Raw genomic sequence first — 57341 nt, 5'->3', positions numbered from 1 at the left:
GGCGGACGTGGCGCAGCCCACCGAGCTCCAGGCGCGCGTGCTGGAGGACCAGCTCTTCCACGCCGTGGTGCGGACGCTGGCGCTGATGGCGCTGGAATTGGGCCGGCTCGTGGGGACTCCAACGGCCGTTCGCACCGAGCATCTCCTGGTCCTGTTCTCGGTGCTCACCGGAGAGCTGGAGCTGGCGGAGACGGTGGACGCGGCGATTGCCTCGGGGCGTCCGGTGTCCCGGCGGCTGACGGCGAAGGTGGAAGCGTCGCTGGTGAAGCGCTCGCCCGTGCTGGCGGGGGACCCGGTGTACGGGCTGGTGCTGCACAACGGCGCGCAGTACGCGGACGCGCAGCTGTTCTGCCGGCAGGCCATTGACTACTTCTCGCGCGGCGCGCTGCACCGGGAGCGGGCGCAGCGGCGGCTGGACTTCGCGGCGCGGCAGAAGGCGCTGCTGGTGGACGTGCTGACGGGGCTTGCGTGTGTGGACCGGGTGCCGGGCCTGCCCGCGCGCCGCGCCATCCTGCGGCAGGTGGAGTCCCTGCGGCTGCCGGCGGCGATGACGTCCGAGCTCAAGGCCGCGGTGAAGCAGTCCTTCGCCCGCCGCCGCCCGGTGCGGGACGTGGTGCGCCAGGTGCGCAGCGTGGACGTGCGCCACTTCCTGTTGGAGCAGACGTTGCTGGCGGCGCTGGTGGATGGCCGCAAGACGCGGCGCGAGCGCGTCTTCATCCGCGAGCTGGCGCAGGCGCTCCAGGTCCCGGACGTGGAACTGCACCGGCTGGAGCTGGAGATGGCGGAGTTCTACGCCCGCCACCGCGCCATCGTGGACGTCTTCACCGTGTCGGACGCCGCGGGCGCCATGGGGGAGGACCTGGTGGCTGGCATCCAGGAGACGCTGGAGAAGAACTTCTACCGGCTGATGCAGGAGGTCCGCGAGACGGGCGACCTGGCGGTGCTGCTGACGAAGGCGGCCCGGCGTCAGGCGCTCACGGGCGACGAGCGCCAGCGCATGCGCGCGCAGCTCGTCGACGTGGCCAAGGCGATTCCCGCGCTGGCCATCTTCGCGGCGCCCGGCGGCATCCTGCTGCTCGCGGCGTTGGGGAAGGTGCTGCCCTTCAGCCTGCTGCCCAGCGCCTTCCAGGAGGCCGCGCCCGCCGAGGAGGACTTCGAGGGCGTGGGCCCGGAGCGAGAGGCCGGCTGACGCGGGCCCCTGGCTGCTCGCCCTCCGTCCATCCGGTGGAACGGGCCCGGCCGCGTTCGCACCTGGACACCACCTTCGTGGAGTGGTTCCACGGAAGCGTCGATGCGTGCGCGGACCTGTGACATAGGACGGAGTGGTTTGGGATTGCTCGCGAGATGAGTCCGCTCCGTCATCACCTCCAGGCCTTCCTCCGCGTGGAGCCGGGCCGTCCCGCGTATGGCGCAGGGGTGCGCGCCGCGCTCGCGGTGGGTGGCCCCATGGCCGTCGCGGCCCTGCTGCACCTTCCTGCGGCCACGTGGGTCGGTATGGCCGCGCTCTTCGTTGCCCTGGTGGACCGGGGCGGGCCCTACTGGGACCGCGCGCTCACCATGGGGGCCATGACGCTCCTGGGCTCCGTGGTGGGCCTGGCCGCGGCGCTGCACCTGCCCGCGTGGGCCGCCGTCCTCGCCACGCTGTTCTGGGTGACGGCGTGTGGCTTCGCCCGCTCGTATGGGGACACGCCCGGGTTGATGGGCGTGGTGCTCGCCAACTACTTCGTGGTGTCGCTCGCGCTTCCCGCCAAGGACGTGGCTGACGCATTGCTGCGCTCCGGCTTGTTCCTGGTGGGCGGCGCGTGGGCCATGTTCCTCGCGCTGATGCTGTGGCCGCTGGTGCCCTACCGGCCCGCGCGCCTGGCCATCGCGCGGTGCTACGACGCGCTGGCGGACCACGCGGAAGAGGTGGGGCGCTGGCCGCTCGAAGGGAGGGCGTCCGCCGCCGCGGGGGTCCTGCCGGAGGCGCCCTGGCAGGCCCGCATGCGTCAGCTCATCGAACAGGCGCGCACCGTGCTGGCCTCCACGCGCATGGGCCGGGCGGGGGAGAGCGGCCGGGGCGAACAGCTGCTGGTGCTGGTCGAAGGCGCGGATTCGATGATGGTGACGCTCATCGCGCTGACGGAGATGCTGGAGGTGGCGCCCGCCGTGCCCCGCTATCACGCGCTCCGAGCGGAGGTGCAGCGCGCGCTGGCGGAGCTGGCCGCGGACCTGCGCCGCGTCCGGTTTGCCCTGGAGAAGGGGACGGAGGTGAGCGCCCAGCCGGTGTGGAGCGCCGAGCGGGTGAAGCGGGCCCTGGCGGCGCTGGGCACTGCGGGCGACGTGCCGGAGCCGGTGCGCGCCGGCTATCAATACGTGCACACGTTGCTGGACCGCCTGCGGGACTATTCCCACGCGACGGTGGAGGTGGCGGCGCGGCTGGAGGGCCGCGCGCCCGTGCCGGACGCCCTGGCGCTGCCCGCGCGGCGGGTGGAGGCGGCGCCGCGGCAGGCCCTCCTGGAGCCGCTGCGGGAGAATCTCAACGTCCGCTCCGTCATCTTCCGTCACGCGCTGCGGCTGGGCGTCGCGGCCGCGCTGGCCACCGCGCTCGTCGGGGCGCTGGGACTGAATCACGGCTACTGGGTCATCATCACCGTCACCGTCGTCCTGCAGCCCTACGCGGGCATCACGTTCCAGCGGAGCCTGCAGCGCATCGCGGGCACGCTGCTGGGCGCGGCGCTGGCCGCGGGACTGGTGGCGGTGGTGAGGGACCCGGCCATCATCCTGCTGGCCATCGGGGTGCTGTTCGCGGTGGCGATGAGCATCCAGCCGCTCAGCCTGTCCGCGTTCCAGGTGCTGCTGACGCCGGCCCTGGTGCTGCTGGCGGAGCTCCAGTCCGGGGACTGGGAGCTGGCCGGGGTGCGCATCGTCAACACGCTGCTGGGCGGACTGATTGCGCTGACGGGGATGCGGCTCTTGTGGCCCAGCCCGGAGCACCTGCGCCTGCCGGAGCAGGTGGCCTTCGCGTTGCGCGCGGACCGCGAATACCTGATGGCGGTGGCCGCCGCGCACTCGGACGCGGAGCCCGCGGTGCGCGAGGCCCGGCGGAAGATAGGCCTGGCGCTGCTGGCGGCGGAGGCGTCCTTCCAGCGGCTGCTGAGCGAGTGGACCGGACCCGCCAAGGACCTGGAGCCGGTGATGGCGCTGCTCGTCTACGCGCGGCGCTTCACGTCGGCGGTGACGACGCTGGCCGCCAGCCGCGCGGACCCGGAGTCCCCCCGGGAGCTCTCCGAGGTGGTGCGCTTCGCCGGGGGCGTGTTGGACGAGCTGGCGGCGGCCATGGAGCAGCAACGCCGGCCCGCGCCCATGCCCGCCACGGTTCCGGCGGGTGGGGCGGATGCGCTGTCGCGCGCGCACGTGGAGCGGCTCGTGCGACAGCTCACCGTGCTGCACCACGCGGCGGAGCGTGTCCCGCCGCTGCGGCTCAAAGAGGGCGTCAGGGCCGGTCGAGCGTCGTCACCAGGCGCCGCAGGTCCTCGTTGACGCTGACGAACCGGGTGTTGCCCTGCTCGTCCGCGAGCTGCTTTCGCATCGTGGGCAGGGACGCCTCGCGCAGCTTCTTCGCGGCGTCCTGCGAGCCTTCCACCAGCCAGCCCACCGCGAGGACCAGCGCGAGACGGGCCTCGGTGTCGCGCTCTCCCAGCCGCGAGGCCAGCGCGCTCGCGTGCTCGGCCGCGCCCGAACGGCCGACCTCCAGCGCCGCGCGCTCCAGCATCCGCGGCTCCGCCTTCTCCATGCGCTGCACCCAGCAGCCCGCGTTGTCCGCGCACGCCTGCGCGGCCTCCAGCAGCCTGGACTGGCCCGCAATCTGGTCCGCGCGCTGCTTGCCCAGCGCGGCCGCGTCATCGCAGCCTTCGTCCTCCGCCTGCTTGCAGTCCGCCGCCGTCCGCGCCGGCTCGGCCGCGGCGAGCTTCTGCAGCAAGGGCAGCTCGCGCGCGTCGCCCAGCATGGCGATGCCCTTCACCGCCAGCTCGCGCGCGTACCAGTCTCCGGTGCCCGCGGCCTTCTCCAGCGCGGGCAGCGCGTCACGTCCGCCCAGGCGCACCAGGGCGCTCACGTAGGAATCCCTCACGGTGGCGTCCGTCTCCGACACGAGCCCGGCCAGCGGCTTCACCGCCTCCTGTGCGCGCATGCGCGCCAGCGCGTCCGCGGCCTGCATCCGCACCAGCGCCTGAATCTGCGGGTCCGTGTTGGTGAAGGCCAGCTGCTTCAACAGCGTGGCCACCGCCCGCTTCTCCCGCAGGTCGCCCAGCACCGTCGCCGCCTTCATGGCGTAGCTTGCGGGGTTGACGCCGTTCGACCGCGCCCACTTCAGCAGGTCCGCGTCCTGGCCCTCCAACGCCTGCAGCAGCGCGTCCGCCGCGGGCGCGCCCAGCTGGTACAGCGCGAAGGAGCTCTCCACGTAGAAGGACTTGCCCTTGCGCTCCTTGGTCAGCATCCGCACCAGCGCGGGCGCCGCGCGGCCGTCACCGATGTCCCCCAGCGCCTCGATGGCCTTCTTGTTGAGGAAGGGCTCCACGGTGTCGTCCGTGGCCAGGGTGATGAGCGGCTCCACCGCTTCCTTCGCCTTCATGTCGCCCAGCACCTGCACCGCCTCGATGCGCGTGTAGTTGTCCTTCGCGCGCAGCAGCGGCACCAGCGCGGGGATGGCGCTGCGGTCACCAATGGCCCCCAGCGTCGCGACGATGGCCTTGTTCGCCAGCTGCGCGGGCATGTCGCCCGCCGCCGGGTCCAGGGCCTTCGTCAGCGGCTCCACCGAAGAGGCATGCTTCAAGTCTCCCAGCGCGCGGGCCAGCGCGGCGCGCACCTCCGGCTTGCGCTCGGTGCCGAGCTGCCCGTGGAGCATGGGCAGGAAGCGCTCATCCATCTTCCCGGACGAACGCATGGCCTCCACCATGCGGATGCGGTCCTCCGCTCTCCGGCTCTGCTGAATGCCTGACTCCCAGTACTCCGGGGTCGCTGGGTCCCCCTTGCACCCAGCCAACATCAGGAACGAGAGCGCAATACACAACGCGGTCAGAGAGCGGGTCATGCGGTCTCCATTGCGTCTGCGAGGTTGTCCTGTCTTCCGTGTAAACCTCGCGCAAGGAAGGAAGCAAACCGCCCCAGGCACCTGGGGTACGCTGGTCAACGACATGTCCGATGGCAATCAAAAGACGGTGCGCCCGAGCCACGTCCGCCGGACGTACATCCTGGACCGCCCTTTCCAGCTCAAATACATCCTGCTGCTGGCGGGGATTGGTGCCGGCAGCATCCTCGTGTTCGGGCTGTTGGCGCACCGCGTCCACGTGTCATCCACGGCCCTGGGGCTGGACGGTGGGCAGACGCTGCTGTGGCTGACGGCGGTGGGCGCGCTGGGCACGGCGGTGGCGATGGGCCTCTTCGGCCTCGTCTTCACCCACCGGGTGGCGGGCCCCGTCCACGTCATGAGCCTGTATGTCGCGGCGCTGGCGGCCGGCCGCTATCCCCGGATGCGACCGCTGCGGCGCGGGGACGAGCTCAAGCAGTTCTTCGACCGCTTCACCGAAGCGGTGACGCGCATCCGGGAGCGTGAGGCGGATGAGGCCTACGCGCTGGAGACCGTGCTGGAGGCCCTGCGACCGGTGGCCACCACGCCCGAGGCCCTGGAGGCGCTGGGCACCCTGAGCGCCCTGCACACGCGCAAACGTCAGGCGGTGGACACTCCCACCGGGAGCACCTTCAAGTCCGTGGCCTGAGTCGCCCGGCGCAGGAGAAGCGCAACACCATGAGCAGACCCCGCATCGTTTTCATGGGCACCCCCGAGTTCGCGGTGTCCTCACTGGCCGCCTGCTTCGAACTGGGAGACGTGGTGGCCGTCGTCACCCAACCCGACAAGCCGAAGGGCCGCGGCAACACGGTGACGGCGCCGCCGGTGAAGGAGCTGGCCCTGTCGCGCGGCGTGCCCGTGCTCCAGCCCACCAAGCTGCGCACGCCGCCCTTCGCGGAGGCGCTGCGCCAGTACGCGCCCGACGTCTGCGTGGTGACGGCCTATGGCCGCATCCTCCCCAAGGATTTGCTGGAGCTGCCCACCCACGGCTGCGTCAACGTGCACGGCTCGCTGCTGCCGCGCTTCCGGGGCGCCGCGCCCATCCAGTGGGCCATTGCCCACGGCGACGCGGAGACGGGTGTGTCGCTGATGGTGATGGATGAAGGATTGGACACCGGTCCGGTGTTGGCGATGAAGCGCATGGCCATTGCCCCGGACGAGACGAGCGCCTCGCTGTACCCGAAGCTGGCCGCGCTGGGCGGCGAGGTGCTGCGCGAGTTCCTGCCGGCCTACCTGAGCGGGGAGCTGAAGCCGGTGCCGCAGCCTTCCGAGGGCATGGTGCTGGCCCCCATCATCGAGAAGGAGCAGGGCCGGTTGGATTTCACGAAGCCCGCGGTGGAGCTGGAGCGGCGCCTGCGGGCCTTCACGCCGTGGCCCGGGGCCTTCACCACGCTGGGCGGAAAGCTGCTGAAGGTCCACCGCGCGCAGGCCAGGGGTGGTAGTGGGGCTCCCGGCACGGTGCTGGCGTCCGGCCCGGACGGCATCGAGGTGGCATGCGGTGAAGGCTCGCTGGTGCTGCTGGACCTCCAGCCAGAAGGCAAGCGGGTGATGCGCGCCGCGGACTTCCTGCAGGGGCACAAGCTGGCGCCGGGCAGCCAGCCCTTCGTCGCGGGCTGATGGGAGAACGGGTGATGGCCATATGAGACTGCTGGTACTGCACGGACCCAACCTGAACCTGCTGGGCGTGCGGGATGGCTCGTCCGGGGGGCGGCTGGAGGACCTGGACGCGGCGCTGCACGCGCGGGCGGAGGCGCTGGGGCAGGCGCTGACGGTGGTGCAGTCCAACCACGAAGGCGACCTGCTGGACGCGCTCGGCGCGGAGCTGGAGGAGCTGGACGGCATCATCATCAACCCGGCCGGGCTGTTCGGCTCCTATTGCCTCAAGGAGGGGCTGGAGGCCGCCGGGCTGCCCGCCATCGAGGTGCTGCTCAAGCCGCCGGCGCGCGAGTCCGTGGTGGGTGAGGCCTGCGTGCTCCAGATTCACGGCGGGCCCGGCTTCGAGCCCTACCTCCAGGCCCTGGAGACCTTCGGCAGCGGCGTCTTCACCACGGAGAAGCCGGAGTCGAAGAAGCCCCTGGGGAAGAAGAAGGGGAGCAGCCCCAAGGGCGCGAAGGTCACCCCCATCACCGTGCTCAAGCGCGCCGCGCGCAAGGAGGGCTCGTCGGAGACGGCGAAGTCCCTGGCCCGCGCGGTGAAGACGGCGGGGCCCACGAAGACGCTGGGCCGCAAGCTGGCGCCCGTGGAGGACCTGCGCGCGGCCCGTCAGGCGAAGACGCTGGGGCGCGGCGGCGGCAAGGGGCTCACCCCCGCGGCGGACCTGCTCACGCGCGCGCTGGTGCGCCAGAAGATTTCTGACCGGCTTTCGGGACGGCTCTCCGCCGCCGAGCTGGCCACCTGGGCGCGTTCCCAGTATCAGGCGGTGCAGCGTGGCGCTCCGGCGGAGAATGGCCACCGTGAGCTGCTGGAGGAGAGCCTCCAGAGCCTCACCCTCTCCAACCTGCCCGCGACGCGGCTCTCGGATGAGCAGCTCGTGGACCTCTTGACCCGGCTCGACGAAGGATGAACGCCCGCGCACTCGCCATCCAGGTCCTCGCGCGCGTCCGCGCGACGGATGCCTACCTCAACGTCGTATTGGACACGCAGCTGTCCGAGTCGCCGCCGAAGGACCCGCGCGACGCGGCGCTCGTCACCGAGCTGACCTACGGCGCCACCCGGCGGCAGCTCGCGCTGGACTACGCGATTACCCGCTTCGCCGACCGCAAGCTGGACGCGCTGGAGGACAAGGTGCTGGCGGCCCTCCGCATCGGCGCCTACCAGATATTCCACACCCGCGTGCCGGCCCGCGCCGCGGTGGCGGAGACGGTGCAGGCCCTGAAGGAAGTGGGGCTGACGCGCGCGGCGGGCTTCACCAACGCCATCCTCCGCAAGCTGGCGGCCCTGCCCGCGCCGCCGCTGCCGCCCGCGTCTGACGTGGCGCTGCACCTGTCGGTGCGGGAGAGCCATCCCCAGTGGCTGGTGGAGCGTTGGCTGCGCCAGTTCGGCCGCGAGCGCGCCGAAGCGATGCTGGTGGCCGACAACCAGGCGCCCGCGGTGGTGGTGCGCGCCAACACCGCGAAGGTGACGCGCGACGCGCTGCTCGCCCAACTCCAGGAGATGGGCGTGGACGCGAAGGCGACCACCGTGTCGCCGGTGGGCATCACGCTGCCGTCCGTGGGCCGCGTGGAGGACGTGTACGGCTACGCGGAGGGCCTGTGGCAGGTGCAGGACGAGGCCGCGCAGCTCGTGGGCGTCTACGGGGCGATTCCGGAGACGGCGCGCGTGCTGGACGCGTGCGCCGCGCCGGGCGGCAAGTCCTGTCACCAGGCGCAGTCCCATGACGTGGTGGCGGTGGACCTCCACGCGCACAAGCTGCGGAAGATTGAAGCGGAGGCCCGGCGCCTGGGCCTGCAGCCGCGCCTGAAGGCCTACGCGCACGACGCCGCGGAGCCCTTCCCGGAAGAGTGGGGGGAGTTCCACGCGTTCCTGGTGGATGCGCCGTGTTCAGGGCTGGGCACGCTGCGCCGCCACCCGGAGCTGCGCTACCGCCGCAAGGAGGAGGACATCGCCCGGCTGGCCACGCTCCAGCGGCGCATCCTGGAGAACTGCCAGGATGCGGTGCCGCCCGGGGGGCTGCTCGTGTACGCGGTGTGCACCATGGAGCCGCAGGAGGGGCAGGACCAGGTGGAGATGTTCCTGCGCAGCCACCCGGAGTGGACGGCCGAGCCACCCGTGCTGCCCGGCCTCAAGCTGCCGTTGTCCCAGGCGTACCTGCGCACGCTGCCGGGACCGGAGGGCTTCGACGGGTTCTTCGCCGCGCGCCTCCGAAAGCTCTACTGACGCTCCGCTTCGTCGGCGGGCGGCAGGTTGGAGGCGGCCTTGAACGCCTCCAACACCGCGGCGGATGCGCGGTCCAGGTACTTGCCCTTGCGGATGAGCAGGCCAATGGGGCGTGACACCGGCCCCTCCGCGAAGGGCTTGGCCACCAGGGTGCCGCCCTTCACCTCGCCCTGTGCCGTGGACATGGGGAGGATGGCCACGCCCAGGCCCATCTCCACCGCCCGCTTGATGGTCTCCACGTTGTCCATCTCCATCACCGGGTTGATGTCGATGCTCTTCTCACGGAAGAGCCGGTCCAGCGCCTTGCGCGTGGGTGCCTCGCGGTCGAACGCGATGAAGGGCACGCCCGACAGCGCGGTGAGGCTCACCTTCTGCTTCGTGGCGAAGGGGTGGCCGGGGGCGCAGACGACCGACAGCTTGTCGTCGCGGAAGGGGAGGATGTCCACGCCCGCGCGGGGCTGCGGATAGGCGACGATGCCAATCTCCGCCGCGCCCAGAATCACGTCGTCGTACACCTGGTCGTTGCGCCGGTAGTTCAGGCGCATGTTCACCTTGGGGTGCGACTTGAGCAGCTGCTTCTGCACCGAGTTCAGCTCGTGCAGCCCCACCGAGTAGATGGTGGAGACCGTGGTGGTGCCCGCCACCTCGGCGGCCTGCTCACGAATCTCCTGCTCCACTTCGGCGAAGCGGGCGAGGATTTCCTTGCACCCGCGGAACAGCCGCTCCCCGGCCGGCGTCGGCGTCACCTGGCGCGCGCTGCGCGACAGCAGCTTCTGCTCGTACCGGTTCTCCAGCGCGCGAATCTGCTGGCTCACCGCGGATTGCGTGACGTGGTTGAGCTGCGCGGCGCGGGAGAATGAGCCTGTCTCGACCACGTCGCAGAACATCTTCAAGGATTCGAGCTGCATAAGGTCATCTCCTACCCTCAAATCCAATGATTAGGCCAGAGATAATTAGAATGCCTTTACTTGGCCGCCAAACTACCTAACCCGCCAGGGCGGCCTCCGGCCAGTCATCGGACGACAGGAGGATTGCGGACGGGGCTCAGGATTGCTCGGGCCCCTCGGGTGGGGCCGGAGGGCGCGGGCGGAACAGGACGAAGAGGGAGGCGGCGAGCGCGGTGAGGGCGCCCCCGGCGAGCAGCTGGGTGCGACCGACTTCCCGCGTGGCGTCCGTCAACAGCTGGCATTCGGGGCCGGTGAGGCCATCGCAGCTCGGGGCGGCGAAGCTGTTGCTCAGGCCCACGGCGAGCAGGCCCAGGCCGCCCAGGAGGAAGCCGCCCAGCAGGCCCGTCGCCGCGGAGCGGCCCAGGGACGGCCGCTGGGGGGAGGAGGGCTCCGGAGAGGAGGGCATGCGGGCAGCTATAGCCGCGAGGGCGTGGCGGGCTCAACGGGGGGCGTGGCGGGCGCGTATGCTGCCGGGCATGCGAATCCTCTACGGTGTCGTCGGCGAAGGAATGGGCCATGCGACGCGCTCCCGCGTCCTCCTCGAGGAACTGACGAAGGAGCACGAGGTCCACATCGTCGTCTCCGGCCGGGCCCAGGACTACCTGGCCAAACGCTTCCAGAACGTGCACGGCATCTGGGGGCTGACGCTCGCGTACGAGGGCAACTCGGTGAAGAAGTGGCAGACGGTGCTGCAGAACCTCACGGGCGCCGTGAAGGGCTGGCCGCAGAACATCCGCCAGTACTTCGAGCTGGTGGACGGCTTCCGCCCGGACGTGGTGGTGAGCGACTTCGAGTCGTTCAGCTACATGTTCGCCCGGAATCACCGGCTGCCCGTCATCAGCGTGGACAACATGCAGGTCATCAACCGGTGCAAGCACGAGCCGGCGCTGCTGGCGGGCCACGAGGACAGCTTCGAGACGTCGCGCGCCATCGTGAAGGCGAAGCTGCCGGGGGCCTTCCACTACCTGGTCACCACGTTCTTCTACCCGGAGCTCCGCAAGCGGCGCACCACGCTCGCCCCGTCGATTCTGCGCCCCGAAATCCTGGAGGCGAAGTCCGAGCCCGGTGAGCACCTGCTCGTGTACCAGACGTCGACGACGAACACGGCGCTGCCGGACATCCTCAAGGCCGCGGGCATCCCCTGCCGCGTGTACGGGCTGCGCCGCGACATCACCGAGGACCTGGTGGACGGCAACCTCACGTACCGGCCCTTCAGTGAAAAGGGCTTCATCGATGACCTGCGCACCGCGCGGGGCGTGGTGGCCAGCGGCGGCTTCACGCTGATGAGCGAGGCGGTGTACCTGCGCAAGCCGGTGCTGAGCGTGCCGCTGGAGGGGCAGTTCGAGCAGGTCATCAACGCGCTGTACCTGGAGCAGCTGGGGTACGGCATGTACGTGAAGGCGCTGACGGTGGACGCGGTGAAGGAGTTCCTCGCGCGCGTGCCCCGCTGCCAGCAGGCGCTCCAGGGGTACGAGCAGGACGGCAACACGCGGATGCTGGCCGCCCTGCGCGAACAGCTGGCCCTGGCCTACGAGCACCGTGGCCACTGGGCCATGGAGCGGGCGCAGGACTAGCGCCCGCGTTCGCCGCCGGGGGCCGTCAGTGCAGCGGCACCTCGGTCTCGTTGTTGCGCTCGGCCGCGCGCCGCGTCAGCTCGGTGAGCCAGGACTGGGTCAGCGGCGTCTCGCTCTGGCTGCCGCTATAGCGGTCCTGGCTGCTGTCCTGGGGCATGAAGCGGTTGGCCCAGGCGGTGAGGGTGGCCGTCAGGCTGGGGGCCAGCGCGCGGCCCACGGCGGCCAGCTTCGCCGGTGCGCCCAGCAGTGCCTCGGCGTCACCCCGCCGGCACGCGTCCAGAATCTTGCGTGCGGCCTGTTCAGCGCTCAGCGAGGTGAGGGGCAGGGAGTCCCCGGTGGCGAACCACGCGTACTCCGCCTCGTGGTTGCCCTTGAAGTACGCGTTGCGCGGGCTGCCCGTGCGCATCAGCCCCGGGCACACCGTGGTGACGACGATGCCGTCCTGGCGCAGCTCCGCGCGAAGGCCGTCCGACAGGCCCACCAGCGCGAACTTGCTGGCCGAATACGGCACCAGGTGGGGGACGCTCACCTTTCCGCCCACGGAGGCGATGTTGACGATGCGCCCCTTTCCGCGCCGCTTCATCTCCGGCAGCACGGCCAGCGTGGTGTACAGCGGCGCCCACAGGTGTGTGTCGATGGCCTCCTGGAAGTCCTCCAGCGTCATGGACTCCAGCGGTCCCACCTGGATGACGCCGGCGTTGTTGATGAGCACGTCCACCGCGCCCCAGCGTTCGTGGATGGCGGAGACCATGGCCTCCACCTGCACCGGATCTCGCACGTCGCAGGGGATGGCGTAGACCTCGCCGCCGGTGCGCTCCAGTTCCTCGCGGGCCCGCTCCAGCGTCTGCTCGTCCCGGCCGCAGATGGCCACCCGGGCCTCTTCCTTCAGGAGCTGTCGCGCCAGCACCAGCCCCAGGCCGCGAGAGCCGCCAGTGATGAGGACGGTGCTGTCCTTGAATTGGAATCGGGAGCGGAGGATGCGGCGCAGTCCCAGCGCCGCGCCGATGCCGGCCGCGGCCACGGTGCCGAGCGAGATGCGGGACGAGTCAGAATCCTTGCGGTGAGCTGGCATGGTGGACTCCTGGAGTCAGGGGGCGGGTGAGGGGGCCGCGGCGCTGGCCTGGATGAAGCGCTCCAGCACCTGCCGCACGTGGGGGGACGCGTTCTTTCCGGAGAAGTGGTGGCGCAGCCGGCCGGAGTCCGCGTCGAACACGAGCCACGCGGGCGTGTCCGCCACGTCGTAGGCCCGCGCCATGGAGCCGTCATCCACGGCGATGGGGTGGTAGAGCCCGTGCTTTCGCGCGAAGGCCTCCACTGCGTTGGTGTCCCGCAGCTCCTTGTCGGAGTGGGTGACATCCACGCTGATGACCTTCAGCCCCCGCGCACCGTACTCCGCGATGATGCGCTTCACCGCGTCGATGTCCTCGTCAGCGCCGCGCTGCTTGGCGGAGAAGAAGTGGAGGAGGACGGGGAGCTCATCCAGCTCCGAGACATGGACGGGCATGTTGATCCACCCACCGTCCGGGTCCAGCAGGGTGATGGGAATGTCGAGCGTGGGCATAGGGGCTCCAACAAGGCCAGGGTTCGGAAAGGACGCGACTCAAGCTAGGCACGCGGGGCCGTTTCCGGGCGCCGCTGGACGGCAGGCCGCGAAGCAGGCAGACACTCACGGCATGCGCATCCCCGACTTCAAGCTGGAGCGGTACTTCGCGCGCTGGGAGTTCGCGGCGCCGTACCTGCTGTGTTCCTCGGACATCGAGGGCTGGCGGATGGCGGACTTGCTGGCGCTCGCCGGCCCGGACGAGCGGGCCCGCTGGGAGGGGCTGACGCTGGGCTACACCGAATCCACCGGCCTGCCCGCGCTGCGCGAGGAGATTGCCGCCCTGTACCCCGGGCTCTCTCCGGAGCAGGTGCTCACCTTCGCCGGCGCGGAGGAGGCGCTCTTCGTCCTGATCAACGTGCTGCTGGGCCCCGGGGACCACGCCGTCGTCACCTGGCCGGGCTACCAGTCCCTGCACGAGGTGGCGCGCGCCACGGGCGCGGACGTGACGCTGCTGCGCCTGTGCGAGGAGGACGGCTGGGCATTGGACTTGGATGCGCTGCGCCGCGCGCTGACGCCCCAGACGCGGCTGCTGGTGGTGAACTTCCCCCACAACCCCACGGGCGCGTTGTTGGACCGGGCCACCTTCGACGCGCTGTGCGAGCTGTCGCGCGAGCGTGGCATCCACCTGCTGTCTGACGAGGTGTACCGGCTGCTGGAGTACGACACGCGCGACACGTTGCCGCCCGCGGCCAGCCACACGCCGCACGGCATCAGCCTGGGGGTGATGTCCAAGGCCTTCGGACTGGCGGGGCTGCGCGTGGGGTGGCTGGCCTGCCGTGACGTGGAGCTCTTGCGGCGCTGCGCGGCCTACAAGGACTACACGACCATCTGCAACAGCGCGCCCAGCGAGGTGCTGTCACTCATCGCGCTGCGCGCGAAGGCGCGGGTGCTGGCGCGCAGCCGGGAGCTGCTCGCGGCGAACCTCTCCCTGTTGGATGGCTTCTTCGCGCGGCACCCGGACACCTTCCGGTGGGTGCGCCCGCGCGCGGGCAGCGTGGCTTTTCCCAGGCTGCTGCGTGAGACGCCCGTGGCCCGCTTCACCGAGGAATTGCGCGAGCGCGAAGGCGTGCTGCTGCTGCCCGGAGACGTCTACGACTTCCCCGGCAACCACTTCCGCCTGGGGCTGGGCCGTACGAATCTGCCCGACGCGCTGGAACGACTGGAGCGCTACGTGGTCGACACATCGCGTTGACGCGGCCGTCTCGAGTGTCATCTCCCTCGCGGGAGTCCACGGGGTGATGCGTTGCGTCAGTCTTCGCGCGCACTTCGAGGTTTCCGTGACCTCGACCTTTTACACACCGCGCCTCTACAGTACGCCCCGCCGCCTGGTCCCCCGCCGGGCAGGTACCCCCTACGCAGCGCTGGAGGCGCTCAACATGAAGAAGTTCTTCGGTACGGTCATTGTCGCCGCAACGATGCTGGCGGGCACGGAGGCCGCCGCAGCCAACTACACGCTGTGGATTCATGGCCGCAACGGCGGCACGACGCAGCCCGGCAACTACAATGACTTCAGTTACTGGGGCTCCGCGAGCGTCGCGGCGGGCGTGAACAAGAAGGCCGTCAACTGGGACGGCCGTGAGCGCATCGGCTCGCAGAACTACCGCATCCGCGACGCGCTGGACTGCTTCTGCACGGGGGACAACTGGTGCTACGTCGCCGCGCACAGCGCGGGGAACCTCCAGATTGGCTACGCGCTGTCGATGTATGGCGGCTCGCAGCGCGAGGTGAAGAACGCGACCCCCAACGCCAGCGGCGTGTGTGGCAACGTGAGCGGCGGCGCGAAGCAGACGGGCTGGAACATCCGCTGGGTGAACGTGGCGTCGGGCGCGGGCGGCGGCAGCGAGCTGGCCGACATTGGCGAGTGGGCGGTGAATGAGCCGCTGGTGAGCGACCTGGTCACCACCACCGCGCGCGCCATGTACAACCACAACACCACGCGCAACGTGTGGTTCTACATGTTCGCGGGTGCCAAGGGCACGCTGTACTCCGGCGTGCTCCCCGGCCAGGACGATGAGGCGGTGTCGTACCACTCGACGGGGGGCGTTTCGGGCAGCGCGGGCAGCTCGCAGTGCAACCCCGGTGACTGGTTCTGTGGCGGCACCCTGAACCTGGGCACGGCCGCGACCAGCGACGGGCGCGCGAAGTGGAGCTACCACACGGTGGAGCTGCGCGACGACCGGGAGGCGTACAACCACTACGCCGGAGGCAACTGGGGTGGCATCATCGCGCCGGTTCGCCAGGACGTGGTCACCTACGCGTACTGAGCCCCCTCCACCGCAAGAAGCGACATGACTCCGACTGGCACCGTTTCCGCCCCCGCGTCCCGGATGCGCCGCGCCCTGTGGGCCATTCCCCTCATCCCGCTGGTGCTGGGGGGCGTGGGGTGGTGGTGGATGGAAGCAGGTGCCGGCCCGGAGTCCTCCGGCGAGGATGGTGCATGGGAAGCGTCCTCGCCGTCTGGAATGCCGAACCCCGCGCCGCGGAAGTCGGGAGGCGGCATGGGCGGGCCGACGGGGCGCGTGCCAGGAGTGGCCGTGCAGGACCCGGCCCGCAGCCCGGAGGAAGCGGAGCGGGACGCGCGGCGCCAGTTGTGGGCGCAGCGGCTGGAGCGCGCGAAGCAGACGCTGGAGTCGTACATGAAGGCGACGCGCTATCCGCCGGAGTCGCGTCCCGCCAGTGAGCACCCGGACCAGATGGAGATGGCGGAGCCGGAGCGCACGCGCCCGCTGAACAAGGACGGCTCCGACATCCAACTCAGGCTGAAGCAGGACCGCGTCTTCGTCGTCGGCGACGAGGTGGTGCACTTCTTCGTCGGCTGCGAGGACGCGCGCCGCATGCCCAGGCCCTGCCAGGTGGTGTCCGCCTCCGCGCACGAGGCCGAGCACATGCCTGGCGCGGGTGGCATGCCGGCGGTCCCCCTCGTCTTCTCGGACGACGGCGCCGCGGGCGACGCGCTCTCCGGAGATGGCACCTTCACCGGGCGCTTCCAGCCGTCGAAGCAGGGGTTCCCCATCTATTCAGGCACGCTGCGCGTGGACGTGCAGGTGCGCTCGGGAGGCGCGGAGGGCACCGCGTTCTTCGACATCATGTACACGCCGTCGCCTCCGGCGCTCTTCACGGGCCGGGTGCGGGAGGTGCTGGAGCAAGGCTCGCTTCAGCTCTACCTCGGGATTCAGGTCCAGAAGGCCGGACGGTACGTGGTGGCGGGCCGCGTGGATGACGAGAGCGGCATGCCCTTCGCGCACGTGTCCTTCAACGAGGAGCTGAAGCGCGGCGAGCAGGAGGTGAAGCTCACCATCGCCGGCAACCTGGTGCTGGACGAAGTGCCCACCTTCCCCCTGAAGCTGCGCGACGTGGAGGGCTTCCTCCTCAAGGAGCGGGGAGACCCGGATCGCGAGCTGATGACGAGCTTGCGTGGGTACGTGCACACCACGAATGACTATCCCTCCACGTCCTTCTCCGCCGCGGAGTGGCAGAGTCCGGAGCGGCGGCGCTATCTGGACGAGCTGAACCGGGAGGTCATCGAGGCGCAGACGTACCTCGACGGCATCGACCAGGAAGAAGCGCCGCCCAGGCCGTGAGGGGCTCAGTCCCGCGGATTCTCGGGCGCAGGTGCCTCGGTGGTGCGGGGGTTCGCCTCGGGCCGCAGCTCCGGCTCCAACGCCTCCGCGACCACTTCCACGCCCTGTGAGGCGAAGGTGGCGGCCACCGGCGCGCTGGCCGCCGCGGGGTTGGCGGAGATGGAGCCCAGGACGCCTGCCACGGCGGCATCGTCCAGGGACGGCTCCTCCGGCGGCAGCATGTTCAAGTCATTCGGGTCCGCGAGGAACTCGTCTGGCCCCGCGGGGCTGACCGCCGGGTCCAGCGCCTGCCTCACGGCGAACTGCTGCCCGTAGGTGGCCGCGTAGGCGCTGCCCAGCGCGTAGCCCGCGGGCGCATCATCCACGCGCGCGTCACCGGCCGCGGCCGTCACCAGGTCGGCGGGAACGGCATCGATGCCCGCGGCCTCGGTCGCGAAGTTCACCGGCGCGCCGGAGCGAGCGGCGGCGAGGCTCGGCTGCTGGGGCTCCGCGGCGTCGGAGATGGCCGCTGAAGCGTCATCGGCTCCAGCCATGAAGAGCGCGTCTTCCGCGGCGTGCAGTCGCGGGGCTTCCTCGAAGATGTCCTCGAGTCCCAGCTCCAGCGGCGGCTCCAGGTCGGCCGCGGCGCCGGGGCCATTCAGCATGAACAGCACGTCCTCCGCTTCCATGGGCGTGGGCGCGGTGGAGGTGTCCCGGTTCTGCAACTCCCACGCGGCGGCCTCCGGCGAGAGCAGGTCGCTGCCCATGTCCTGGGCGCTGCCCCCTCGGAAGGAGGGCCGTTGCGCCGCGCCACTCACCGGCTCCCGGGGCGCGCCGAGCGCGGCGGGAAGCTGCGAGCCCAGCAGCTGCGAATACCGCGGCGGAGCCGCTTCGAAGGAGCTCTCGCCGGCGAACACGCGCAGGTGTTCGGGCGCTTCCGCATTCGCGGCGTCCACGCCCGCCAGCATCGGCGCGTGCGCTGCGAGCGACGTGTCCAGGTCATCCACCTCCGCCTGGAACTCGCTCTCGTCGGCATAGCCACGCCGCACCGCGGGGATCGGCTGCAGCGGCTCGCGGGGCGCGAGCGGTGACACCGACTCCAGGCTCGTGTCGAGCCGGGCGCGGGAGATGGCGCTGGAGATGCTCGCGGTGATGCGGCGGATGGACGACATCAAAGGCTCCCTGCGGCGCGCACACCGGGCCGCATCGGAATTGTCGCCTCGTCACCGGAGAAGTTGCCAGGGAACAGGCCCGGGCATGCTGGGTTCCTCGTTTCGTTGTCATGGCATTCGCGCACCCTGACGGGAGCGTCCTGGCGGACAAGCGCCCCCTGGGGGAGTGGGGCCCAGGTGTCAGGCGGAGGTGTGGGGTCGTGACCCCACGTTCTGGGGGCTGTTGACGGGTGGAGGGCACTTGCAGCGTCTGCCAGTGGACGGGGGAGGGGGGTTGTCACGGCGCCGTGGCGGTCCCTTCCCAGGAATCCCCAGAACCGGAGTATCCGTTCCTTGCGTCCGTCGGGGGGAAGGACGCTGGCCTCTCGCTTGCTGGTGGGAGGCCCGAGGAGGCAGTCATGAGAATGGACAGCGCGGGACAGACCCACATCGGTCGGCGGCCGCACAACGAGGATGCGTTCTGCGTCGCACCGGAGCTGGGGCTGTTCGTCGTGGCGGATGGGCTGGGCGGACAAGAGGGGGGAGAAGTCGCCAGCCGGTGTGTCGTGGACACCTTCGTGGGCTTTGGCCTGCGCCTGGGGCAGGACCGGGATTCGACGTGGCCCACGGTGCCGGACCCTCGCCGCAGCCGTGAAGAGAACCTGTTGGCGGCGTGCTCGGCCCTGGCGCAGCGCAACCTCCAGGCGCAGCGCGTGGGCCGGCTGCGGGAGATGGCGTCCACCGTCGTGGCGTTGGCGGTGAGCGAGCACGGCGCGGCGGTGGCGCACGTGGGCGACAGCCGCCTGTACCGGTTGCGTGGCGGAAAGCTGGAGTCGCTCACGCGCGACCACTCGCTCATCGAGGAGCTTCGGGACGCGGGCATGGAGCCGCCGGGAGGCTCGGGCAACTTGCGCCACCTCATCACCCGCGCGCTGGGCACGGAGAACGCGGAGCCCACCGTGCAGCGGCTTCAGACGGAGCCGGGCGATGTGTTCCTGCTGTGCTCGGACGGGCTCTATGAGCCGCTGGGCGTGGAGGGCCTGATGAAGCGCCTGACGATGTCCTCCGCGCGCGAGGTCTGTGACGCGCTGGTCGCGGACGCCTACGAGGCGGGGGGCAAGGACAACATCACCGCGGTGGTGCTGCGCGTCGCGGACGCGTGAGGCGCGTCAGAAGCCCACGCCGAAGGAGAGGCTGGCGGACGGCAGCCACGTGTTCCCGGGCTGGACGAGCTCGGGAGCGTGGGGCATCCACGCCAGGCTGAAGTTGAAGTCGCCCACCAGCTCGAAGCCCGCGGCCAGCGGGCGGAGGAAGCGCAGCCCGAGTCCCCCCTCGGGCCCTGCCGTGGCCACGCGGCGTCGGTCGGTCCCCTTGAACTGGAACCCTGGGTCGTCGCGGCCCACCTGGGCCTCCGCGAAGCCCCCGGCGAGGAAGGGCTGGAAGGTGCCCCAGCGCTCCACGTCGAAGCTGGCCAGCCGCAGCTTGGCGCGGAAGTGCGCCACCTCCGGCTCGGGGTCGCCGTGCAGGAAACCGCTCCCCGTGCCACAGCTCTCCACGGACAGGAACGCCACGGGGGACAACTCCAGACACAGGTCGGGTCGGCCATTGCCGTTCGCCGTGGAGCCACCCACGCGCAGGTTGCCGAAGTTGCGCGTCGTGTGAGGCGGCTCGGCCTTCGCGCGCGCCTCTCCGGCGGCCTCCGCCGCGCGAAGTCCGCTGGGCGCGAGGGCAAGCAGGGCCAGTGCCGCTGGAATGGAGGTCGGGCGCATGCCCTGCACGCAAACGCGCCGCTTCCACACCGGTCAATGCAACGCCAGGGTGAGTGTCCATGGCCCCGCGCGCGCCGACGCCGAGGACGTAGGTGCACGACATCGGTGTAGGTCTCGATTTGTGTCATGCGAGACAGGCTGCCGGGTCATTCCTGCCACCTGTTGTTCCTCGCTCAACAGCCGGGCGCTGTCGCGGTAGGCTCGCCATCCCCCCACTGGGCGCCCCCCCGCCCATCCCCTGGCCTTGTAGCGAATGACGCACAGCCTTGCCGCGCGCCTGACCGCAGCGCTCTCCCTGGTCATCCTCTGTCTCTCCACGCTGAGCGTCGCGCTCACGGGCGTGTCGCTTCGGACGTGGTCGCACGAAGCCGTCACGTCCCGTCTGGCGCAAGACGAAGCCGCGTGGAGCCGCGTCCTGTCCCAGGAGGCGCGCTCGCTGACGGCCCTGGCCCGCGTCGCCGCGGCCGACACGCCCTTGCAGACCGTGCTGTCGAGCGGCTCCGGGGGCGGGGAGCAGCTCGAGCCCTCGCTGCGTGCGCAGCAGTCGCTCCTGGGCGTGGACCTGCTGCTCGCGGTGGACACCGCGGCGGGTGTGCGAGTGGGCACGCCACCCGGGGCCCTGTCGGGGATGGAGGCCCTGGTGAAGGAGGGCGGCGCGCGCATCATCCTGGTGGATGAAGTGCCCCATCAGGCCGTGGCGCAGCCCGTGATGACGGCCGAGGGCCGCACCGCGGGGTACGTGGTGCTGGGGCGGGTCCTGGGCGAGGTGGAGCTCCAAGCGCTGCGTGACGAGCGCGGTGTGGAGGGCGTGCTGTCCGTGGGCGGGAAGCCGGTGGCGCACGCGCTGAGCGCGGTGCCTGAGGATGCCTTGCTCGCGGCACTGGAGGGGAAGGGCCGGCCGGATGAGGTGTCGGTGAATGGCGTGTCGTTGCGGCTGCGCCGGGTGGAGATGGGGCCGGGCGTGGAGCTGCTGCTCACGCGTGACGGTGGGAAGGAAGCGGAGCAGTTCCGTGCGTCGATGCTGCTCGTGGTGCTGCTGGGCCTCATCGTCACGGCGGCGGCGGGCACGGCCATCTTCCTGCTGGTGCGGCGGATGATGGAGCCTCTGCGCGAGCTGACCGTGGCCACCACGCGGATGGTGTCGGAGGGGGATTTCCGAGGGACGCTGGCGGTGCGCTCGAAGGATGAGATTGGTCAGCTCGCCAGTTCGTTCTCGGAGTTGATGTCGCAGCTGCGCGAGCTGTTGATGGCGCTGCGCCATTCGGCCGAGCAGCTCGAAACGGCGTCCACGCACCTCACCGAGTCCGCGTCCGTCCAGAACGAGGCGGTGTCGCAGCAGGCGGTGGCGCTGCATGAGACGCAGATTGCGGCGCAGCAGCTCCAGGAAGCCTCGCGCGCGGCGGCGCGGCGCGTGGAGGTCATCCTGCGGGAGGCGGACAAGGCCAGTGGCTTTGGCGAGGCGGGCGAGGCCGCGGTGTCCGGCAGCGTGGGTGGGCTCACGCACATCCGGTCGCACGTGGAGCAGATTGGCCGCACCGTCGCGGAGTTGCACCAGCGCACGCGGCAGGTGGGGGACATCACCCGCACGGTGAAGGACCTGGCGGACCAGTCGAACGTGCTGGCGCTCAATGCTTCCATCGAGGCGGCGCGCAGTGGTGATTCGGGTCGTTCCTTCGCGGTGGTGGCGCGGCAGATGCGGTCGCTGGCGGACCAGTCCGCGGGGGCGACCACGCGCGTGCAGTCCATCCTGAGCGACATCGGCCGGGCCATCTCGCAGACGGTGAGCACCAGTGAGGGCGGCGCGCGCGAGGTGGAAGGTGGCCTGGAGCAGGTGCGCGCGGCGGGCGAGAGCCTCCGCTCGCTGGCGGGCATCATCCAAAGCAACGGCAAGACGGTGCGCAGCATCGCCGAGGCCGTGAGCCAGCAGGACGCGGGCATCGCGGAGCTGTTCGCCGCGCTCAGCTCGATGGCCGACCTGGCGGACCAGATTGTCGACCGGATGGCCGCGAGCGAGCAGTCCGCCATCCAGCTCTCCGCGGCGTCCGCCGAGCTGAGCGCCATCGTCGGCAGGTACCAGCTCTAGCGCGCTTGTGGGCCTGGGGCGCGCGCCTGCGCCGCCGCGCCAGTGGGCTTCGTCTGGCCCGAGCGGGCATTGCCGCCGCCCGCGCTCACCCAGCCGCTGGAGGCCGGCTCATCGGGCGCCGTCATGTCGAAGGCGCGGATGCTCATCCGCTGCGTCCAGTCATTGTTGGCATTCCAGTTCGTCCAGGCCCCCAGCACCACGCGTCCCCGGTGCAGCGCGGGCGGGGTGATGTACGGCGCCTTTCCCAGCAGCGCGCAGGCGGACAACTCGTTCCCGTCCTGGTCCAGCTCCCGCAGGAACGAACCGAGCGCGGCGTCCTCACCGGTGCAGGCGTGCTCGCCGCACGTCTCGGCCACGGGCCGGTCCACCAGCAGCAGCGAGCCACGCTGGGTGAGGAGCGGTGACATCGGCCAGGTGCCCACGGCCCGGTGCCAGCGCACCGCGCCGCTCGATGGGTCCAGCCCATAGAGGAACGTGCCACCCGGATGCGTGGTGGTGGGGCAGCCCTCGGTGGTGCACCGCATGTCGGGCAGGACCAGGAGCCGGTCCGCCTGCATCGCCGTGCGGCCGAAGGTCGAGCTGGAGCGGCCCAGCGAGTAATAGAAGGACTCAGCGGAAGCGGTCGCCAGCGTGGCGATTGGCGCTCCCGTGGCCGCGTCCACCAGCTCCGCGCGGCCCAGCATCAACGTCCCTCCGTCCACGGCCGTGGGCTCGAGCACGCCCGTGCGCTGCGTCCGCCACCGGAGCTGCCCATCCGCCGCGTACGAGAAGAGGTCCGTCCGCTGCTCCAGGACATCGGAGGCGCCGCCGTAGACGTTGCCCTCCGTATCCACCACCAGCGGCGCATGGACGGGCGGCACGGGCTCCTTCCACGCCACCGCGCCGGTCTCCGCGTGCACCGCGACGAGCAGGTCCTCGGCGCCCGCGTCTCCGAACGTGTCGTGTACCAGCGCAATCAGATAGGGCGGGCTGAGCACGAGCGATTCGATGCGAAGCCCATGGTGCGCCTGCGGGTCTTCGTCCTTCACGGCCCCCAGCGACACGCTCCAGCGCTCCTGTCCGGTGGCGCTGTCCCGAGCGGAGAGCAGGGCCAGCCGGCCCGTGACGAAGAGCTGTCCCCCCGCCACCGTGTGGACGCCCCAGGCTCCCGGGGGCGGAAGGTCGCGCCGGTAGCGCTCGGTCCCTTCAGACGTGACGGAGACGAGCTGACACGCGAGCTGGCTCGGGTCCTTGTCCACCCAATAGCTGCTCTCGCACTCCGTCCAGTAGGTGTGCCCGTCCCCGTCCATGGTCCCCCGGAAGTCCACGGTGTGGTTCCACGCGGCGTCGTAGCTCCACGCGAGTCGCGCCGTGCCATCCGGTCCGGAGCACGCCGCCGATGTCGCCGGGGGCGGCACCTGCGGCTCGGGTGTGGGCTCCTGCCGAGCGGGCGTCTCAGCGCCAGGGGTGGGCGTTTGCGTCACATCCGCGGGTGTCTCGAGGGTGGGCGCCGCTCCGTCCTCCACGGACGACGAACAGCCCACCCACAGACACGCGCCCAGCACCATGCTTCGCAGTCCACTCACGCCCACCTCCCGATTGCTGGCCACCGCGCGGCTCGTCGCCGGGGTGGTCGCGCACAGTGGGGATGGGATTCCCGCTGCGCAACGCACCCGGCCACGGGTGGCGGCCGGGCAGGCAGTCAGGCGGAATGGGAGTGAAGTCTCAGCCCAGCTCGCCACCGTCGATGGCGTACGCCGTGCCGGTGATGCCGCCCGCCGCGTCCGACGCGAGGAACAGGCACAGCGCGGCGACTTCCTCCGGCGTGATGATGCGGCCCATGGCGTTCATGGACGCCAGGGCCTCGCGCGCCTGCTCCTCGCTGCGGCCCGTGGAGGCGCTGATGGCCGAGGTCGCACCGGCGAACATGTCCGTCTCCACCCAGCCCGGATTCACGATGTTCACCGTGACCTGCTTCTTCGCGTACTCCACCGCGAGCGCGCGCGTCAGGCCCAGCAGCGCATGCTTCGACGCGCAATACGCGGACGTGTACTTCACGCCCCGCACCGCGGCCATGGAGCCGATGTTGATGACGCGTCCGCCGCCCGCTTGGGCCATGGCCGGCATCAGCTCGCGGCAGAGGAGGAAAGGCGCCGTCACGTTGACGGCCATGACGCGGGCCAGGTCCTCGGTGCGCGTCTTCGTCAGGGGCGCGGAGACGGTGATGCCCGCGTTGTTCACGAGCACGCGCGGGGCACCCTCGGTGAGGATGCGCTGGCTCGCGGCAACCAGCGCCGCTTCGTCGGACACGTCCACCGCGAGCGGCCGGATGCGCTCGCCGCCTTCCTGCCGGAGCGACTCCAGCGCTTCCGTCGAACGCGCCAGGGCCCACACGTCATGGCCCGCCTTCGCGAAAGCCAGCGCCACCGCGCGGCCAATGCCTCGGCTCGCGCCCGTTACCACCACCGTCTTGGAGGTCGTCGTCATGAGACCAGCCTAGCGCCGGCCCCTCATGCTGGCAGCAGGACGTGCCAAGGCCGCGTGGCGCTGCCGCCACGGGCGGCATCGCCACCCTCCCCACATCCACGAGGGACGGGGAGGGTGGGAAGACGCCGGTGTCCGGCTCAGCCGTTCTGGGCTTCTTCGCTGCGGGCCTTCGGCTCGGTCGGGGCCGCCTCGCCCTCGGACGCGGTCTCGGCAGAGGCCTCGGCTGCGGTCTCGGCCGAAGCTTCGGAGCCGCCTTCGGGCTCGTCGGGCAGCTCGGGCGCGGTGCCCGCCGCCTCGGCGGCCTGCTGGGCCTTGAGCTCCTCGTCGTTCATGAAGCCGACGGGGTTCTCCTTGCGGTTGAGGAAGCGCACCGACTTCTTCGACAGCGCGAACATCTGCTCCGCCGCCGACGAAGGCACCAGCGAGTGCTCGATCTGCGCGGGCTCGGGACGCTCCACCACGCCCAGCTCGCCCTCCTCGAGCTGCTTCGCCTGCGCGGGGCTCAGCTCCAGCCGGCGCAGCTTGCCCTTGCGGGTCATGAAGTAGAACGCCGTCTCCCCCGCCTCGACGGGGACCTGGGAGCCCAGCACCAACTCGCGCAGGGCGCGGTCCAGCTCCACCTGCCGCTTGGACTCGGCGCGCTGGTAGGCCTTGGAGCCCGGCATGGGGGGCAGCTTGGGGATGGCCCGCTCCGCCGCCGCCGCGGCCGGCCGCCCGTGCTGGGGACCTCCGCCGTGCCGGGGGGCACCCCCGAAGCCGCCGCCTGGACGTCCGCCGCCCTCACGACGGCCGGCGTCACGGCCGCCACTCGGACGGCCTCCACCCTCGCCTCGGGGCGGGCCGCCTGGTGTCCGGTTGTCATCACGGCGGGGGGGAGGACGGTTGCCGCCTGAACGGCCGCCCTCCTGGGGTCCGGGCCGCCGGGCTTCCGCCTGGCTGGGCTTCGACTCCACCTTCTTGGCCTGGTCCTCGGTGACGAGGCCCGCCTTCAATAGCTTGTCGCGCAGGTTCTGCATGAGTTGGGCGTTCTATCCCTTGCACGGCCGCACGCAAGCCACTGCTTGCTGCTCGTGTATGCCCCACGTAACTTGCCGGCCTGGTCGTACCCTCCCGGAGGAGTCGTGAGCCGTCTGAAGAAGTCCGCCTTCACCCTTGCCGTGGCGCTGGCCGCCGTCGGCTGCTCGGACCCGGTCGACAAGGCGGCCAAGGCACGCATCTTCTCGCCGGAGGACCCGCCCAAGGTGGTGGCGTCCGCGAAGGAAAAGCTGCCCCCCGAGGACGTCGCGGACAACCCCCAGGTGGCGCGCCGCATCCTGGGCATGGACGCCGCCGAGGTGACCGAGCGTCTGGGCCCCCACCGCTACCAGGCGACGCTGGGGTACGAGTGGACCTCCGAGGCCTCCATCCCCGTGAAGCTCACCGAGACGCGCACCTTCCGCGCCGGCCCGGGCGGGGTCAGCGGGGATTTCCACGGCGTGCTGGAGAACTCCCGGGACCAGGGCCTGGAGGTGATGCGTGTGGGGGGGCAGGTGTTCGCCCGCAACCGGTACGGCCCCTTCCGCCAGCGCCTGCGCGACCGAGGCATGGCCGAGCGCACCCGCGCGGAGCTGACCGGCGCCATCCGCGACTTCGACAGCCTCTTCCAGGGGCGCATCAAGCTGACGCCCGAGGGCACCGTCACCCACGAGGGCCGCACGGCCTGGCGCTACGTGGTGACGCTGGCCCCCGCCGCCCAGGCGGAGGCGTCCCGGCCCTTGCCGCCCATGCCCCAGGCCAAGAAGGGGGGCGCGGACGAGACGACGGTCCGCCGGGCCAACTTCTTCGCCCACCGCCTGCCGCGCTCGCTGGACGGCGAGGTGCTGGTGGATTCCGCCACCTCCGTGGTCCTCAAGGCCCGGCTGGACGGGCGCATGGGTGTGCCCGGGGACAAGACGCCCGAGGCGGCCGAGCTGCGCCTGACGCTGGAGGCCGCCCTCACCGAGGTAGGCAAGGACCCACGGCTCCAGCCGCCCGAGGGTTTCCTCCCGGACGCGGACAAGCCCCAGGGCATCGCCGACGCGCTCGACAGCTTCGGTATCCAGCGCAAGAAGCCCTCGGATTCGGATTCGGCCAGCCCGGAGTCTGCCCCAGAGCCCGAGGACGAAGAGGGCACCTGACGTGGTTCCGGCGCTCTTTCCGGGCGCCGTTGCCTGGTGAACGGCCGGCCGGGACTCCGGGGTATCCCGGACGGGGGTGGAGGGGGCGGCGCTACATCTCGGCAGCGAGATGTTGGAAGAAAATTTGCGCTGACTCTTGCGTCCTCTACAATCCTCGACGGTTGCGGCCCGGACGCGTCCGACATGCTCGGATGTTCAGCGGGGCTTCACAGCAAGGGAGCGGCGATGGAGCGCAAGGTCGGAAGTAGCACGGTGACGGCCAAGGAGGTCAAAGCGGCGCTGGAGAAGGCGCGTACGCTTTCGGCCGAAGAGGAGAAGGTTCTGCGCATGCGCCACGGTGCTGGCGCTTCCAGCACCCGTGCACCGCTGCCCCGTGCCGCTGGTAACAACCAGGAGCTGGGCGACGAGCTGCTCCTCATCGAGATGCAGCTGATGAAGGCGATGCGCGCTCGCGCGGGTGGCAAGCCCGCGGCCACCGCCAGCAGCAAGCCCGTCGCCGCCACGCGCGCACGGGATGCCGCCGCCAATCCCACCAAGGACAAGATTGTCCGGGCGCTCCGCAAGAAGAAGTAGTCGTCTCGCGGGTGTCCCCTACCGGTTGAGGATGGCCACGAGGCGCTCCCCGGCCTCGGGCAACGCCAACGGCGTGCCTGACGTCTCCGTGGCCAGTCCTTCCGCATCATCAGTGCCCCCACGCGCGTACAGCCCCTTCAACCAGGCGGCGGCCGCGGGGTTCCTCCAATAGTCCTCGTTGAACCGCTCCGTGAGGCGCGCGGTGAGCTGGGTCTCCAGGGCCCAGGACCGCAGGTAGTGCGCCACGTATAGTTGCGGGTCCATGTCGTGGAGGAAGAAGCCAGGGTGTGGCTCGACGAAGAGCGCATGGCGCTGCCCGTCGGCGTATTCGTCCGCGCGTTCCGTGGAGGCGCCCCGCTGCGTCAGGGACAGCTCGTAGGTCAGCTTGGCCGCGTGACGCCGCAGCAGCGTGAGGGCCTGGAAGGCGGCCAGTCGCACCGTGTCCCGCGCGGCCACGGTGGGCAGTCCCAGGTAGCGCTTGAGCCACTCGGGGGACAGGAGCATCCGCTCGAAGACGGCGGCGTGTGCCTCCGTCACGGACGCGTCGCCCAGCCGGCGCAGCTCCATGGGCAGCGTGTCGGAGACGTGGGCGCGGTGCTGCGCGTGGCCCATCTCATGGAGCAGGCTGGCCAGCCCGTCGATGCCGCCGCGAGGCTGGAGCACCAGGCGGATGTCGTCCGGCACGCGCACCACGGCGACGAAGGGGCGCGGTGACTTGCCGGGCCGGGCCTCGTCGTCGATGCGGATGCGGCCTCCGGCGTTGGGCGTCAGGCCCCACTCGCCCAGCCAGCGCACCACGGCGGGGAAGGCGTCCTCGCGTCGGAAGAAGCCGTCCATCCACGGGGCCTGGAGCGCGGCCTGCAAGTCATGCCTGCGGGCCTCTCCGCCGGGCAGTGGACGCAGCAGCGGGTCCACCTTCTTGAGGACGTAGGCGAGCACGTCGCGGTAGGCGTCCTCCGTGCGCGCGAGCATCGTCGCGGCGGACTCGGCCAGCCTGGCGAAGTCGATGCCGGTGACGTCCTGGCGCAGGGCGGGGTAGTTCTTCGCGCCCAGCTGCTCCGCGGCGTGCAGGGCCGCATCGCGCCGGTCCCCGTAGCGGGTGCGGTTCTGCCAGAGGAACTCGCCGGTGGCGCGCTCCAGCAGGGCGCGGCGGCCCCGGGCGGACTCGTGGGGAATGCGGCCCAGCGCCTCGCCGAAGGAGTAGGTCTGGTCGTCCACCATCAGCCGGGCCTGGGCCTCCAGCGAGGCAATGGCCTCCACGTGACGGGCGGCGAGCGCGTCCTCGACGTGCGAGGCCACCAGCTCACGCACCAGTCGGATGCGGCGGACGGTGAGGGGCTCGTTCTTCGATTGGGCCTTGGCGAGCGCCTCGTTGGCGGCGGCGAAGGTGTCCGGAGACGACAGCTCGGGGAAGGAGGCGTGGAGCTGGCTGGGGGAAACATCCAGCGCGAGCCCGGCGCCTTGCCGGTAGTTCAGCGTGGCGAGCTCGGCGAGGAAGTCGTCCAGCCGCGTACGGACGGAGTGCAGGGGACGGTCCATGGGGGCGCGGAAGGTAACAGGAAGCGGGCGGCGCGAAAGGGCGATGCGCGCGTAGAGTGCCGCCGCATGACATCTGCGGTGGACACAGGGCTGGGGGGCGGCGTGCCGGAGCACGTGGCGCATGGCGCGGGCTCGTACGCGGAGGCTGTCCGCCCGGTGGGCGAGGTGGCGGCATGAAGCGCCGGACGTTCCGGGTGGAAGGGGCGTTGGTGGGGAAGGCCGTGGCCCGCGCGGTCGCGGATGAATTGGGACTGCCCGAGCCGGGGGCGCGGGGGCTGGTGGAGGTGGGCGCCGTCTACGTGGCGGGCAAGCGGAGCCGGGATGCGAATGCGCGGCTGACGGCTGGGCAGGTGGTGACGGTAGTGCTGGAGGAGGGCGGGCAGAGCCCCCTGTCCGAGGCGCCCCCCGCCCCCGAGCTGCGTGTGCTGTACGAGGACGCGGACGTCATCGCGGTAGACAAGCCGGCCGGCGTGTCCGCGCAGCCCACCGAGGGGCGCGTGGGGGACAGCCTGGTGGACCTGGTGGGGGCGAAGCTGGGACGCCCCGCGGGGTTGGTGCACCGCCTGGACCGGGAGACGTCCGGCGTGACGGTGTTCGGGAAGACGGCGGAGGCCACGTCGGCGCTGGCGGCCGAGTTCCGGGAGGGGCGGGCGCGAAAGCGCTACGTCGCGGCCACCGGGCCGGGTTTGCCCCCGTCGGGCACGGTGGACCTGCCGTTGTCCAAGGACCCGTCGCGCCCTGGCCGCTGGCGGGCGACCCGGGCGGCCAATGGTGTACCCGCGCTGACGGACTTCCACACGCTGTCATCGGGGCCGGCGTTCTGTGTCGTCGAGCTGCTGCCGCACACGGGCCGCACGCATCAGCTCCGCGCGCACCTGACGGCGCTGGGCGCTCCGATTCTGGGGGACGCGCGCTACGGTGGTGCGGCCCGGGCGGAAGGCGTGGAGGCAGCGCGGTGCTTGCTGCATGCCCAGGCCCTGGAGCTGGGACATCCGCGCACGGGGAAGTTGCTGCGAATCGAGGCGCCGGTGCCGGAGGACCTGATGCGGTTCTTCCTGGCCGCTGGCGTGCCGGCGCCCTCGGGCGCCATTCGTGGCGCTGAGTGAGTCCTCACGCCGCGCAGGTGAAGTCGCGACCCTCCACCCAGCCCCGTCCGATGAGGTCCTCGCGAATCTCCGCGCGGGCCCAGCGGACGCCCACGCACACCAACAGGTGTCCATCCCCGGGGGCGCCGAGCTCCTGGGGGGAGATGACCGGGATGCCATGGATGCGCGTGCCCACCTTGCGAGGGTGGACCTCCACGTAGCGCCGCACGCGGACGCCTTCCTCGTGGAGGAAGTGCGTCAGCGTCTTGCCGCTCGGGCCCGCGCCCCACACCGTGCAGGGGCGCCCGTCCGCCAGGGGGCCACGGCCTCGCGTCAGGTAGCGCGCCTTCGTCCACAGGAAGCGCTTGACGGCATAGCGCGGGTCCGTTCGCGTCATCCGCCCGTCGCTGTCGCGCCAGCGAAGCAATACCTCGGGCAGGTTGCGCAGCCCGAAGCCCCGGTCCAACAGCTCCAGCCACAGCGCGTAGTCCTCCGGGAAGTCGCCGTCCTGCCAGCCTCCCGCGGCCACCAGGGCGTCCCGGCGCAGGCAGACGGAAGGGTGGCACAGGGGGCTTTCGATGAAGCGCTCCCGGTCGAGTCGCTCCGCGGTGGTCAGCCCGCTGAGCCACGTGGCATAGGCCTGGAGCGAGGGGCTCACGGGTTTGTCATCCCGGAACAGCTCCACGGCCGTTCCCACGCCGGCCAACCCGGGTTCCGCTTCCAGGGCGGTGAGGCTTGCCTCCAGGCGTTTGGGAAGGGCTTCGTCATCCGCGTCCATCCGGGCGACGTAGGGGGAGGTGGCTTCACGCAGCGCCAGGTTCAGCGCCGCCACCAGGCCACGGCCCCGGCCGTCAAGGACTTCCACGCGGGAGTCGCTCGCCGCCAGGTCGGTCAGCACTTCACGCGTACCGTCCGTGGAGCCGTCGTCCACCGCGAACACACGGAGGTCGCGGAGGGTGCCCGTCAAGAGGCTGCGGACGGCGCGGGCCACGGTGGCTTCGGCGTTTCGCGCGGGGAGGAGGACAGTAACAGCCGGAACGGGCATCGTTGTGTGTAGACTGCCGCACCCATGGGTGGCGTGAGAAACGGCAGGAACGCCGGCACGCCGGAGCCCGCAGCGGTCCGACAGGAGGCGCTGCAGCCCGGCGCGTCCGACGTCAATCCCGCGGAGGATGTCAGCGAAGTGGTGGACCGGCACTTCCGGTCCGCGGCCCGGCAGCTGCGAGAGGGCTCCGCCGCGCGCGCGTTCGGAGAGCTTGCGCGCGCCAGCCGGACCCTGCCGATGACGCCGCGTCTGGCCGCAGGGATTGTGCGCATGGCGCTGCTGGCGGGCACCGAGGCGGCGGCCATCACCCTGCTGGAGGTGGCGCCGACAGTGGTCTCCAGCAGGCGCGCGGTCCGGCGTCAGCTCGCGCGGGTCCTGCGGCGAGTGGACCAACTGCCGCGTGCCGCCGCCGCGCTCGAAGCGCTCCTGGTGGAATGGCCCGAGGACCGGCGTGCCCAGCGCGTGCTCCAGGTGCTGCGTGCCCGCATCGAGGGCAAGGCGGTGCCTGACGCTGGTGCGAGCGCGCCGAAGGTGGATGAGGACGAGCAGGGTGTGCTGGCGAAGCTCCCAGCGCGGAGAGAAGGCGCGCAGGTAACTGCCTCTTGGGAGAACGACGACGCCGTCTACCTCATCGAAACCGTGGTGGGACCGCCGCTCTCCGCGAGGGCGCTCTCCGCGCCAGCTTCCACGGTCGGTGCGGCGGAGGCGCGTTCGCAGCCTTCGGTGTCGCAGCTCCCAGAGGCTGGTGGAGGAGCGCCTGCTGCCGCGTTGCCTGAGCGTGGCGCGGATGGGCTTCAGGCGGAAGCCCCGCCCGTCTCGGAACAACGTGGGCCTGTGTCGAGTTCGCTCTCACCGCCTGGGCCTGATGCGCGCGCGACGGCTTCGTCCAAGGGGAGCGAGGCGCTGCCCGATGCTGATGCGCGTCCGTCGCCCGTGAAGGCGCCACCCACCGAATCGCTCAAGACGGTGTTGGAGATGCCGGCGGTGGAACTCCCCGTGGTGACGCCCCGCGGTACCTCTGCTTCCGAAGCCCCTAAGACTGTCGTGGAAATGCCGGCGGTGGTTGTGCCACCGAGGGCATCTGACTTCGAGGCGCGCAAGACGGAAGTGGAGATGCCCGCGCTAGGGGACGTCGCCGTGCCCCCGTCTTCAGGTGTGGCCAAGACGTTTGTTCCGGGGCGCGCGCCACTGCCCGTGCCTTGGGCCGATGGCCCAGACGACGACGCGCCCGTGCCCGCGCCGGTCGCTCGCTTCGACGACGTCGACGAAAGTGAAGTCACTTCGGAGGCACAGCCCTTTCTCGTCGGCGCTGACGTATCGCGTCCTCCTCCGCGCCAGCAGACGCCTGCCTCTTCGAAGCCCGAGCGGCGGAAGACCCCGCCCCCGTCCGAGGCGCTGCCACCTCCCAACACGCTCCGCGCCGCACCCGAGCCGGATGCCCGCTCCGGCACCATGGAGGTGTCGTTGGCGGAGCTGGAGGCCGCGCTCGCGTCGGCTTCTGGCGATGCACCGAACAAGAATGGCCGCGCTTCCGAGGCGAGCGCGGGGCCTCGGGAAGAAGACTCCGAGGAGCTGACCCGCTCGCGGAAGGTCGAGGCTCAGCTCATCGCTCGACGGGCCTGGGCCGAGCTGGCTCAGCTCTACCTCAAGCGGGCGGACCGGGCGAAGGACGCGTCCCTACGCGCCGATGCGTTGGCGCGCCTCGCGGAGGTGATGGAGAACGAGCTCCACGACCCCGCGGGCGCCGCGCGCATGTACCGGGAAATCGTGGAGCTGACGGGGGACCGCGCCGCGCTTCGAGATCAGGTGCGGTTGCTCGCCGCGAGAGGGGACGCGTCCCTCGTGCGCCGCGCGCTGGACGAGGCCATCCGGCGCGCGCCCGCTGGCCGCGCACGCGCGGGGGCTCTGCTCACGCGGGGCGAGCGCTGGCTCCACATGGGCGAGCTGAAGAAGGCTCGCGCGGACTTCGAGGCGGCGGAGTCCTCCGCGCCGGGGCTGCTTCCCGTGCTCGCGGGGATGCTCCGCTGCGTGTCGGACGCGGAACGTCCGTCCATCGCGGAACGGCTCCGGGTGGCACTGGCGGCGGCACCACGCCGTGCGCTGGACCGCGTGGAAGCGCTGCGCGTCCTGGCCCAGGTCGCGGAGGAGTCGCTGAGCGATTGGCGGCTCGCGCAGTGGGCCTGGAGCGAGGTGCTCACGGAGAGTCCCGACAGCGAGCAGGCCCGCGTGCAGCTCACGACGCTGACGCGAAAGCTCGGCGACACGACGGTGCTCAGCCGGCTTCTGCGTGCGCAGCTCGCCCGCGAAGCCCGAGGGCCCGCCGCGCGCCAGGCCCGGCTGGAGCTGGTCGCCACGTTGGATGCCCAGGGCGACGCCGATGCCGCGCTCGAGGAGTTGCGTCAGGCCGTGCGCTACGAGCCGGGCCACAAGGAAGCGTGGCTGATGCTCGTGGAGCGTCTCCTCGAACGGGACCACCTGGGCGAGGCGGCTTGGGCCCTGGAACACGCGGCCACCGCCATGGAGGACGAGGCGGAGCGGGAGCGCACCTGGGACCGGCTCGCGCGTTTGTGGCGCGACGTGATGGGCAATCCCGAGCGCGCGCAGGTCTACGCCCGCCGGGCGGAGGGAATCCGGCAGGCCCGCGCAGAGCGTGAAGTGTCGCCTCCCGAGCCGCCGCGCTCCGCGGCTCCTCGCCGTGAGTCGAGCGGCCCCCGTGCGCCACTCATCGCGGCGCCCCCGGTGCTGACGCAATCGTCCGGAAACCTCCAGCGCCTCGCCAACGAGGAGGCGTCCACCACGGACATCGGGGTTGCTCCCCCCGCGTCCGAAAGCGTGGAGCCACCCCGCGATGAAGTCGGGAGAGCTTCCCCGGGCGCCGCGGTGGAGCAGGGCCGCAAGGCTTCGCCGGAGCCCGTCCCTTCGGGGCGGAAGGGGAGGCGGGAGGCCCGTTCCGGCCGCGAGGCCCCGTCTGGAGTGGACGCCGGGGCGCGAGGTGAACCGCGTGCGCCGGCCGCGGATGCGCCGCTTCCCAAGGGCGCGGCGCGCGCCACCGTCTCGCCTGCGCAAGGCGAACCGCGCGTTCCAGTGGAAGCCTTCGCCGCATCGCCACCCACGGCAGAAGCACGTGCAGCCGCGTCGTCCCCCAGGGGCGAGGCCCGCAACCCGCCTTCATCCCCGGGCAACACAGCCGCCCCGCCGCCACGCGCTCCCGCTGAGTCCGCGGACGCCGCCGTCTCCCCCAAGGCGCCGGCTGCTCAGTGCTCCCCCGCGTCCTCGCGCGGAGACAAGGCCGCGCCACGCGCCGCCGCGTCCGGAAGCGAAGCGGAGCAAGCGCCCGCTTCTCGCGACACGGAGGTCCGAGCCCAGCGTCCTCGGGCCACCGACCTCCTCACAGGCGAGGTCATGGACCTCGGTGATGCCCCCGTCCCGGAGACCCGCGTCATCTCCTGGGAAGCGCCACCCGGCCGGATGGACCCGGTGCGCCGCGTCGTCCGCGCGCGCCCGGAGGGCACGGTTTCCGCCCCGGCGCCGGGCCGCACGTTCATCGCGAAGCCACCCGCGGCGCCCGAGCCTCCTCGGCCTGGCCCCGGCGTCATGGACCCGCGCGAATCACCCGCGCCCGCCTATGTGCCGTCACCGGACACCGAGCCCGATGCCTTCCGGCACATCCGCGAGCGCCCGCTCGACGCGAAGCCCTATCGACTCCTCGCCGAGTATTTCGACCAGCGAGGAGACCCGGCGCGCGCCTCGCTCATGCGCGAAATCGCCGATGCGCTCGACGGGCTCGAGACTCCCGCGCCGCGCGGCCAGCGTCCACCACTGACCTCCGACGAGCGCGCTGGCCTGCGTCACCCCGGCCTGCGCACGCCCTCGGGCGAACTGCTGGCCTGCACCGGAATCGCGCTCTGCCGCCTGTTCCCAGCGGAGGGCCGCGCCGCCGGTTCCTCGGAGCTGCTGCGCGCCACCGCGGGCCCCTGTGCGCCCGCCGTGCTCGACGCGCTGCACACCGCCGCGCGGATGCTGGACGTCCACCTGCCCGAACTCGTGCTCGCAGAGGACGACGGCCCGCCCTTCACCGCTGTGCACGCGGGCCACCCGCGCCTCCTCGTGGGCCGGCTCCTGCTGCGTGAGCCCATGCCGCTCCCGGAGCTGCGCTTCCACGTGGGCCGCGCCTTGCTTTCCCTGTCGCCGGACCTGCTCGCGCTCCGGGCTCTCAAGGGGGGGCAGCTCCTCCGCGCCCTGGCGCTGCTGGCCACCGTGCTGAAGGACCCGCGTGCGTCCGGAGCCGAGGCCCGCGTGGTGCGCGAGTCCCTGTCGCCGCGCGCCCTGGAGCGCGCCATGGCCTTGCTGGAGCCCGGGACCCAGAACTTCAAGGCTTCGGCGCTCGCAGACGCCGCGCGGGATTCCGCCAACCGCGCGGGCCTGGTGGCCTGCGGGAGCATTGGCCCCGCGCTGTCCGTCCTGCGGACCCGCCGGGGCAACGAGGCGGAGCTGATGGAGCTGCTGCGCTTCGCCGCGTCGGAGCGCTACCTGCCGCTCCGGGCGCCGCGCTGACTCAGTTCATGTTCAGCTTGATGGTGAGCGCCAGCATGCGCCCCTTGGGGCCGCCCAGGTCGTGGCGGTAGCCGAAGTCCAGGCCGCCTCCGCCCTCGGACATGAAGCCGAGCCCCGTGCTGACTTGCGACGTCCGCGTGAAGCCGTCGTAGGAGTAGCCCACGCGCACCGGGAACAGCTCGCCCAGGATGTACTCCAGACCGCCGTGGTACGTGAACGTCCTGGTGTCGTTCGTCGTGAAGTCCGCGCGCACGTCGCCTGCGAGCGTCAGCAGCCCCGTCATCACCCCGACGTGCGCCGAGTAGTAGCGCGTCAGCTCCTCATTGCCAGTGTCCACGATGTTGTGCGCGGAGAAGCCCGCCATCAGTGACGGCGACAACCGGAGTATCAAGCCCGCGTCGCCGGTGACGGAGTTGGCGAACCGCGACTGGCCGCTCATGCGCAGATATCGCACCGTGGCGCCGAGCATGAGCGCCTGACTGATGGGCAGTCCCACGCCCATCGAGCTGAGGTGGGCGCTGGCGCGCGCGCCGCCGCGCCCCACGCTCACCCAGTGGTAGTCCACGCCCATCCCCAGGCGGCTCGTGGCGGCGTCGATGACGGAGACGCCCAGCAACCCTTCCTTCTGCCGCGTATCCCACGCACCGGTGCCTTCAACCCGGTAGGACGGGTAGAGGACCATCGCCGCTGGATTGCCCATGATGGCATCCGTGCCCAGCCCCAGGGCCCGGTAGGCGCCGCCCATGCCATAGGCGCGTGCGCTCATGACATCGCGAAGGTCCTCGGCGGGCTGCGCCAGAGCGGTAGTGGACACACAAAGGGCAATCAGCACCAAGGCGCGGAGCAACATGACAAGTCCATCCTATCCGGCTTGATGGGGTCAGGGGCCATCAATAGATTCCCAGCCCTCATGGCCTCCAAAACCTCGAAGGTAGAGCCCCTCATCCGCAAGTGTGTCATCCCGGCAGCCGGCCTGGGCACGCGCTTCCTGCCGGCGACCAAGGCGGTTCCCAAGGAGATGCTGCCTATCGTCGATACGCCGACGCTCCAGTACATCGTGGAAGAGGCGGTATCCGCAGGCATCGAGGATGTCGTCCTCATCAACGGCCGCGGCAAGGGCGCCATCGAGGACCACTTCGACATCGGTTTCGAACTGGAGACGACGCTGCGTGCGCGCGGCAAGGAGGCCGAGGCCGACAAGCTGCGCGCCATCGCGGACCTCGTGCGCGTCGTCAGCATCCGTCAGAAGGAGCCCAAGGGACTGGGCCACGCGGTGCTGTGCGCCAAGAGCGTCGTCGGCGACGAGCCCTTCGGCGTGCTGCTGGGCGACGACATGATTGACGCCGAGGAGCCGGGAATCCGCCAGCTCGCTCGCGTGTACCGCCAGTACAACCAGGCGGTCATCGCGCTCATGGAGGTGCCGGAGAGTGAGACGCACATGTACGGCATCGCCGCGGGCACGGACCTGGGGGATGGCGTCATGCGCATCGACCGCATCGTGGAGAAGCCGAAGAAGGGCACCGCGCCCTCCAACCTCGCCGTCATCGGCCGCTATGTGCTGCCGCCCGACATCTTCCCCATCCTGGAGAACCAGACGCCGGGTGTGGGCGGTGAAATCCAGCTCACCGATGGCCTGGCCACGCTCCAGCAGTCGAAGGGGCTGCTCGGCTACCGCTTCAAGGGTCAGCGCTATGACGCGGGCGACAAGGTGGGGTACCTGAAGGCCAACATCGCCTACGCGCTCAAGCGTCCGGACCTGCGTGCCGGGCTGCTCGAGTACATGCGTGAAGTCGTGAAGACGGAGAAGCCGTGAAGCGCACCGTTGCACTCCTCGCTGTCCTGGTCTCCTTCGCCGCGGCGGCCTACGTGCTGCCCGGCAGCTCCATCATCCGCCGCATGTCGGCGGAGCGCGCCGAGCTGAGGCTGTCCACGTTGCGCGTGGAAGGCTCCCTCAGCTTCGGAGGTCCGGCCGTCAAGGAGGCCGGCGCCGCGCTGGGGACGCCCACGGACCGCCCGGAGGTGCAGGGTGACGGCGTGCTGTCCATCCGCGTGCCCGGCCGCTGCCGCTTCGAGGCCTCCGTGCCCGACGGCAACGCCCAGTCCGCGGTGGTCCAGTCGGGTGGCCGCCGTCGCGTGCAGGGGACCGAGATTCCCTCCATGTCGGCGCTCGTCGCGCAGGTGTGCCCGCTGCTCGCCACGGGCAGCGGCAACGTGCAGGAGCTGAAGGAAGCGGTGATTCGCCACCTCCAGAACCTGGGCATCGAGACGGGGCGCACCGGACTGGCGCGCTTCGGCGGTGAGGTGGCCTACGTCATCGGCGACATGGCCGAGGGCCGCCCGCAGTTCTGGGTCTACAAGGACTCCTTCCGCCCGGCCCGGTTGCGTTACTCGGACGCGTCGGGGACGGCCTGGGACGTCCGCTTCCTGGACTACAACTCGCCCGCCACGGGGGAGTGGCTGCCCCGCACCATCGAGGTGTGGCGCGGCGGTCAGCGCAACCTGCGCTTCACCGCCTTGAAGGGGGACAACCGGGCCAGCCTGCCCGACTCACTCTTCACCCTGTAGTCAATGCCGCCACTTTCCTGAATTCCTTGCGGCGCTGGCGGCGGCCATGAAGAGTCTGGCCCCGCCTGGCCGGGACTTTCCCCGGCCCGCCACGCAGAGGAATGTCCCATGAAGGTGTACGGCCTCCCGATGAGCACTGCCACGCGTTCGGTCCTCACCACCCTGGCGGAGAAGGGCCAGGAGGCGGAGCTCGTCCTCGTCGACCTCACGAAGGGGGAGCAGAAGAGCCCCGCGCACCTGGCGCTCCACCCCTTCGGCGTCATCCCCGCCTTCGAGGACGATGACGGCTTCCGGCTCTACGAGTCGCGCGCCATCATCCGCTATCTGGACCGCAAGCTGCCGGGGCCCTCGCTGACGCCGTCCGACGTGCATGCGTACGCGCGCATGGAGCAGTTCATCAGCGTGGAGCAGTGTTACTTCTCGCCCGCCGCGATGAAGGTCATCTGGGAGCGCCTCTTCAAGAAGTTGATGGGCGGCGGCACGCCGGACGAGGCGCGCATCAGCGAGGGCCTGCAGGGTGTCGAGCGCGTCTTCGGCATCATCGAGCCGGTGCTGGGCAAGCAGCAGTACCTGGCGGGAGACAGCTTCTCGCTCGCCGAGGTGACGTGGATGCCCTACATGGACTTCTTCGTCGCCGCGGGCGGCGCGGAGCTCGTCGGCAAGCACCCGAACGTGGCGGCCTGGTGGGAGCGCGTCCGGAGCCGTCCTTCGTGGAAGAAGGTCACCGGGGCCTGAGCCCGGAAGTGGCCTCCTGACACTCCGGGTTCCGTCCCATGGGCGGGACCCGGCGGGGAATGTCAGACCCTTCGCGCACTGTGGACCCCGGTAGCAGGACGGATGGGGCCGGGGTGGTGGTTGAAGGGAGTGACATGGAACAGCGACCCTTGTGGAGCGGGGCGGACGCGGCGCCCGCGAAGGCCCCCACGACGCGGGGTTCCAGGGCGGTGCGCACCTCCGGTGTGAAAAGCCGCCGGGAACTGTCCGAGCCCGCCGCCGCCGCTACAGTGCGCGCCGAAGTGAGCACTCCCGTCCTGGCCTCCATCGCCGTTGGCCGCCCCGTCCGGGGCGAGTTCACCTACACCCTGCCGGACGAACTGGCGGGCCGCCTGGAGCCGGGGCAGCGCGTGCTGGTGCCCTTCGGCCGGGGCACGGCGCTGGGCTTCTACCTGGGGCCTGCGTCTCCGCCGACTGGCGAGAAGGTGCGGCTCAAGGCCGTCCAGCGCGTGCTGGAGGACTCGCCGTCCTTGCCCAAGGACCTCATCGCGCTGCTGCGCTTCGCGGCCGTGCACTACCGCTATCCGCTGGGTGAGGTGATTCGCGGCGCGCTGCCGCCCGGCCTGTCGAAGGCCGTGGAGGAGAAGGAAGCCAGGCCGGACGTGCAGCACTTCGCGGTGGCGCTCGTCAACGAGGTGCCGCCGGAGCTGTCGCGCGCGCCCGCCCAGTCCGCCGCGCTCGCGTATCTGCTGGCCGTGGGAGGCAGCGCGCCGTTGGAAGAGGTCGCCCACGCGATTCCTGGCGCGCGCGAGACGCTAAAGAAGCTGGCCACGCGCGGCTTCGCCCGGCTGGAGGAGAAGACGGTGGAGGCCAGCGTGAAGGAGGGCCTGATTCAAGGCCGTCCGGACCACCTGACGCCGGAGCAGGACGCGGCGGGCGTGGTGCTGCGCGCGGCCCTGGACGCGGCCACCTTCCAGCCCTTCCTCCTGCACGGCGTCACCGGCAGCGGGAAGACGGAGGTGTACCTGCGCGCGGCCGAGCATGCGCTGTCGCTGGGGAAGGGCAGCCTCATCCTGGTGCCGGAAATCGCGCTGACGCCGCAGCTGGTCGGCCGCTTCCGCAGCCGCTTCGGCGCGGAGGTGGCGGTGCTTCACTCGGCGTTGAAGGACCGGGAGCGGCTCTTCCACTGGCAGGCGCTGCGCCGCGGCGACGTGAAGATTGCCGTGGGCGTGCGCTCGGCGGTGTTCGCGCCGGTGGACAACCTGGGGCTCATCGTCGTGGACGAGGAGCACGACCCGTCCTTCAAGCAGGAGGAGAAGCTGCGCTACCAGGCGCGCGACCTGGCCGTCGTGCGCGGCAAGCAGGCCGGCGCGGTGGTGGTGCTGGGCTCGGCCACGCCCGCGCTGGAGACGCTGGAGAACGTGAAGCGCGGGCGCTACCAGCTACTGGAGCTGAAGCACCGCGTGGATGACCGGCCCATGCCCACCATCGAGCTGGTGGACCTGCGCGTGGAGCGTCCGCGCGAGGGCGTGGTGACGGAAGAGGCGCCCATCCTCAGTCCTCCATTGCTGGCGGCGATGGCGGAGACGATTGGCCGCGGGCAGCAGGTCATCCTCTTCCTCAACCGCCGGGGCCACAGCACCGTCCTCCTGTGCGAGGTGTGCGGCCTGTCGCTCAAGTGCAGCGAGTGTGACGTGTGCCTCACGCACCACCGCTCGCAGAACCGGGTGGTGTGCCACTACTGCGGCCTGGCCATGCCGGTGCCGGAGCAGTGTCTGGAGTGCACGGGCCCCATGCTCAAGCTGGGCATCGGCACCGAGCGTGTGGAGGCGGAGGTGCTGGAGCGCATCCCCACCGCGCGCGTCGCCCGGTTGGACCGGGACTCGGCCAGCAGCGCCGAGCGGCTGACGGAGATGCTGGCCTCGTTCGCGCGCCGGGAACTGGATGTCCTGGTGGGCACGCAGATGGTGGCCAAGGGGCACGACTTTCCGGGCGTGACGCTGGTGTGTGTCGTCATGGCGGACACGTCCCTTTCCATCCCGGACTTCCGTGCCGCCGAGCGCACCTTCCATTTGCTCACCCAGGTGTCCGGCCGCGCGGGCCGGGGCAAGGACCCGGGCCGGGTGCTGGTGCAGACCTACAATCCGGACGCGGAGCCGGTCCGGCGCGTGCTGGCCCATGACTTCGACGGCTTCGCCAATCAAGAACTGGAGTGGCGCAAGGCGCTGGCCTACCCTCCCTATTCACGCATGGCCGCCGTCCGCCTGGAGGGGGAGCACCCCGAACAGACGGCCAGTGTGGCGCGCTCCCTGGGGAACCTCGTCTCCCGGCACATGCCCCCTGCGTCCGCCGGGGTCCGCATGCTGGGGCCGGCCCTGGCGCCCATCTCCCGCATCCGTGGCAAGACGCGCTGGCAGCTCCTCTTGAAGGGGCCAACGCATACGGCGCTTGCCCCGCTGCTCGCCCGGCTGGAAGCGGCCCTGGTCGATGTTCCTTCCACGGTGAAGGTCGTGATCGACGTGGATCCGGGGGCCATGCTGTAGACTCGGTGCCCCCCCATGGGCGCACCGGTTCTTCTCGTCCACGACGACATCGCCAATATCGCCGCCGTGCGGCGCCTGCTCACGCGTGAAGGCTACGAGGTCATCCTCGCCACCTCCGCCGCGGATGCCCTCATTGCGTACGGGCACCACCTGCCCGTGCTGCTCGTGCTCGCGCCCGGCGTGGAGAGTGGCCGGGGCCACCTCGTGCTGGAGGAGTTGCTCCAGCATCCGGATGGCAAGTCGGCCCGGGTGCTGCTCCTGGGCGAGTCCATCCCCGGCTTCAGCGCCCCCGTGGCCCAGCTGCCTCTGGAAGGGGCGGCCTTCGTCGAGCTGGTGGATTCGCTGGTCAAGGCTCCCGCGGATGCGGACGCCTGGCACGTGGTGGAGAACCGGGAGCGGCCTCTGTCGGGTGGAGGTGTCTCGGAGGCCACGGGGGCGGAGACGGAGTCCTGGCACGCGACCCCGCCACCCTCGGTGGCGGGCGACCCCGCGCTGGCGAATGCGCTCTTCGGGGATTTGGCGCCGCTGCACCAGACGGACTGGGAGCTGGCGGCGATGACGGACGCGGAGCGCTCCGCCCACGAGGCGGCGCAGCAACGCGAGCGTCAGAGCACGCGCGACCTGGACACCGCCATGGAGCGGGCGCACCTGGAGGTGGAAGCCCAGGCGATGGCCTCCATCGACTCGGCGCTGGCTCCGGACTCTGCGGATGGGTGGGGCGAGTCTTCACAGGGGCAGGACTGGGGCTCGGCGGTGGACGGTGAGCCGGCCGGAGGCGACGCGCAGGGAGCGTCCGCAGGGCTTGAGGGAGAGGACGCCGCGCCGGCCGAGGATGCGCCGCCAGTGGGACAGCTGGCCTGGACGGAGGAGGCTGTTTCTCAGCCGTCGATGCGCACGGCGGCCCTGGCGCCTCGGTTGGGTGATGAGGGGTTCTTCGACGTCGACACGCCGGAGGCCCCGGCGGGGGATGCCCTCTCCGCGGCGGAGGCGGAGCTGGCCGCGATGCGCGGCGGGCCCTCCTTCGACTCCGTGAGCACGGAGGGCTCGCCCTGGACGGAGCTGCCTCCGGACCCCGAGATGGAGCACGCGGGGCGCGTGGGCTCGGGGGCGGATGGGGCGGGCGATGTATCCGGTGAGGCGCCGTCCACGGAGCCCGAGCAGACGGCGGACGCCGAGCCGCAAGCGCCGTCATCGGAGACGGAAGACACGTGGGGCACGGAGGCGGCGCTCGGTGAGCCCGCGGGCACGTCGGAGCCGGGACAGGCCGCTGAGGAGTCGGACGCGGCGGCGGTCTCCGCGTCCAACTGGGAGTTGCTGGAGGCGGAGCTGAAAGCCGCGTCAGCCCAGTCCCAGGATGACGAGGCGCCGCAGGCGTCGGGCGTGGGGGATGACTGGTTCGACGCGGAGTCCACCGAGACGCCGAAGGAGCAGCCTCGCAGCATCGGGGAGGATTGGTTCGACTCGGACGCGGAGGCGTCGAGCCCCGCGCCAGAGGCGCCGCCCGTCGTCGAGACGCCCGCCCCAGGCGCCGGAAGCTTCGCGGTCCCCGCGCTGATGGCGCAGTGGCAGGCTCAGCAGGAGGAGGCGGAGCGCCAGCTCGAGGAAGCTCACGCGCGTGTGAGCGCTGTCACCGAGGCGCTGGAGCGGGAAGCTGCGCTGCGCCGCGAACTCGAGCAGCAGGTCCAGGGGCTCCAGGAGCGGCTCGCGGCGGAAGAAGAGGAGCGTTCGCGGGAGTCCTTGCTGCGGGCGGAAGCCGAAGCGGCGCTGGAAGGGCTCCGTCAGCGGGAGTCGCCTTCGTCCAGGGGCGCCGCCAGGGCGGCCCTGGCGGGCGACGCGCAGGAGACTGGCGACCTCGCGGCGCTGCGCGAGGAGTTGGAAGCGCAAGTCCGGCTCCGCGAGGAAGCGGAGACGCTCACCGCCGAGGTCGAGGCCCAGGTCCGCCGGTTCGAGGATGCCTGCGCGGAGGCGGAGCTGCGGGCCATCGACGCGGAGGCCCGCGCGGAGGCCGAGACGCAGGCCCGTGAGGCAGCGGAGCTTCGCGCCGCGGCGAGCACGCAGGCCTTGCAGGCGCTTGAAGCGCGCCTGGAGTCAGAGGCGGCGGGGCGAGTCGTTTCGGAGGCCCGCGCCGAGTCGGAGTCCAAGGCGCGTCAGGCCGCGGAGAGCCGGGTCGAGTCCGCCGAGGACCTGACCGCGGTGTCGGAAGCGCGCATCGACGCGGAGGCCCGTGCCCGCGAGGCCGCGGAGGCCCGCGCCGAGGTGGAGGCCCAGGCGCGGCTCGAAGCGGACACGCGTGCGCAGAGCCTGTCGCGAGCCCTTGAGGAAGTAGAGGCACGCGCGGAGCTGGCGGCGCGTGCACAGGCGGAGGCAGAGGCACGTGCGGAGCTGGCGGCGCGTGCGTTGGCGGAGGCGGAAGCCCAATCGGAACGGATTGCTCGGGCCCTGGCAGACGCCGAGGCGCGTGTGCAGGCGGAGCTCGGTGCGGGTGCCCGTGTGGAGTCCGTGGCCACGGCGCTGGCCGAGGCCGAGGCCCGAGCCGAGATTGAATCCGCGGCCCGCGTGGATGCCGAAGCACGGCTGGCGTCAGCAGAGGCGGCGCTTGCCGAGGCCTCCGCGCGAGCGGAGATTGAGGCCACGGCGCGCGCCGAAGCCGACGCCCGGTTGGAATCGGTCGCGACGGCTCTGGCTGAGGCGGATGCCCGGGCGGAGATTGAGTCCGCGGCTCGCGTGGACGCCGAGGCGCGTCTGGAGTCCATCGCCACGGCGCGTGCCGAGGCAGAAGCCCGAGCCGAGATTGAAGCCACGGCGCGTGCCGAGGCAGAAGCCCGGGCCGAGATTGAGGCAACGGCGCGCGTGGAAGCTGAAGCGCGTGCTGAAGCCGAGGCGTTGGCTCGCCAGGAGGCGGAAGCCCGCATCACCTCTGAGTCTGATGCTCGCACCGGACAGGAAGCGGAGGCCCGCGCAAACGCAGAGGCCCGCGCGGAGAAGGCGGAAGCCCGGGCTCAGCAAGAAGCGGAGCTACGTGCAAACGCAGAGGCGCAGGCTGACCGCGAGGCTGCGGCCCGGGCGGAGGCCGAAGCCCGAGCGGAGCAAGACGCCGCTGCACGACTTGAGGCCGAAGCCCACGCTGAGCGCGCGACAGCTGCGCTGAAAGAAGCCGAGGCCCGAGCGGAGCGCGCAGTAGCCGCATTGCAAGAAGCCGAGGCCCGGGCTGAGAGCGCAGTAGCCGCATTGCAAGAAGCCGAAGCCCGAGCTGAGAGCGCAGTAGCCGCATTGCAAGAAGCCGAAGCCCGAGTTGAGCGCGCAGTAGCCGCATTGCAAGAAGCCGAAGCCCGAGCTGAGAGCGCGGCTGCCGCATTGAAGGACGACGGGGCTCGAGCTGAGCTTTCGGCCGTCGCGCTGAAAGCCGCGGAGGCCCGAGCCGAGAGCGAAGCCGCCGCACGGCAAGCCGCGGAGGCCCGAGCCGAAAGTGAGGCCGTCGCGCGACGCGAAGCCGAAGCCCGCGCGGAAACCGAGGCCGAGGCGCGAGTCGCAGCCGAGGCCCGCGCCGAAGCAGAGGTCGCCGCACGGTCCGAAATAGAGGCCCGCGCCGTGCGCGAGGCGAAGTTGCGTGCGGCAATCGAGGTCCGTGCGGAGAGCGAGGCGTCCTCGCGAACCGATGCGGACACGCGTGCTTCCCGTGAATCCGAGGCGCGAGCCGCCGCCGAGGCGCGTGCCGAGCACGAGGCCACGTTGCGCGTCGAAGCCGAGGTGCTAGCGAAGGCGGAGACCCAGGCTCGCGAGAAGGCGGAAGCACAGGCTACCGCGGAGGCGGAGCGCCGCGCGGAAGCCGAAGCCCGAGCCGAACGTGAAGCGCAGGCCCGCGCGGAAGCCGAAGCCCGCGCCGAGCGCGAAGCGCAGGCCCGTGCTGAAGCGGAAGCTCGCGCCGAGCAGGAGGCCCAGCAGCGCGCCGAAGCAGAAGCACAGGCCCGGCGAGAAGGAGAGTCCCTCGCCGCCGAGAAGGCACGTGCCCGTACGGAAGAAGAACACCGCGTCACCGCCGCCGCCCAGGCCGAAGCCGAGGCCCGGGCACGGCGCGAAGCGGAAGCCCGCGCCGAAGCCGCCCTGAAGTCCGCCGAGGAGGCGGAGGCCCGAGCCGAAGCCGAGGCGAAGCGCCGTGCCGAGGCCGAAGCTCGCGTCCAGCAATCCGCCCAGGCCGAAGCCGAAGCGACCGCTCGCGCGAAGGCCGAAGGCCGCCACCGAACGGCCCTCGAAGTCCGCCTGGACGCGGAGGCAACGCAGCGCACGACGCTGGAGTCCCGGCTCGAAGAAGAGTCCCGCGCCCGCAGCGAGTCCGAGTCCCGGCTCCTCGCGGAGAACACCCGAATCTCCGAGGAGCTCGCCGAGCTCCGCCTGGAGCACCAGCAGGTCCGAGAAAACCTGGCGAAAGAGCGTGAAGCACGTGAGTCCCTCGAGCAATCCCTGGAGGCACTGCGCACCGAGTCCGCCGAACAGCGGGCCCGCTCCGAACGCGAGCGCCTGGAGCTGGAGGAGCGCGCGCTCCGAGACGCGGAGGAAGCCGCCGCCCAGGCCCGAGCATCCATGCTTCCCCTGGAAGCTCCTCCCGGCAGACCCGAGCTGGCTGTGGCCCGCAGTGGCAGCGTCACCCAGGACGGCCTGACGAAGCTGGTGCTCCGGCTCTGCGAGGCCCGCATGGAGATGCGGTTGGAGCTGAAGGTGATGAACGCCCTGCGCGTCCTCTGGCTGCGGGACGGGGCGCTTGTGGGGGCCGTCTCCTCCGCGCAGGGGGAGTCGTTGGTCGACCGGGCCCGCGCGGACGGGCTCATCGACGCGCGGCAGGAAGGCGAGCTGCGGCTGGTGCGCAGCGCCACCACGGCCGCGCTGCTGGACGCACTGCGGGGACGTGGCTACCTGCGGGAGTCCGAAGCCGTGCCCCTGGTTCAGCGCTACACCGAGCAGGTCTTCCTGGACGCGCTGGCGGAGCCCTCGACGCTCTACCGCCTGGTGCCGGAGCCGGCGCCGCACGAGGTGGCGCTCGCCGCCGCCACGCGTCCACCGCTGCACCTGTTGGCCGAGGCCCTGCGCAACACCCTCACCTCCGAATCCCTGCTGGAGGCCGCCGGGAGCCTGCGCGCGCGCGTCACCCGCGGCGACATCCACCTGGCCCCGGATGACTTCGGCCTGCCTTCGCGGGACCTCCAGCTCCTGTCCCAGGTGGACGGAGAGCACACGCTGGAGGCGCTGCTCCTGGGCGCGGGGCTGCCGCAGGACTCGGCCTTGAAGTCGCTCGCGGTGGCGCGGACGCTGGGGCTCGTCTCGCTGGAGCCCGCCACGGATGAAGACGCGGGCGACCTGCCGCCGGAGCTGGACGTCCGGCGCCTGGAAGCCAAGTTCGAGGAGATTCAAGACGCGGACTACTTCGCGGTGCTGGGGCTGGCCCGCTCGGCGGGGGGCGAGGAGGTCAAACGCGCCTACGAGCTGCTGGCCGCCGAGTTCCACCCGCTGCGCTTCGCGGGACATCCCGACCCGGCGCTCCAGCACCGAGCGCAGCAGATTCGCACCGTGCTCGCCGAGGCCGCCCAGGCCCTAGGAGACGACCGGCTGCGCGCGGAGTACGCCCGGAGCCTGCTCGACTGACGCCCGTCGGACGGACGGCCTCCCGGGAGTGCAGGGCGGCTCACCCGGAGCGGTTGCCCGTCCGCTCCGGTGAGATTAAGACGGCGTCCATGGTCCGTGAGATCCTCATCTGGCCCGACCCTGTCCTGAAGCAGAAGGCCAAGCCGGTGGCGAAGGTGGATGACTCCACCCGCACGCTGGTGAAGGACATGTTCGAAACGATGTACTCCGCTGAAGGCGTGGGCCTGGCCGCCCCGCAAATCGGCGTGCTCCAGCGCGTCATCGTGCTGGACACCACGCACAGCCAGCCGGAGCTGAAGCCCATTGCGATGATCAATCCGGAGATCATCGCCATGGAAGGCGACACGACCTACAACGAGGGTTGCCTGTCCATCCCTGGCGAGGCCGCGGATGTCGACCGGGCCGCCGTGGTCACCGTGAAGTTCCTGGACCCGGACGGTCAGGAGCAGACGCTGCGCTGTGACGGGCTGCTGTCCATCGCGGTGCAGCACGAGACGGACCATCTCAACGGCACTGTCTTCGTGGACCACATCTCGTCCCTGAAGCGCGAGTTCATCCGCAAGCGGATGAAGCGCCTCAAGACTTCGCGCGAGCGCGAGGTGAGCGCGCCGGCGTCTCCGTAGCGCCGGCGTCCTTCTGGACCTTCACGCCCTTCTTCGGGCACAGGTCCGCGACGACGCAGCGCTCACACGCGGGCGAGCGGGCAAAGCAGGTCCGCCGCCCGTGCCACACCAGGAGCTGGTGGCCCAGGGCCCACCGCTCCGACGGCAGCACGGCCTGCATGTCGGCTTCCACCTTGTCCGGGTCCGCCTTCGTGGTGAACCCGAGCCGGAAGGCGAGCCGCTTCACGTGCGTGTCCACGGGGAAGGCCACGTCGCCTCCCAGGTGGATGCACACCACGCCCGCTGTCTTGCGGCCCACGCCTGGCAGCTTCTCCAGCGCGTCCCGCTTCAAGGGGACCTGCCCGGCGTGCTCCTGCACCAGCGACCGGGCGGCCGCGACGATGTTCTTCGCCTTGGCGCGGTACAAGCCGCAGGTGCGGATGAAGGGCTCCACGTCCGACGGTTCTGCTTCCGCATAGGCCTGGGCGTTGGAGAAGCGCTGGAAGAGAGCCGGCGTCACCATGTTGACGCGCTTGTCCGTGCACTGCGCGGAGAGGATGACGGCCACCAGCAGCTCCAGGGGCGTCCGATAGTCCAGCTCGATGCGGGCATCCGGCATGTCCGCGGCCAGGCGGTCCATCACCAGCAACGCGCGCTTTCGCTTCTCGGCGACTGTCTCACGTCCAGGCACGGCGCCGTTGTATGTCACACCGGCTGCGAGCCCAAGCACCGGTTGGACGCACCCATTCGGGGAGATTCATGAAGCGCATCGACTTCCGTTCCGACACCGTCACCCAGCCCACGGCCGCCATGCGGCGCGCCATCGCCGAAGCCGAAGTGGGGGATGACGTTTATGGCGAAGACCCCACCGTGCTCCGTCTGGAGGCACGGGTGGCTGAACGGCTCGGCTTGGAGGCCGCCGTCTTCGTGCCCTCGGGGACGCAGGCCAACCAACTGGCCATCGGCGCGCATTGCCGGGCGGGCGACGAGGTGCTCACCGAAGCAGGCAGCCACATCCTCCACTACGAAGGGGGCGCGGTTCCCGCCTTGTGGGGCGTGCAGCCGCAGCCGCTGCCAGGACAGCGCGGTCTGCTGTCGCCGGAGGACGTGAGCGCGGCCGTGCGCGAGGACAACATCCACAACCCGCGTACGCGCCTGCTGTCGCTGGAGAACACGCACAACCGGGGTGGGGGTTCGGTATGGCCGGTGGAGCGCTTCCGAGCCGTTGTGGAAGCGGCGCGCAAGGCGGGGCTGGCCGTCCACCTGGATGGAGCCAGGCTCTTCAACGCCGGTGTCGCCCTGGGCGTGCCGGTGTCCGCCTGGGCCGCGCTGACGGACACGACGTCCGTGTGTTTCTCGAAGGGCCTGGGCGCTCCGGTGGGCTCGGCCCTGGCGGGGCGCGCGGACGTCATTCGCGAGGCGCGCCGGCTGCGCAAGCGGCTGGGCGGTGGCATGCGGCAGGCAGGCATCCTGGCGGCGGCCGCGCTGCATGCACTGGAGCACCATGTCGAGCGGCTGGCGGACGACCATGCGAACGCCCGCCGGCTGGCCGCGGGGCTGGCAGAGCTGCCCGGCGTGAAGGTGGACGCCTCGCGGGTGGAGACCAACATGGTCTTCGCGGAGTTCTCCCGGTCCGCTCTGGAGATGGTGACGCGACTGGAGCAGCACGGGGTCCTGACGAACCCCGCGGGTGCTCCCCGGACGCTGCGCCTCGTCACCCACCTGGATGTGTCCGCTGCCGACATCGATGAAGCCCTGCAGCGCATCCGCCGCGCCGTGGGTTGAGCACAGCCTTGGGTGAAACGCGCGTCCGTGGACATCCCTGGGCGCGCACACGGGGTGGGGAAGGAGCGCTCCGGGCGGGCCATGGTAGGCTCGCACCGCCGTGCGCCGCCTCAGCCTCCTCGCCTTCGCCACAGCTTGTGCCTGCGCTACCCGTGGCGCGGAGCCGAAGATGAGTTTCGAGGAGCTCTACGCCACCTCGGCTTCGCAATCCCGCGCGCCAGATGCAGCGCCCGCGCCCCTTCGAGTGCGACCGCCCGCGCCGGAGACGGCTCCGGAGCTGCATGCCGTGCTCGCCGCCTTCGCGTCGCGAGCACAGGACCTTCGTCAGCAGGTGGCGCGAGGCGGGACGATGCCCGCCGCCCAGGTGGAGAATTGGGAGCAGGTGACCTTCGCATTGGACGGCTTCCTGTCGCGTCCCGCGGCGCCGCGCGTCGGCTCGGGTGATTTGCTGCAGGCCCAGAGCGTCCTGGAGGCCGAACTGGAGCGGGACGGCTTCACCTATGGCGACATGCCGGCCCCGCTGGCCGAGGCGGTGGTGTTGCGCGTGGGCCGACTGGCGGTGCGCACCGCCGAGCTGCGCCGCCTGGAGCAGCCGCCCGAGCCGGCCGAGGAGGCGCTTCCGCGCTTCTCCTGGCCGGTGGAGCCGGTGTCCGTCACCAGCCTCTTCGGTTACCGCTGGCACCCCGTGACAGGCGTGCACCGGCGCCACCTGGGCGTCGACCTGGCCGCGACGCAGGGCCAGCCCATCTACACGGCGGACAAGGGCGTGGTGCTGCGCGCGGGCCACAATGGCGACCATGGCCTCCAGGTGGAGGTCCAGCATGAGGGGCGCTGGGTGACGCGCTACAGCCACCTGTCCCGCGTGCTGGTGGACCCCGGCGAGGTCCTGGAGCGAGGCAACGCCGTGGGGCTGGCCGGGGAGACAGGGCTGGCCACCGGCGTCCACCTCCACTTCGAGCTGTGGCGTGACGGCCGGCCCATGGACCCGCTGGAGGCGCTGGGGGACGCGGAGCCGCCTCCAGAGCCCGTGCCGTCGGTGGCTCGTGGACCCGGAAGCCGCTAGCCCGCAATGCAACAGGGGCGCCCCCTTTCGGGTGAGCGCCCCTGAGCGAAATCCCTGGCGATGGCCTAGAGGGAGTTCTTCAGCTCCTTGGCGGGCCGGAAGCCGATCGTCTTCGACGCCTTGAGCTTCATCATCTCGTTGGTCTGGGGGTTGCGAATCTTGCGAGCCTTGCGCGACCGAACCGACCAGGTTCCAAAGCCGGGATAGCTGAAGCGGGCGTCTTTCTTCACCGCCTTACCGATATTGGTGAAGACGATGTCGAGGATCTGCGCCGCCGACTTCTTGGTGAGACGTGTCTGCGCCGCCACCACCTCGACGAGTTCTGCCTTGGTCATTACGCCCCTCCGTCCGTTGTCTGGCCTTGAAGTGCTTTAACCCGGCTGGTGGTAACAAATCGCTCTTTTCCCTGTCAATGCCGGCTGCGGTTTGGAGCCGGAAAATCGGCCTCCAGACGAAAAGTTGGCCCTCTGAAACACCGGGCGTAGGAAGAGCGTGGAGCGTCGCTTCCGATACATCACTGCGACCCATCCACGGTGAATTGGAAAAAGCTGTGTGTGATCGTATTTTGAAGAAAGTCTTTGGAATATTGATCACTTGCGAAGGGGTGCTGATCGCGAGCGCGTGAGCCCTGGCGGGAAGGCGCTAGGATGCTTGCTTGCGTGCGTTTTCGAACCTTCCTGCCTTTGATCCTGCTGCTCGCCAGCGCCTGTCGGAGCACTCCGCATCACGAGGCGCAACCAGCCGCGTCGTCCCTGCCCCCCGGCACCCTCTGGGTGGACGCGGCTGGCGCGGAGCCTGGCGACGGCTCGCGTGAGCGCCCGCTGCGCCAGCTCGGCGAGGCACTGGCGCGGCCCGGAGCCCGGACCGTGCGGGTAGCCCCGGGGCGCTACACAGGGCCGTTCCTGATCCCACCCGGAGTTCGGGTGGAGGGGCAGGGGCCGGGGGTGGTGCTGCAGGCAGCGGGCGCTGCTCGCACGGTCATTCAGGTGGGTGGGGGTGTGGAATTGTCGGGCTTGGTCGTTCAGGGTGGACTCTGGGGGTTGGAGGTCACGGACGGCGGCCATGTCCGGCTGGCGCGAGTGGGCTTCAGCGGGCAGGTGACGGGAGCGGTGCGTGTGGAGGCCGGGCGGCTGGATGTGGAGGACAGCCGGTTCGAGGCGGCGCCAGCGGCCATGGTGGGGGTGTTGCTGGAAAGCGGACGGGCAAAATCTCCGGAGGGCGGCGAGCAATCGGCACCGCGCGGCGCCTCGTCCAAGCCCGAGGTGCTGTCGAACACGGACGGATCCATGCACGTACCTCACGACAGCGAGGCCGCCACGGGGGCTGGAGCGAAGCAGGAAGGCCCGAGACATGCCGGAGCCCTCGTGGAGGCCCACATCCGAGGGAGCACCTTCACCGGCCCCTACCGTCGAGCCGTGCGGCTGCGCGGCGCGGACGTGCGGGCCACGTTGGAGGACCTTCAGTTCACGGGTGCCGCGACGGCGGTCGGCGTGGACGGTGCGTACGCCGAGGTGCGGCGCTCCACCGCGGAAGGTGGGCAGGCGGCGGCTTTCTCGGTGATGGACGGCACCCTCATCCTGGATGAGGTCTCCGTGACGGGGCACGAGTACGGCGTGTCCGCCATGCAAGCACGCAGGCTCGACGTGCACCGCTTCACGTCGGTGCGGGCCATTCGGGCCGGCATGGGACTGTTGATGTCACGCGTCCGGCTCCGGGACATCGTGGTGCGGGACAGCGGCGCCTACGGCGGGCTTCAGTTCTCGGGCGGGGACCTGGACGTCCAGGGCGTTCGGGTGGACGGCGCCGCCGAGTACGGGGTGATGGCGCTGCGTGGAAAGATACGGCTTCGTGACGTGGACATTCGCCGGGTGCACACGGCGGACGGTGTCACCGGGGATGGCCTGCACCTGCGTCAGGTCGAAGCGGACGTGGAGGGCGTCGTGGTGCGCGATGCACAGGGGGCGTGTGTCCTCGCGGCGCAGAATGCCCGCGTGTCACTGCGGGGCGCGAAGCTGGAGACGTGCGGGTACGTGGGCCTGCTATCGGACACCCTGGCGCGCATGAACGCCGCCAACGTGGACATTCAAGGGGCGGCGACGGCGTTGGGCGCTCTGGGAGACGGCGAGCTGCGTGTGGAATCCCTCTCCGCGAGTGGCCTGGAGACGGGGTTCGTCCATGCGGAGTGCGAGGGCGCCACGCAGGTGCACCTGAAGAAATTCCGCTCCGAGGACACGCGAGGCCTGTCGGCGCGCTGTGTCCACACCAGCCCGAAGTGAACCGGCACGACAGCAACGGTTGCTCCCTCCCGCTGGATGCTCACGGGACGGAGCGCTCCGGCTCGCGAGGCTCCTCTTCCACTGGGTTGGGAGCGGGGGCGGTGATGGCGGCGGGCAGGGCGGAGGCATGTCGCTCCAGCCACTCGCGGATGACGGGATAGACCTCCGACGGGGCGCCGGTGCCGAAGATGAGGTCCCCGTGCCCGTAGTTCATTTTGTCGCCATGGTCCGTGCCGAAGATATGCAGCGTGCGGTCTGGCGCGGTGGCGAGCGCGAACTGCGACTCCACGTTGGCCGGCGTGGCCAGCCGGTCCGAACTGCCACCCATGATGAGCAGCGGAAGCTGGAGCTGTGCGATGCCAGCGCGCCAGTCCTTCGTGCGGTCGAAGGAGCGGAACATGTCGTGCTCAATCCAGTCCTGGAACTGAAGCAGCACCTTGCGGCTCATCGACGACATCATGTTCGCGTAGACCTGCCGCTGGATGCGCGGAGGGATGTGCTTGGGGTTCACCAGCAGGTCCGACAGGGGCAGGTTGATGTAGCCCAGGAACGGCGCGAGGCTGGCGCTCATCCACTCCTGCCGGAAGCGTGCGGGCCAGGCGGCACGGACGCCCATGGAGATGAGCGTGCGCAGGAAGGGCTCCGACTTGAAGTGCACGGGAGCGCCCAGCGCGAGCAACCCCGCAAGCTTCTCCCCGTGCGGGCCTTGCGCGACGCCGTAGCCCACCAGCCCGCCCAGCGAATGGCCGAGCCAGAAGGCGCATTTCGCACCCGTCTCCTTCAACGCCAGCTCCAACAGCGCGGGTCCATCCTGGAGGATGTGGTCGTCGATGGTGAAGTCCGTGTACCTCCGGCCTCGAGGCGGCCGGCGTGAGTGCCCGGTGCCGCGCCACTCGACGCTGAAGCAGTCGAAGCCCGCTTCGGTCAGGTAGTGCGCGACGGAATAGGGTGGCTCGAAGTCGAAGGTGAACCGGTTCGCCGCGAGCCCGTGGCACAGCAACACGGGCTCCTCGAACCGGCGCACGGCCGCGCGTCGCGCGTGAATCACCAGCTCCCATCCGTCCTCGCAGCGGGCGCGGAGGACCTGGGGCAACTCCGCCCTGGGTCGGTACCATCGTCGCACGGCCACGACCCAAAGGACGTTCCACAGAACGAGTGCGACCCCAGCGACCAGTACCCACACCACCCACCGCGAAGCATCCATGCATCCTCCTTCTCAAAAATAAAACCCTGCTAAGGTCGGTTCACCCGCCGTCCTGCCGCCGGGAAGTCACGGCCATCAGAGGAAGTCGAGGGAATGATGAAGTTGCGGAAACTGATGTTCGTGCTGCCGAATCTCTTCACCGTCACGTCCATTTTCTGCGGCTTCTACGCCATCACCTTGTGCACGGGGGACGCCGAACCGGTGCAGCTGTACCAGGCGGCCCTGGCCATCTTCTTCGCCATGTTCTTCGACGGCTTCGATGGCCGGGTGGCCCGGTTGACGAAGACGCAGAGCGACTTCGGCGTACAGCTCGACAGTCTGGCGGACGTCATCTCCTTCGGAGCGGCGCCCGCTCTCCTGGTGTACAAGTGGGCGCTCGAGCCCCTGGGCTTCATGGGGCTGTTCATCGCGTTCTCCTTCGCGGCCTGTGGTGCATTGCGTCTGGCGCGCTTCAACGTGCTGGCGGCGCGCAACCCGCACGGAGGCGGTGGCAGCTTTTTCGTGGGCCTGCCCATCCCCGTGGCGGCCGGAATGCTGGTCTCCGTCATCATCTCCCACCATGCGGCGACGCAAGGGGAGCCCCTGGCCGAGAGCGCCGTGGTGCCCATGGCGGTGGCGGTGGCGGGCCTGGCGCTGCTGATGGTGTCGACGGTGCGCTACCGCACCTTCAAGGACACGCGGCCCAACCGGAAGAGCGCGCTGGCCTTCATGCTCGTGGTGGTGGGCGGCACGGTGATCGCCACGCAGTTGCACCCGGCCTGGGTGCTGGTGGCGTGCTGCGGCGCCTATCTCGCGCTGGGGCTGGTGGAGTCGGCGGTGCTGGTCCGCAGCCGGCTGGCCGCTCGCAAGGGGGCGGCCCCCTGCGCGGTGGCCGCGGTCGCGGTGGCCACGGTCATCGACGACGAGGAAGAAGAGGACGCGGAGTCCAGCCAGGGCAACGACGGGCCCGCGTACCTCTGACCTGGAGGACGCTGTTTCCCGCTCGGCTCCCTTCCAGACCAGGGGGCGTTGCGGCTTGAGTGCGCTTCGGTCCGTGCCCAGCCGTCCGGCTGCCGCTAGGATGCGCGGCCCATGCGCGTCGAGCTGCTGTGCACCGGTGACGAGCTCGTCACCGGCCTCATTACGGACACGAACAGCACGTACCTGGAGGCCCGCCTCTTCGACCTTGGCGTCAAGGTGGAGCGCGTGGTCCTGGTGGGTGACGTGCGGCCGGACATCACCCAGGCGCTGAAGGAAGCCGCATCGCGCGCGGACGTGGTGGTGGTTTCGGGGGGCCTGGGGCCCACGGCGGACGACTTCACCCTCGAATGCGCCGCGGAGGCCGCGGGCGTGCCGCTGGAGGAGGATGCCCAGGTCCTCGACTGGCTGCACCTGCGCTACGCCGCGCGAGGCCTGTCGCCCAACCCGAGCGCCCTGCGCATGGCCCGCGTCCCCCGGGGCTCCGAGCCCGTGAGGAACCCCGAGGGCTCCGCGCCACTCGTCGTGATGAAGCTGGGGGGCGCCCAGTTGTTCTTCCTTCCGGGGGTGCCCCGTGAGTTCAAGGCGCTCTTGGAAGGCGAGGTGCTGCCGCGGATCCGCGCGACGCTGGACGCCCGCCCCGAGCGCACCTACCGGGCCTTCCGGCTGCTGCGCACGGTGGGCATCCCGGAGTCGGAGCTCGACATGGCGGTTGCCCCCATGGGTCCCCGGCATCCCCGCATCGTGTTCGGCTTCCGCACCCACGCCCCCGAAAACCACCTGAAGCTGATGGCGGAGGCCTCCTCCCAGTCGGAGGCGGATGCCGCGCTCGCCGCCGTGGAGGTGGAGTGCCGCCAGATGCTGGGCACGAAGCTCTTCGGTGTGGACTCGGAATCGTACGCCGCGGTGGTCCTCGAAACGCTTCGTCGGGCGGGCGCCACGCTGGCGGTGGCGGAGAGCTGCACCGGCGGCCTCATCGCCCAGCAGCTCACGGCCGTGCCGGGCTCCAGCGAGGTCTTCATCGGCGGCGCGGTGGTGTACTCGGAGAAGATGAAATCCGCATGGGTAGGCGTTCCCCCCGACGTGCTCGCACGGCACACGGCTGTCTCGCGCGAGACGGCCGAGGCCATGGCGGAGGGCGTGCGCGATGCCTGTGGCACGACCTACGGCCTGTCGGTGACGGGATACGCGGGGCCTGGCGGCGGCACGCCGGAGGACCCCGTTGGCACCGTGTACTGCGCGCTGTCGGCGCCTGGCGTGCCCACCCGCTGTGAGCGCATCTCTGTCACCGGCGACCGCGACCGCGTGCGTCTGTTCGCTGCTTCCCACACGCTTGAAATGCTGCGGCAGCACCTGCTCGCCGCGTCCGCGACCCCATGAGCCGTTCCAAGTCCAAGCGCCCCCGTCCGCCCACCTCCGAGCCGGGAGCTTCCGAACCGCCCGCGTCAGGAGCGCCCGCTGTCGCGCCCGTCGCTCCGCACCAGGAGGCGGGGCCCGCAGCCGCCAGCGCGCCAGTCCCTTCCGCCGAGCCCGAAGCCGCCCCGCCTTCGGTGTCACCGCTCGCGTCCTCACCGGGCACCCCCGTGTCGGGAGGCCTGCCGCTGAACGTCGGGCGTGTGTGGCTGTCCGCCTACCGCGTGGAGGTGGTGCTGTTCGTGGTCGCCTTCGTGGTGCTCGCCAGCTTCAGCTCCCAGCGCTTCCTGCGCCAGAGCGCCGCGCCTCACTTCGTCTATCAGGCCCAGGCGTGGATGGAGGGGCGGCTGGACGTGGACCCGCAGGTGCTGCCCAACATGGAGGACTGGGCCTGCGTCCGCATGGTGAACGGCGACAAGGTCCGTTGCACCGGACGCCCGCTCCCAACGGACCGCTGGTTCGTGAGCTTCCCGTCCTTCCCCGCGGTGGCGATGTTGCCCTTCGTCGCACTGCACGGCTACCAGTTCAACGACACCTCGTTCGGAGTCATCGTCGGTGCGCTGGCGGTGGCGCTCTTCTTCTCGCTGCTTCGCTTCCTGGCGAAGGAAGGGGAGACGGAGCGCAACCGCAACGAGAACGTGGCCCTGGCGCTCATCCTCGCCTTCGGCACCCTGTTCTTCTATTGCGCCATCCGGGGAGAGGTCTGGTTCAGCGCCGAGGTGATGGGCGTGGCGCTCACCTGTCTCTACGTGCGCAACGCCGTTCGGGCGCATCGTCCGCTGCTCGCGGGCCTGTTCTTCTCCATGGCGACGCTCACGCGGACGCCCTTGCTCTTCACGGGGCTCTTCTTCGTGCTGGAGGCGCTGTGTCCCGGGCCGGAGCCTCGCCTGGCGCAGCTCAAGGCCCTGGCGCGGAACTGGAAGCCCGCCGCGAAGAAGCTGGGCCTCTTCACGTTGGGCGCCGCGCCGCTTGCGGGGCTCGCTGCCGCGTACAACGTCTACCGCTACGGCCGGCTGAGCGAGTTCGGGCACGCGTACCTCTTCAACAACCGCGTCAACGCGGACATCGACCGCACGGGGCTCTTCAATTGGGAGTACCTGCCACGAAACCTGGAGGCGGCCTTCCTCAAGCTGCCCTCGGTGTCCTTGTCCCCGCTGAAGCTGGGTTATGACCCGCACGGGCTGACGCTGCTGCTGACGCTGCCGCTGCTCGTCTTCCTGTTGGTGCCGAAGACGCGCCCGCGCCTGCATTGGCCGGTGTGGCTCACCGTGGCGGTGTGTGCGCTGCCCGGGCTCTTCTATCAGAACACCGGTTACATGCAGTTCGGCTTCCGGTTCAGCCTCGACTACACGCCCTACCTCCTCCTGCTCTTCGCATTGGGGGGCTGGTCCCTGCGGAATCGGGCGGTGATGGCCGCGGTGGCGCTTGGCGTGTTGGTGAACTTCTGGGGAGCTGTGGCTTTTCGCGGCTACACGGAACTTGTTCGGAACTGGTAGC

General features: G+C 70.9%; 44 protein-coding genes (1 of these 44 running past the window's edge). 28 read left to right on the top strand and 16 right to left on the bottom strand.

Translation table 11 applies throughout. The features are described 5' to 3' along the window. A protein-coding gene (locus tag BLU09_RS01375; protein WP_244171341.1) for an LETM1 domain-containing protein crosses the window boundary here: on the top strand, positions 1-1189 show its 3' portion. 257 nt of this gene lie to the left of the window's left edge; 1189 of the gene's 1446 nt are visible here — the last part of the coding sequence; the start codon falls outside the window, past its left edge; it ends in the stop codon at positions 1187-1189. A gap of 155 nt (positions 1190-1344) precedes the next feature. Continuing rightward, a complete protein-coding gene (locus BLU09_RS01370; RefSeq protein WP_090484557.1) occupies positions 1345-3522 on the top strand; it encodes an FUSC family protein in 2178 nt (725 codons plus the stop codon). Here BLU09_RS01370 and BLU09_RS01365 read toward each other — a convergent pair. Then, positions 3476-5071 (bottom strand): HEAT repeat domain-containing protein, encoded by a 1596-nt coding sequence (locus BLU09_RS01365; protein WP_090484555.1) that lies wholly within the window; start codon positions 5069-5071, stop codon positions 3476-3478. The genes BLU09_RS01370 and BLU09_RS01365 overlap by 47 nt on opposite strands. 103 nt (positions 5072-5174) lie before the next feature. Here BLU09_RS01365 and BLU09_RS01360 point away from each other — a divergent pair, with 103 nt between their 5' ends. From BLU09_RS01360 to rsmB, 4 genes are read left to right on the top strand one after another with little or no spacing between them, the layout of a single operon-like run. After that, positions 5175-5756 (top strand): HAMP domain-containing protein, encoded by a 582-nt coding sequence (locus BLU09_RS01360; RefSeq protein ID WP_043611740.1) that lies wholly within the window; start codon positions 5175-5177, stop codon positions 5754-5756. 29 nt (positions 5757-5785) lie between these two features. Continuing rightward, positions 5786-6724: a methionyl-tRNA formyltransferase gene (fmt, locus tag BLU09_RS01355; RefSeq protein WP_090484551.1), complete on the top strand. Its 939-nt coding sequence runs from the start codon at positions 5786-5788 to the stop codon at positions 6722-6724. Between the two features lie 22 nt (positions 6725-6746). Beyond that, a complete protein-coding gene (locus BLU09_RS01350) occupies positions 6747-7670 on the top strand; it encodes a type II 3-dehydroquinate dehydratase (protein WP_090484549.1) in 924 nt (307 codons plus the stop codon). Further along, the gene (gene rsmB, locus BLU09_RS01345) at positions 7667-8983 is read left to right on the top strand and encodes a 16S rRNA (cytosine(967)-C(5))-methyltransferase RsmB (protein WP_090484547.1); all 1317 of its coding nucleotides are present in this window, start codon (positions 7667-7669) and stop codon (positions 8981-8983) included. The genes BLU09_RS01350 and rsmB overlap by 4 nt, the downstream gene beginning before the upstream one ends. Here the strand turns inward: rsmB and BLU09_RS01340 are convergent. Next, positions 8977-9891 (bottom strand): LysR family transcriptional regulator, encoded by a 915-nt coding sequence (locus BLU09_RS01340; protein WP_090484544.1) that lies wholly within the window; start codon positions 9889-9891, stop codon positions 8977-8979. The two genes, rsmB and BLU09_RS01340, sit on opposite strands and share 7 nt — an antisense overlap. 136 nt (positions 9892-10027) lie before the next feature. Beyond that, entirely contained in the window at positions 10028-10336 is a 309-nt protein-coding gene (locus BLU09_RS01335) for a hypothetical protein (protein ID WP_011551520.1), read from the bottom strand. A 70-nt stretch (positions 10337-10406) separates the two neighbouring features. Here BLU09_RS01335 and BLU09_RS01330 point away from each other — a divergent pair, with 70 nt between their 5' ends. Next, positions 10407-11504, top strand: a complete 1098-nt coding sequence (locus tag BLU09_RS01330) for an MJ1255/VC2487 family glycosyltransferase (RefSeq protein WP_244171340.1) — start codon at positions 10407-10409, stop codon at positions 11502-11504. A 25-nt stretch (positions 11505-11529) separates the two neighbouring features. Here BLU09_RS01330 and BLU09_RS01325 read toward each other — a convergent pair whose 3' ends face one another. Both BLU09_RS01325 and BLU09_RS01320 read right to left on the bottom strand, forming a co-directional pair. Beyond that, positions 11530-12576 (bottom strand): SDR family NAD(P)-dependent oxidoreductase, encoded by a 1047-nt coding sequence (locus BLU09_RS01325; protein ID WP_090484541.1) that lies wholly within the window; start codon positions 12574-12576, stop codon positions 11530-11532. 15 nt (positions 12577-12591) lie between these two features. Then, complete coding sequence (locus BLU09_RS01320; RefSeq protein ID WP_090484539.1) at positions 12592-13065, bottom strand: peroxiredoxin family protein; 474 nt, start codon at positions 13063-13065, stop codon at positions 12592-12594. 112 nt (positions 13066-13177) lie between these two features. Between BLU09_RS01320 and BLU09_RS01315 the strand changes: the two genes are divergently transcribed. From BLU09_RS01315 to BLU09_RS01305, 3 genes are all read left to right on the top strand, one after another. Beyond that, positions 13178-14299: an aminotransferase class I/II-fold pyridoxal phosphate-dependent enzyme gene (locus BLU09_RS01315; protein WP_090484537.1), complete on the top strand. Its 1122-nt coding sequence runs from the start codon at positions 13178-13180 to the stop codon at positions 14297-14299. A 184-nt stretch (positions 14300-14483) separates the two neighbouring features. Next, a complete protein-coding gene (locus BLU09_RS01310) occupies positions 14484-15371 on the top strand; it encodes a hypothetical protein (protein ID WP_167371007.1) in 888 nt (295 codons plus the stop codon). A 24-nt stretch (positions 15372-15395) separates the two neighbouring features. Continuing rightward, on the top strand, positions 15396-16688 hold the full coding sequence (locus BLU09_RS01305; RefSeq protein ID WP_090484532.1) for a choice-of-anchor X domain-containing protein: 1293 nt from the start codon (positions 15396-15398) through the stop codon (positions 16686-16688). 5 nt (positions 16689-16693) lie between these two features. Here the strand turns inward: BLU09_RS01305 and BLU09_RS01300 are convergent, their stop codons facing one another. Further along, on the bottom strand, positions 16694-17839 hold the full coding sequence (locus BLU09_RS01300) for a hypothetical protein (RefSeq protein WP_090484530.1): 1146 nt from the start codon (positions 17837-17839) through the stop codon (positions 16694-16696). Positions 17840-18237: 398 nt separating this feature from the next. On the opposite strand from BLU09_RS01300, the gene BLU09_RS01295 reads away from it, so the two are divergent. Next, positions 18238-18981: a PP2C family protein-serine/threonine phosphatase gene (locus BLU09_RS01295; RefSeq protein ID WP_090484528.1), complete on the top strand. Its 744-nt coding sequence runs from the start codon at positions 18238-18240 to the stop codon at positions 18979-18981. A 6-nt stretch (positions 18982-18987) separates the two neighbouring features. On the opposite strand, the gene BLU09_RS01290 is transcribed toward BLU09_RS01295, so the two are convergent. Further along, positions 18988-19587 carry a hypothetical protein gene (locus BLU09_RS01290; RefSeq protein ID WP_244171339.1) on the bottom strand — a complete coding sequence of 200 codons (600 nt, stop codon included), beginning with the start codon at positions 19585-19587 and terminating at the stop codon, positions 18988-18990. Positions 19588-19840: 253 nt separating this feature from the next. Here BLU09_RS01290 and BLU09_RS01285 point away from each other — a divergent pair, with 253 nt between their 5' ends. After that, positions 19841-21670 carry a methyl-accepting chemotaxis protein gene (locus BLU09_RS01285; RefSeq protein WP_090484525.1) on the top strand — a complete coding sequence of 610 codons (1830 nt, stop codon included), beginning with the start codon at positions 19841-19843 and terminating at the stop codon, positions 21668-21670. Here the strand turns inward: BLU09_RS01285 and BLU09_RS01280 are convergent. The 3 genes from BLU09_RS01280 to BLU09_RS01270 all read right to left on the bottom strand — a co-directional run bounded on the left by BLU09_RS01280 (position 21667) and on the right by BLU09_RS01270 (position 25152). Beyond that, positions 21667-23235 carry an outer membrane protein assembly factor BamB family protein gene (locus tag BLU09_RS01280; RefSeq protein WP_244171338.1) on the bottom strand — a complete coding sequence of 523 codons (1569 nt, stop codon included), beginning with the start codon at positions 23233-23235 and terminating at the stop codon, positions 21667-21669. The two genes, BLU09_RS01285 and BLU09_RS01280, sit on opposite strands and share 4 nt — an antisense overlap. Before the next feature lie 139 nt (positions 23236-23374). After that, entirely contained in the window at positions 23375-24136 is a 762-nt protein-coding gene (locus tag BLU09_RS01275; RefSeq protein WP_090484521.1) for an SDR family NAD(P)-dependent oxidoreductase, read from the bottom strand. Positions 24137-24273: 137 nt separating this feature from the next. After that, positions 24274-25152, bottom strand: coding sequence for a DUF2058 family protein (locus tag BLU09_RS01270; protein WP_090484519.1), 879 nt, complete (start codon positions 25150-25152; stop codon positions 24274-24276). Positions 25153-25257: 105 nt separating this feature from the next. Here BLU09_RS01270 and BLU09_RS01265 point away from each other — a divergent pair, with 105 nt between their 5' ends. After that, positions 25258-26292: a hypothetical protein gene (locus BLU09_RS01265; RefSeq protein WP_167371006.1), complete on the top strand. Its 1035-nt coding sequence runs from the start codon at positions 25258-25260 to the stop codon at positions 26290-26292. Positions 26293-26517: 225 nt separating this feature from the next. After that, the gene (locus BLU09_RS01260) at positions 26518-26865 is read left to right on the top strand and encodes a hypothetical protein (RefSeq protein WP_090484515.1); all 348 of its coding nucleotides are present in this window, start codon (positions 26518-26520) and stop codon (positions 26863-26865) included. Positions 26866-26883: 18 nt separating this feature from the next. Here BLU09_RS01260 and BLU09_RS01255 read toward each other — a convergent pair whose 3' ends face one another. Then, the gene (locus tag BLU09_RS01255) at positions 26884-28404 is read right to left on the bottom strand and encodes a gluzincin family metallopeptidase (protein ID WP_186817703.1); all 1521 of its coding nucleotides are present in this window, start codon (positions 28402-28404) and stop codon (positions 26884-26886) included. A 173-nt stretch (positions 28405-28577) separates the two neighbouring features. Between BLU09_RS01255 and BLU09_RS01250 the strand changes: the two genes are divergently transcribed. Beyond that, positions 28578-29510 carry an RluA family pseudouridine synthase gene (locus BLU09_RS01250; protein ID WP_090484511.1) on the top strand — a complete coding sequence of 311 codons (933 nt, stop codon included), beginning with the start codon at positions 28578-28580 and terminating at the stop codon, positions 29508-29510. 4 nt (positions 29511-29514) lie between these two features. Here BLU09_RS01250 and BLU09_RS01245 read toward each other — a convergent pair whose 3' ends face one another. Continuing rightward, the gene (locus BLU09_RS01245; protein ID WP_090484509.1) at positions 29515-30534 is read right to left on the bottom strand and encodes a glycosyltransferase family 2 protein; all 1020 of its coding nucleotides are present in this window, start codon (positions 30532-30534) and stop codon (positions 29515-29517) included. Between the two features lie 24 nt (positions 30535-30558). Between BLU09_RS01245 and BLU09_RS01240 the strand changes: the two genes are divergently transcribed. Beyond that, positions 30559-35088 carry a hypothetical protein gene (locus BLU09_RS01240; protein WP_090484507.1) on the top strand — a complete coding sequence of 1510 codons (4530 nt, stop codon included), beginning with the start codon at positions 30559-30561 and terminating at the stop codon, positions 35086-35088. Between the two features lies 1 nt (position 35089). Here BLU09_RS01240 and BLU09_RS01235 read toward each other — a convergent pair whose 3' ends face one another. Beyond that, the gene (locus BLU09_RS01235) at positions 35090-35938 is read right to left on the bottom strand and encodes a PorV/PorQ family protein (protein ID WP_090484505.1); all 849 of its coding nucleotides are present in this window, start codon (positions 35936-35938) and stop codon (positions 35090-35092) included. Positions 35939-35998: 60 nt separating this feature from the next. Here BLU09_RS01235 and galU point away from each other — a divergent pair, with 60 nt between their 5' ends. The 6 genes from galU to def all read left to right on the top strand — a co-directional run bounded on the left by galU (position 35999) and on the right by def (position 47167). Next, positions 35999-36901 carry a UTP--glucose-1-phosphate uridylyltransferase GalU gene (gene galU, locus BLU09_RS01230; RefSeq protein ID WP_090484503.1) on the top strand — a complete coding sequence of 301 codons (903 nt, stop codon included), beginning with the start codon at positions 35999-36001 and terminating at the stop codon, positions 36899-36901. Beyond that, positions 36898-37653 carry a hypothetical protein gene (locus BLU09_RS01225; RefSeq protein ID WP_090484501.1) on the top strand — a complete coding sequence of 252 codons (756 nt, stop codon included), beginning with the start codon at positions 36898-36900 and terminating at the stop codon, positions 37651-37653. The genes galU and BLU09_RS01225 overlap by 4 nt, the downstream gene beginning before the upstream one ends. A gap of 108 nt (positions 37654-37761) precedes the next feature. After that, positions 37762-38388 carry a glutathione S-transferase family protein gene (locus tag BLU09_RS01220; protein WP_090484499.1) on the top strand — a complete coding sequence of 209 codons (627 nt, stop codon included), beginning with the start codon at positions 37762-37764 and terminating at the stop codon, positions 38386-38388. Between the two features lie 134 nt (positions 38389-38522). Further along, a complete protein-coding gene (gene priA / locus BLU09_RS01215) occupies positions 38523-40910 on the top strand; it encodes a replication restart helicase PriA (protein ID WP_090484497.1) in 2388 nt (795 codons plus the stop codon). Positions 40911-40925: 15 nt separating this feature from the next. Next, entirely contained in the window at positions 40926-46544 is a 5619-nt protein-coding gene (locus BLU09_RS01210) for a DnaJ domain-containing protein (protein WP_090484495.1), read from the top strand. An 89-nt stretch (positions 46545-46633) separates the two neighbouring features. After that, positions 46634-47167, top strand: coding sequence for a peptide deformylase (gene def, locus BLU09_RS01205; protein WP_090484493.1), 534 nt, complete (start codon positions 46634-46636; stop codon positions 47165-47167). On the opposite strand, the gene nth is transcribed toward def, so the two are convergent. Beyond that, positions 47121-47837, bottom strand: coding sequence for an endonuclease III (gene nth, locus BLU09_RS01200; RefSeq protein WP_255508565.1), 717 nt, complete (start codon positions 47835-47837; stop codon positions 47121-47123). The genes def and nth overlap by 47 nt on opposite strands. 68 nt (positions 47838-47905) lie before the next feature. Here nth and ltaE point away from each other — a divergent pair, with 68 nt between their 5' ends. Continuing rightward, the gene (gene ltaE, locus BLU09_RS01195) at positions 47906-48931 is read left to right on the top strand and encodes a low-specificity L-threonine aldolase (RefSeq protein WP_090484489.1); all 1026 of its coding nucleotides are present in this window, start codon (positions 47906-47908) and stop codon (positions 48929-48931) included. 100 nt (positions 48932-49031) lie between these two features. Continuing rightward, positions 49032-49994 (top strand): M23 family metallopeptidase, encoded by a 963-nt coding sequence (locus BLU09_RS01190; protein WP_090484487.1) that lies wholly within the window; start codon positions 49032-49034, stop codon positions 49992-49994. Positions 49995-50059: 65 nt separating this feature from the next. On the opposite strand, the gene BLU09_RS01185 is transcribed toward BLU09_RS01190, so the two are convergent. Then, on the bottom strand, positions 50060-50329 hold the full coding sequence (locus BLU09_RS01185) for an HU family DNA-binding protein (RefSeq protein ID WP_002635502.1): 270 nt from the start codon (positions 50327-50329) through the stop codon (positions 50060-50062). Positions 50330-50653: 324 nt separating this feature from the next. Between BLU09_RS01185 and BLU09_RS01180 the strand changes: the two genes are divergently transcribed. Beyond that, a complete protein-coding gene (locus tag BLU09_RS01180) occupies positions 50654-52270 on the top strand; it encodes a right-handed parallel beta-helix repeat-containing protein (RefSeq protein ID WP_244171336.1) in 1617 nt (538 codons plus the stop codon). Between the two features lie 40 nt (positions 52271-52310). On the opposite strand, the gene BLU09_RS01175 is transcribed toward BLU09_RS01180, so the two are convergent. Next, on the bottom strand, positions 52311-53474 hold the full coding sequence (locus tag BLU09_RS01175) for an alpha/beta fold hydrolase (protein WP_090484484.1): 1164 nt from the start codon (positions 53472-53474) through the stop codon (positions 52311-52313). 93 nt (positions 53475-53567) lie between these two features. Here BLU09_RS01175 and pssA point away from each other — a divergent pair, with 93 nt between their 5' ends. The 3 genes from pssA to BLU09_RS01160 all read left to right on the top strand — a co-directional run bounded on the left by pssA (position 53568) and on the right by BLU09_RS01160 (position 57340). Then, on the top strand, positions 53568-54434 hold the full coding sequence (gene pssA / locus BLU09_RS01170) for a CDP-diacylglycerol--serine O-phosphatidyltransferase (RefSeq protein WP_090484482.1): 867 nt from the start codon (positions 53568-53570) through the stop codon (positions 54432-54434). 111 nt (positions 54435-54545) lie between these two features. After that, positions 54546-55811 (top strand): CinA family nicotinamide mononucleotide deamidase-related protein, encoded by a 1266-nt coding sequence (locus BLU09_RS01165; protein WP_090484480.1) that lies wholly within the window; start codon positions 54546-54548, stop codon positions 55809-55811. After that, positions 55808-57340 carry a hypothetical protein gene (locus BLU09_RS01160; RefSeq protein ID WP_090484478.1) on the top strand — a complete coding sequence of 511 codons (1533 nt, stop codon included), beginning with the start codon at positions 55808-55810 and terminating at the stop codon, positions 57338-57340. Before BLU09_RS01165 ends, BLU09_RS01160 begins: the two co-directional genes overlap by 4 nt. Position 57341 lies beyond the last annotated feature (1 nt).

This window comes from Myxococcus virescens (genome assembly GCF_900101905.1).
GTDB lineage: Bacteria > Myxococcota > Myxococcia > Myxococcales > Myxococcaceae > Myxococcus > Myxococcus virescens.
This window is presented reverse-complemented; position numbering and strand designations above follow the sequence as displayed.

Coding starts and splice junctions, on each gene's coding strand:
- fmt (WP_090484551.1), top strand. CDS start 5,786: ATGAGCAGACCCCGCATCGTTTTCATGGGCACCCCCGAGTTCGCGGTG.
- BLU09_RS01160 (WP_090484478.1), top strand. CDS start 55,808: ATGAGCCGTTCCAAGTCCAAGCGCCCCCGTCCGCCCACCTCCGAGCCG.
- BLU09_RS01295 (WP_090484528.1), top strand. CDS start 18,238: ATGAGAATGGACAGCGCGGGACAGACCCACATCGGTCGGCGGCCGCAC.
- BLU09_RS01320 (WP_090484539.1), bottom strand. CDS start 13,065: ATGCCCACGCTCGACATTCCCATCACCCTGCTGGACCCGGACGGTGGG.
- BLU09_RS01255 (WP_186817703.1), bottom strand. CDS start 28,404: ATGGACCGTCCCCTGCACTCCGTCCGTACGCGGCTGGACGACTTCCTC.
- BLU09_RS01370 (WP_090484557.1), top strand. CDS start 1,345: ATGAGTCCGCTCCGTCATCACCTCCAGGCCTTCCTCCGCGTGGAGCCG.
- BLU09_RS01175 (WP_090484484.1), bottom strand. CDS start 53,474: ATGGATGCTTCGCGGTGGGTGGTGTGGGTACTGGTCGCTGGGGTCGCA.
- BLU09_RS01275 (WP_090484521.1), bottom strand. CDS start 24,136: ATGACGACGACCTCCAAGACGGTGGTGGTAACGGGCGCGAGCCGAGGC.
- BLU09_RS01305 (WP_090484532.1), top strand. CDS start 15,396: ATGACTCCGACTGGCACCGTTTCCGCCCCCGCGTCCCGGATGCGCCGC.
- def (WP_090484493.1), top strand. CDS start 46,634: ATGGTCCGTGAGATCCTCATCTGGCCCGACCCTGTCCTGAAGCAGAAG.
- BLU09_RS01310 (WP_167371007.1), top strand. CDS start 14,484: ATGAAGAAGTTCTTCGGTACGGTCATTGTCGCCGCAACGATGCTGGCG.
- BLU09_RS01245 (WP_090484509.1), bottom strand. CDS start 30,534: ATGCCCGTTCCGGCTGTTACTGTCCTCCTCCCCGCGCGAAACGCCGAA.
- BLU09_RS01360 (WP_043611740.1), top strand. CDS start 5,175: ATGTCCGATGGCAATCAAAAGACGGTGCGCCCGAGCCACGTCCGCCGG.
- ltaE (WP_090484489.1), top strand. CDS start 47,906: ATGAAGCGCATCGACTTCCGTTCCGACACCGTCACCCAGCCCACGGCC.
- BLU09_RS01325 (WP_090484541.1), bottom strand. CDS start 12,576: ATGCCAGCTCACCGCAAGGATTCTGACTCGTCCCGCATCTCGCTCGGC.
- BLU09_RS01240 (WP_090484507.1), top strand. CDS start 30,559: ATGGGTGGCGTGAGAAACGGCAGGAACGCCGGCACGCCGGAGCCCGCA.
- rsmB (WP_090484547.1), top strand. CDS start 7,667: ATGAACGCCCGCGCACTCGCCATCCAGGTCCTCGCGCGCGTCCGCGCG.
- BLU09_RS01285 (WP_090484525.1), top strand. CDS start 19,841: ATGACGCACAGCCTTGCCGCGCGCCTGACCGCAGCGCTCTCCCTGGTC.
- BLU09_RS01365 (WP_090484555.1), bottom strand. CDS start 5,071: ATGACCCGCTCTCTGACCGCGTTGTGTATTGCGCTCTCGTTCCTGATG.
- BLU09_RS01300 (WP_090484530.1), bottom strand. CDS start 17,839: ATGTCGTCCATCCGCCGCATCACCGCGAGCATCTCCAGCGCCATCTCC.
- BLU09_RS01330 (WP_244171340.1), top strand. CDS start 10,407: ATGCGAATCCTCTACGGTGTCGTCGGCGAAGGAATGGGCCATGCGACG.
- BLU09_RS01270 (WP_090484519.1), bottom strand. CDS start 25,152: ATGCAGAACCTGCGCGACAAGCTATTGAAGGCGGGCCTCGTCACCGAG.
- BLU09_RS01350 (WP_090484549.1), top strand. CDS start 6,747: ATGAGACTGCTGGTACTGCACGGACCCAACCTGAACCTGCTGGGCGTG.
- BLU09_RS01250 (WP_090484511.1), top strand. CDS start 28,578: ATGAAGCGCCGGACGTTCCGGGTGGAAGGGGCGTTGGTGGGGAAGGCC.
- galU (WP_090484503.1), top strand. CDS start 35,999: ATGGCCTCCAAAACCTCGAAGGTAGAGCCCCTCATCCGCAAGTGTGTC.
- priA (WP_090484497.1), top strand. CDS start 38,523: ATGGAACAGCGACCCTTGTGGAGCGGGGCGGACGCGGCGCCCGCGAAG.
- BLU09_RS01235 (WP_090484505.1), bottom strand. CDS start 35,938: ATGTTGCTCCGCGCCTTGGTGCTGATTGCCCTTTGTGTGTCCACTACC.
- BLU09_RS01340 (WP_090484544.1), bottom strand. CDS start 9,891: ATGCAGCTCGAATCCTTGAAGATGTTCTGCGACGTGGTCGAGACAGGC.
- BLU09_RS01165 (WP_090484480.1), top strand. CDS start 54,546: ATGCGCGTCGAGCTGCTGTGCACCGGTGACGAGCTCGTCACCGGCCTC.
- BLU09_RS01290 (WP_244171339.1), bottom strand. CDS start 19,587: ATGCGCCCGACCTCCATTCCAGCGGCACTGGCCCTGCTTGCCCTCGCG.
- BLU09_RS01220 (WP_090484499.1), top strand. CDS start 37,762: ATGAAGGTGTACGGCCTCCCGATGAGCACTGCCACGCGTTCGGTCCTC.
- BLU09_RS01335 (WP_011551520.1), bottom strand. CDS start 10,336: ATGCCCTCCTCTCCGGAGCCCTCCTCCCCCCAGCGGCCGTCCCTGGGC.
- BLU09_RS01185 (WP_002635502.1), bottom strand. CDS start 50,329: ATGACCAAGGCAGAACTCGTCGAGGTGGTGGCGGCGCAGACACGTCTC.
- BLU09_RS01315 (WP_090484537.1), top strand. CDS start 13,178: ATGCGCATCCCCGACTTCAAGCTGGAGCGGTACTTCGCGCGCTGGGAG.
- BLU09_RS01260 (WP_090484515.1), top strand. CDS start 26,518: ATGGAGCGCAAGGTCGGAAGTAGCACGGTGACGGCCAAGGAGGTCAAA.
- pssA (WP_090484482.1), top strand. CDS start 53,568: ATGATGAAGTTGCGGAAACTGATGTTCGTGCTGCCGAATCTCTTCACC.
- BLU09_RS01210 (WP_090484495.1), top strand. CDS start 40,926: ATGGGCGCACCGGTTCTTCTCGTCCACGACGACATCGCCAATATCGCC.